This window comes from Mitsuokella jalaludinii DSM 13811, from assembly GCF_000702905.1.
GTDB lineage: Bacteria > Bacillota > Negativicutes > Selenomonadales > Selenomonadaceae > Mitsuokella > Mitsuokella jalaludinii.
Genome location: NZ_JNKR01000017.1, coordinates 1 through 44737, shown reverse-complemented (window position 1 = coordinate 44737; position 44737 = coordinate 1). Strand labels below are relative to the sequence as shown.

Genomic DNA, 44737 nt, shown 5'->3' with positions numbered 1-44737 from the left:
AGCGTGAAGCCCGTCCCGAGATGAAGTATCTCATAGCACAAGCTAGTAAGACACCTTGAAGAAGACAAGGTTGATAGGGTAGATGTGGAAGTGCTGCAAGGCATGAAGCTGACTACTACTAATATGTCGAGGGCTTAACTAGAGAACTGAAGTGTTCGCAGAGTAGTTTCTTCTGTATAGTTTTGAATGTGCAAGCATTCAAATAGAATATCCGGTGATGATGCCTGAATGGTTCCACCTGTTCCCATACCGAACACAGTAGTTAAGCATTCAGAGGCCGAAAGTACTTGTCTGGAGACGGACTGGGAGGATAGGAAGTTGCCGGTTAAGCAAGGGCTCCGCTGAGGTGGAGCCCTTTTTGTGTATTGTCCTTCCGTATCTCATGGAGATGGTTTTCGTATTTGCAGACCGATTTGATATTTGATATACTGAATGAGTTGTAACGTTTTATTTTAGATATAAGGGGCGATATTGGATGCCTGAGATGCGCAAACAGAGACGCAGCTTTCGACGGGTCAAGTGGCTTGGACTCATCCTCGTCGTCATCATTGCTGTCGTGCTTGGCTGCTACGCTGGCATAAATAGAAAGAATCCTGCTCATGAGATCGGTGATACAGACCATGAGATCATCCACGTCATGATCATGGGTGTGGACAGCCGCAAGGATGATGTGGGCCGCAGTGATACCTTGATGGTGGCTTCCATCGACAAGACGGCGGAGAAGGCTGCGCTGCTGTCTGTTCCCCGCGATACGCGCGTGGCAATCGACGGCCATGGTTACGATAAGATCAATCATGCTTACGCCTACGGCGGTCATGAACTGTCGCAGAAGTCCCTCGAAGGACTGCTCGGCGTGCCGATGGATCATTACATCATCATCGATACGAAATCCTTTGAACGCATCATCGATGCGATTGGCGGTGTTGACATCGACGTCGAGAAGCGCATGCATTATGAGGATCCCTGGGACGATAACGGCGGACTCGTCATCGATCTTTATCCTGGAGAACAGCATATGGATGGCAAAAAAGCCATCCAATACGTGCGTTACCGCGATGGAGAGGGCGATATCGGGCGCATCGGGCGTCAGCAGAAGTTCATGAAGGCCTGCCTCGCTCAGGTCCTCACGCCGGAGATTCTGCCGCGCCTGCCGGACATCGTCAAGGAAGTCAGTTCGGCTGTCAAGACGGACATGTCGGTGACAGAGCTCTTGAGCTTTGCCAAGATGATGAAGACGTTCCAGGCAAACGGTCTCGAGGCGCAGATGGTCCCGGGTCAGCCAGCCTACCACAAGGATATCAGCTATTGGATCCCGGATATCACGGACGTGCGCGATCTGCTGGCGTCAGAGCTCGGCCTCACTCTGACAGAGCAGGCAGAGCAGGAGGCGCAGGAGGCTGAGGACAAGTATGATGCGGATCTGCCGAAGGACCTCAAGATGCTCGCCCACAAGACGAGCGGCGGCACGAAGCTCACGGATCAGGATAAGAAGGATTCGGATGATGAGCCGATGAAGCCGGAGGAGATCGCGGTCATGGTCATCAACTCGAGCGGCATCGACGGTGCCGGTGCGGAAGTCGCCGCTGCCCTGCAGCGCAAGGGCTTCATCATCTCGGGTGTCGAGACGGGCAAGACGAGCTCGAACCCGACGACGACGATCACGACGTCGACGCGCAATACGGATGTCTTCTACGGCATGCCATTTGCCTGCGTCATCCGCGACGGCGGCAGTTCGAACCAGGCTGTCGTCAACATCGGCCGTGACTATCACAAAAAAGGGAAATGACGGATGAAAGAGACGGAGCAGACGCTCCGTCTTTCTCGCAATTCGCTGGATTTTTACAGACTTGATTTATTGGAGTGAATACATTGGCAATGCTACGAGTTACGGGGCTCAAGAAGTCATTCGGCATCGACGAGCTCTTCCACGATGTCAGTTTCGAGGTCGCGCGCGGCGACAAGGTCGGCTTTGTCGGGGCAAATGGTGCCGGCAAGACGACGCTCATGCGCTGCCTGCTCGGCCAGGAGGAGAATGACGGCGGCACGATACAGCTCGATGAGGCGGCGACTATCGGCTATGTCGAGCAGCAGGCCGACTTCGGCACAGGGACGCTCTACGAGGAGTTCCTGCGCGCCTTTGACGATGTCATCGCGCTCGGCGAGCGCAAGAAGGCGCTCGAGAAGAAGATTGCCGTCGACCACGCAGAGGAGACGATGCGCGCCTACAGCAAGGTCGTCGAGCGCTTCGAACTGCTCGGCGGCTACGACTACGAGAGCCGCATCCGCCGTGTGGCCTTCGGCCTCGGCTTCACAGAGGAGGACTTTGAGAAGAACGTCGCGCATTTCTCCGGCGGCCAGAAGACGCGCATCTGCCTGACGAAGGCGCTCTTGCGCGAGCCGGACTTCCTCTTCCTCGACGAGCCGACGAACCACCTCGACATCCACATGATCGAGTGGCTCGAGGGCTTCCTCAAGAATTACTCCGGCGGGGTCCTGATCATCTCGCATGACCGATACTTCCTTGACCGCGTCGCCACGCGTATTCTCGAGCTTTCTGGCCATACGGTCACGGATTACGACGGAAACTACACCTACTACATGAAGGTAAAGACAGAGCGCCGCGCGGCGCTGCAGTCAGCCTACGAGAAGCAGCAGGAGCACATCAGGAAGACGGAGGAGTACATCCGCAAGTACAAGGCGGGCATCAAGAGCAAGCAGGCGCGCGGCCGCCAGAGCCAGCTCAACCGGCTCGAGCGCATCGTGCTGCCGCCGGAAGATGCGTCCTTCAACTACTTCGCGCTCAATAAGCCGCCTGAGTGCGCGGAGCGCGTGGCAGAGCTTGAGGACGTCTCGGTGTCGTTCGGCAGCCACAAGATCTTCGATCACCTCTCGATGCTCATCCGACGCGGTGACGGTGTGGCCCTCGTCGGACCGAACGGCGCGGGCAAGACGACGCTCTTGCGTGTCCTCGTCGGCGAACTCGAATCCTCGACGGGCCGCGTCAAGATCGGCAGCCGCGTCAAGATCGGCTACTTCTCGCAGCAGCACGAGGGCCTGAACATGGACAACACCATCCTCGATGAGCTCATCTACGAGTACGGCATCAACGAGGAGCAGGCGCGCCGCTACCTCGGCGCTTTCCTGTTCCATGGTGACGAAGTCCTGCGGCGCATCGGTGACCTCTCAGGCGGCGAACAGTCGCGCGTGGCCTTCCTCAAGCTCATGCTCACGGGCGCGAATTTCCTCGTGCTCGACGAGCCGACGAACCACCTCGACATTCCCGCGCGCGAGGCCGTCGAGGAGGCGCTCATGGCCTTCCCTGGCACGTTCCTGGCCGTCTCACACGACCGCTACTTCCTCGATAAGGTCGCAAACTGCACGTTAGAGCTCGAGAACGGCAAGCTGACGGAATACCTCGGCAACTACAGCTACTACCTCATGAAGAAGGAAGTCGCGGAGGAAGAGGCGCGCGAGGAGCGCGAAGCGCTTGAAGCAGCCGAACGGGAACAGCAGGCCAAAGCCAAGCACGAGGCAGAGGCGAGACGAAAGGCTGCGGCGCAGGAAGAGAAGACAGATGATGAGGTGAAAAAGGCGGCAGAGCGCCGTGCCGAGGAGAAGAAGCGCGCTGAGCTCGGGCGCATCCAGAGTATGAGCGATGCGAAACGCGAGGAGATGGTCCAGCGCGCCGAGGCGGAGATCGCGATGGCCGAGGCAGAGCTCAAGGGCCTCGAATTCCAGATGAACAATCCGGCCGTCCAGGCCGACCCGCAGCAGAGCCAGGCCATTGCCGAGGCGTATGCGGCGAAGGAGAAGGAGATCGAGATGCGCTATGAGAAGTGGGAGCGCCTGACAGAGGCGTGATGATATGCGAGAGGAGGCAGCATGATGAAGAACGAAACGATTCAGACATCCCTGCCGGGATTGGAGACGGAAGAGGAGATCGAGGGCGTCGTTGAGCGCATCGTCTTTACGAATGAGGCGAGCCCCTTCACGGTCTTCTCGTTCAAGCCGCTGCGCAAGAAAAGCCGCATCACAGCACTCGCGAACGTCGAGGCACCGCTCGTCGGCCAGCAGCTTCGCCTGCGCGGCCACTGGACACAGCACAAGCGCTACGGCCAGCAGTTCCAGGTCACGGGGCTTCGCATCGAGGCGCCGTCAAGTGCCGAGGGCATTGAGCGCTTCCTAGCCTCCGGCGTCGTCGACGGCATCGGCCCGTCGCTGGCCAAGCGCATCGTGCAGAAGTTCGGCAAGAAAACGCTGACCGTCATCGAGCAGACGCCACACCGCCTCAGCGAGGTAGCAGGCATCGGCAAGAAGACCATCGAGAAGATCACGGCCTCGTACACCTCGCAGTCGGAGCTCCGCGACATCATGCTCTGGCTAGAGACACATCACATCTCGGGCACGTATGCGGCGCGCATCTTCAAGAAGTACGGCTCCTTCTCCATCGACACCCTCGAGAATCACCCGTACCAGCTGGCCAGAGAGGTCGAAGGCATCGGCTTCATCATCGCGGACTCCATCGCGAAGAGCCTCGGCATCGCCGCGGAGGATCGCAGTCGCATCTCTGCGGGTATCGACTTTGCCCTGCAGAAGATCGCACAGCAGGGGCACTGCTGCATCCCTGAAGCAGCGCTTGAGAAGCAGGCAGCAGACCTCCTCAAAGTCGAGCAGGAGACGGTGCGCAAGGTCCTGAAAGACCTTCTTCAGGCCAAGCAGCTCGCTGTCGAGTATGTTGGCGCGGAGACGCTCATCTACCCGCCGTACCTCTACCGCGCGGAGATCAAAGCAGCGCGCAAGCTGCTCTACCTGCAGAAGTACGCCGATTCCATCGCGATGGAGACGGACCCGTCGACGCTCGTCGCGCACTGGGAGCAGATTGCGGGCATCCAGCTCGCGGACAAGCAGAAAGAAGCGCTCGAAGACGTTCTGCAGTACGGCGTCTTCGTGCTGACAGGCGGCCCCGGCACGGGCAAGACGACTGTCGTGCGCGGCATGATCGACCTCCTGCACCTGCAGGGCCTTACTGTCCTGCTCGGCGCGCCGACGGGGCGCGCGGCCAAGCGCCTCGCCGAGGCGACGGGGCAGAAGGCTGTGACTGTCCACCGCATGCTCGAGGCGCAGGGCGCAGGCGGTTCGGGCGCGCCGACTTTCGGCAAGAACGAGGACGAGCAGCTCGAGGCCGATGTCATCATCCTCGATGAAGTCTCGATGATGGACATCACGCTCATGCAGCACTTCCTCGCCGCCGTGCCGGACGGCTCGCACGTCATCTTCGTCGGCGATGTCGACCAGCTGCCGTCCGTCGGCCCGGGCACGGTCCTGCGCGACATCCTGCGCTCCGGCGTCATCCCGAGCGTCCGACTGACCGACATCTTCCGTCAGAAGGGGGAGAGCAGCATCGTCATGAACGCGCATGCGATCAATGCGGGCCGCCTGCCCGTCTGCTCGCCGCAGGGGGATTTCCAGTTCTGGGAAATCGACGATGAGGATGCTGTGGCCCAGAAGATTGTCGAACTCTGCACGAAGACCCTGCCGCAGCAGGGCTTCTCCCCGCTGACGGACATCCAGGTGCTGGCGCCGATGCACCGCCAGGCCTGCGGCACGGACAACCTCAACAAGGTCCTGCAGGCGGCCCTGAACCCGAAGTCGCCGCAGCGGCCGGAACTCACGAACGCCGCGCAGACCTTCCGCCTCGGCGACAAGGTCATCCAGACGAAGAACAACTACACGAAGCAGGTCTTCAACGGCGACATCGGCTTCGTCATGGCCATCGAGCCGGGCCGCATGACGGTCCACTTCGGTGATGAGCTCGAGGTCGACTACGAGAGCGGCGAGTTCGGTGAACTCTCGCTCGCCTACGCACTGACCGTCCATAAGAGCCAGGGCAGCGAGTACCCTGTCGTCATCCTGCCGCTCGTGCGCTCGCACACGATCATGATGCAGCGCAACCTGCTCTACACGGCCGTGACGCGCGCCAAGCGCGAGGTCATCCTGCTCGGCTCCAAAGCTGCGCTTAACACGGCTGTTGCCAACAACCGCACGAGCAAGCGCTACACGCTGCTGGCCGAGCGCCTCCACTACGGTTTTGAACGCTGAGATATACATGCATACAGTATATGCACAAGTATTAATCTTAATTGTTACACAACTTTGCAAGAATACAGAATACTTCCGGTTGAAGTGTAAACAATTGCTGAAAAATAGAGTATACTAGTCCCTGGAAAGAAGAACTCATCTAGGTCTGTATGGAAAGGGAATGGTATCATGAAGAATGGGATCCTGGCAATCGTCGGCTTATGCGTATGGGGTGGCCTGCTCATGCTGCAGGGCACGCCGAAAGTCAGCGAGGAGATCGCTGCAGAAGTCGTGCAGACGATGCACCCGCAGGCAGAAGTCGAGAACGTCACGCAGGTCGGGGCAGACAAGGTCTATAAAGTCGCCTACTATGAGGGCGGCCAGGCCGGTGTTGTCGAGGTATCGGAGAACGGCCAGCTTCCTCGCTGAGCCGACACGTGTCAACTCGCTATACGTCAAAAAAGAAGGGCTGCGCTCTGGGCGCGCCCTTCTTTTGCTATGTCTTGTTAGAAGAAGATGGAAGATATCCGGCTCATCCAATCTGGGATGGGCTCGTCTCGTGGACAGAGGCTCTCTTGTGGGCGAGTAGGAAGGCTGAACATCCCGCCGCGATGGGGACGGTCAGGATGACGCCGATGCCGCCTGAGAGGCCTTGCATGATGACAATGTCGAGGCTGTTCGAGTTCAGCAGCTGCAGGAACGGCAGGTCGTAGACGTAGTCGAGCACCCAGGTGCTGAGGCTGCCGCCGAAGACGGCGAGAATCAGCGTGGCGGCCATCGTGCCCATGACATCCTGCCCGACGCGCATGCCGCTCTTGAAGAGCGCCCGCGCGGATGTATCCGGGTTCTGGCTGTGGATCTTGACATCGACATGAAAAGAACCTCCTCAGATATACACCATATTCTCTTCGATACTGTCACTTGATTCTTGACGATTCCACTCTATCATCTGAATGCATTGGCGTTGTTACCGGCATGTAAAGTTTTTGTTATTCTCGGGCGGGGCTGTGGTAGAATGGAAGGGAATGCGGACAGGATCAGGAGGTGCAGCGATATGGAAGATTGGCAGGATTTGCTCGAGGGGCTCAACGATGCGCAGCGCGAGGCGGTGACGACGACAGAGGGCTTTGTGCGTGTGCTGGCGGGCGCGGGTTCAGGGAAGACGCGGGCGCTCACGCACCGCTTTGCCTACCTCGTCGAGGAGCTCGGCATCCTGCCGGGCAACATCCTCTGCGTGACGTTTACCAACAAGGCGGCGACGGAGATGCGCAGCCGCATTCACGCCTTGACGGGCGACAACGACACGGGCTACATCAACACGTTCCACGGCTTCTGCGTCTCCATCCTGCAGGAGGACAGCCATGCCGTTGGCTACCCGAAGAGTTTCCTCGTGCTCGACAACGCCGACATCGACGACATGCTCGCCAAGATCTACGAGGAGCGCGGCCTGACCCTGCGCGATATGACGTACGGCCAGGCGCGCGACATGTTCGAGATGCGCAAGCTCGTGCAGCAGCCCGACTACTACAAGGAGCTCATTGCTCTGCCGCTCACCGCGCTCAAGGAGAAGTACGACAGGGCGCAGACGAAGCAGGACATCCTCTTCTACGGCTATCTCTATGAAGAGAAGAAGTGCTTCGGCCTCGACTACAACGACCTCATCAAGTTCTCGCTGCACATCTTCGCCGAGCACGAGGACATCCGCAAGAAGTGGCAGCAGCGCCTCGAGTACATCATGATCGACGAGTTCCAGGACATCGACGAGCCGCAGTACCGCCTCATGAATGTGCTCTGCGGCTGGCACAAGAACCTCTTCGTCGTCGGCGACCCCGACCAGACCATCTACACGTGGCGCGGTGCTTCGGGGCGCTATCTCCTGGACTTCGATACGCACTTCCCGGGGACAAAGACAATCTACATGCTCGAGAACTACCGCTCGACACCGGAGATTCTTTCTGTCGTCAACTCGCTGATTGCCAAGAACACAAGCCGCATCGAGAAGGACCTTGTGCCTGTCAAGGGACATGGCCATAAGGTCATCTGCCACCATGCGACTGCCGCGAGCGAGGAGGCGAGCTGGCTGGCCGGCGAGATGGCGAGGCTCCACGAAGAGGGCGTCGCCTACCGCGAGATGGCAGTGCTCTACCGCGCCCACTACATCACGCGCAGTATCGAAGAGCAGCTCCTCCGGGCGGAGATTCCCTACATGATCTACAGCGGTGTCCAGTTCTTCGCGCGGCGCGAGATCAAGGACGCGCTCTCGTACCTGCGCCTTCTCGCTTACCGCGATGACCTGTCCTTCCTGCGCGTCGTCAACGTGCCGAAGCGCAACATCGGCCAGCGGCGGCGCAAGTTCCTGACGGAATATGCTGAAGCACATGAGATGACGCTCTATCAGGCCATGCAGGCGAGTATCGAGGACCCAATCTGGAAGGGCACGAAGGCAAGGGAATTCCTGCAGCTCGTCGAGGGGCTGGCTGATGTCAGTGAGGGGGCGTCCGTCTCGGAGGTGCTGGCGGAGGTGCTCGACAGGAGCGGCTACGAGGCCATGCTGCGCACGGAGGGCAGTCAGGCGCGCCTCGACAACCTCGCGGAGCTCAAGCAGTCTGTCCGCGAGTACGAAGTCAGCTGCGGCGAGGAGGCGGGGCTCACAGACTACCTCGCGCATGCGGCGCTCTTCACGAATCAGGATGTCGGCGATCCGGGCGACAAAGTGAAGCTCATGACCGTTCATACGGCCAAGGGGCTGGAGTTCCCGTACGTATTTCTCGTGGCGCTCAACGAGGGTGTCTTCCCCTCGCGCAAGACGCGCACGCCGGAGGCGATGGAGGAGGAGCGGCGGCTCGCCTTCGTCGCGATGACGCGGGCGGAGAAGGGCCTCTATCTGTCGGATGCCGAAGGACTCAACATCGACGGCTCGATGCGCTACCCCTCGCGCTTCATCCTCGACATCGACCACGCGCTCCTCGACTTCACCGCGCCGCTGCCCGAGCGCCTCGTGCGCGCGGCGCGCGACTTCGTCCGGGCCTCCGCGCGTCGCCTTTCGCGCCAGACGGAATCCCTGGCTTTCCGGGAGGGGGACCGCGTGACACACCGTGTCTTCGGTGACGGAACCGTCGTTGCCATCGATGCAGAAAAGGGAGCGTATGTCATCCACTTTGATGAGCTGGCGACGAACCGCAGCATTGCCTTCCGCGCGAAGTTGCAGAAAATCGGCTGACTATCGCTCTCCTTGCCTGAATGCGGCCGCGGTGCTATACTTCAGGAAAAGGATGTGAATGGAATCATGATGAGTGATAGAGAAAAGAAAGTCCTGTGCTTCGGCGTGGCCATCGGCATCTTGCTCGGTGTCATCGCCATCAAGACCGTGGGGACGCGCGGCGCTGTGATATTCGCAGCGCTGGCCTTCCTCATCCCGCTCGTGCCGGAGCTGCGCGCGCGGGCCAAGCAGGGCAGGCTGCCGCAGGTACCCTCCATCGAGAAGCCGCATCTTGAAGCACCGCATGTCACGATGCCTCATATTGAGACACCGCATATCGAGGTCCCACATGTCGCGATGCCGCATCTCGAGAAGCCCCATGTCGAACTGCCCGAGGTCGACCTCTCGAGCGACTGGCTCAGCAACAAGGCCATCGTCATCTACTTCATGATCTTCATCATCAGCTTTGTTATCGGCTACGTCGTGCTGAACTGATTGCGACAAAAAATGCTGCCACAGAGGAGAGCGCTCCTCTATGGCAGCATTTTTTATGGGAAGATCAGTCGATGAAGTTCGTCATGGTGACGAGTTCGTGCGTGGGATAGTCGATGCCAGCCTGTCTGCCGGCCTCGATGCACTTCGTGATCCAGGCGATATTGCGCGCGAGTGTGCGCATCGTCTGCAGGCCTTCGAGGTCCTTGCGGACTTCGTCCGGTGTGAAGCCGTGTACCTGGTTCCAGTACTGGGAGCCGACGACGACCATGTTGGACATCTGGAAGTACTTGTTCAGGCGGTCAAAGGCTGCCGTCGCGCCGCCGCGGCGGCAGGAGACGATGGAGGCGGCCACTTTGCCGTGCATTCTGGTGTCCTTCGTGCAGCTGAAGGTCAGGCGGTCGAGGAAGCTCGTGATGAAGCCCGTCGGGCCGCCGTAGTAGACGGGCGAGCCGACGACGAGGCCATCGGCAGCGGCGAGTTTGTCGGCCGTCTCATTGACGATGTCCGCAAAGACACAGCGGCCGGTCTTCATACAGCTGTGGCAGGCAATGCAGTCCTGCACCGGTTTCTTGCCGAGCCAGATCATCTCCGTCTCGACGCCCTGCTCGTGGAGTGTGGCGGCAATCTCTGCCAGTGCGGTGTAGGTGCAGCCCTTCTCATTGGGACTGCCGTTGATCAAAAGGATTTTGCTCATAGTGATTACCTCTGCGAATAAGATTATAATACGTTTGCCTATCTTCTTCGCGCTCCATGGCCCAAAGTCCTGTCAACGATGCAGATTATGACAGAAAAAGAGCTTGGCGGCCAAGCTCTTTTTTGCATGCGATGTGCGAGATTTGAAATGTGGTGAACGGAAATCAGTTCTCGTAGGCTTCTTCGAGCTCTTCGAGCGTCTTCTGCTTGCTCTCCTTGCCGAGTGTCAGGACGACGGCGGAGATGATGACGAAGACAGAGGCGAACATCAGGAAGATGGTGCTCATGCCGAAGGCGTTGGCGAGCATCATGCCGACGAGCATCGGGGCAATCATGCCGCCGATGCGGCCGAAGCCTGCCGCCCAGCCGGAGCCGAGTGCGCGGATCGTCGTCGGGTACTGCTCTGGCGTGTAAGTGTAGATGACGCCCCAGGCACCGAGGTTGAAGAAGCTCATGGCCGCACCCCAGGCGAGAAGCGAAGAAGCGCTTGCGGCATTGCCGAAGAAAAAACTGCAGATACCGGACATCAGAAGGAACAGCGAGAGCGTGTACTTGCGGCCGATGACGTCGACGAGCCAGGCGGCAGCGTAGTATCCTGGCAGCTGGGCGAGCGTCATGATGAGCACGTATTCAAACGTCTTGACGACGGCAAAGCCCTGGGCAAAGACGATGGACGGCAGCCACATGAAGATACCGTAGTAGCTGAAGACAATGCCGAACCAGGCGAGCCAGAGCATGATGGTGCGCGTGCGGAATGGCTTCGTCCAGAGCGTCGTGAAGCTCGTCGCAGCGGCGTTTGGCTGTTCGCGCTCTGCTTCACTGAGCTCTTTGGCGAACGGGCGGCTCTCGACGTGGAGCTTGCGCTCGAGTTCGAGGATGATGTCCTTGGCGTCATTGATGCGGCCGTGCGAGATCAGATAGCGCACGGACTCCGGCATGTGCAGGCGGATTAGGAAGACGTAGAGCGCCGGAATCGTGCCGATGACAAAGGCAATCTGCCAGCCAAAGCGCGGGATCAGCAGGTAGGCGATGCAGGCGGCGACGAGCCAGCCCACGCCCCAGAAGCTCTCGAGCAGGACGATGAAGCGCCCGCGCAGATGGCTCGGTGCGTACTCGCTCATGAGCGTCGCAGCGACCGGCAACTCACCGCCGAGTCCGAAGCCGACGAGGAAGCGGAAGACGAGCAGCGACTCATAGCTCCAAGAAAGAGCACAGAGTCCTGTCGAGATGCTGTAGAGCAGTACTGTGATCGTGAAGACCTTCTTGCGGCCGATGCGGTCGGCGACCGTGCCGGCGAGCACGGCGCCAAGCGCCATGCCGATGAGGCCAATCGAGCCAATCCAGCCGGCCTGTGCAGGCGTGAGTCCCCAGTCCTTTGTCAAGACAGGCAGGACGAAGGCAATCAGACCCGTGTCCATCGAGTCGAAGAGCCAGCCGAGGCCCGTGACCAAGAGAAGCTTGTAGTGGAAGGAGCCAACCGGCAGGGCTTCCAGGCGTTCGAGAATCATGCAAATAACCTCTTTCCCAAAATCCTCAAATGAGATGAATCGATGATGATATCTTCATTCAACTGTCATGACAGCTGAATGCGTTATTGTTATTTTAACGGATTCTCAGGAAAATGCAAGGGCCCGGCGAGAAGTCGGAGCAATTCATCACTGAGCCGATGGAATCCGAATGGAACCGACTGATTTCCTTTACAGGAAGCGGCCTGCGTTGTAAGATGGAAGTGTTAAAATTTTTCGTGATATGCAGGAGGAATCCATATGAAAAAGGTACTGACAATCGCGGGCAGTGATTCGAGCGGCGGCGCAGGCGTGCAAGCGGACCTCAAGACGATGCTGGCCAACGGCGTCTACGGCATGAGTGCCATCACGGCCCTGACGGCGCAGAACACGCAGGGCGTCCGCATGGTGCAGGAGGCCACGCCGGAGTTCCTGGCGGCAGAGCTCGATGCTGTCTTGGAAGACATCCGCCCGGATGCCGTCAAGATCGGCATGGTTGCTTCGCCCGCACTCATTCACGTCATCGCAGAAAAGCTGCAGGGCTACGGGGCAGAACACGTGGTGGTGGATCCCGTCATGGTCGCGACGAGCGGGGCAAAGTTGCTCGCCGATGATGCCGTCGAGGTACTCGTGCAGGAGCTCTTCCCGCTCGCAGAGGTCATCACGCCGAACATCCCAGAGCTCAGCGTCCTGACGGGACAAGAGATTGCGGATGAGGCGGCCTTCCAGCGGGCGGCCGAACATCTCGCGGCGCAGGCCGGTGTCAATGTGCTGGCCAAGGGCGGTCACTCCGCTGGCGAGGCGAGCGACCTGCTCGTCATGGCAGACGGCAAGGGTGAGAAATGGTACCGCGGCACGCGCGTCGAGAATCCCAATACGCATGGCACGGGCTGCACGCTCTCGAGCGCGATTGCGGCAAACCTCGCCAAAGGTTTCGACCTTGCGGAGTCGATTGGCCGCGCGAAGTCATACCTGTTTGGGGCTCTGCTGGCGAAGATGGACCTTGGCATGGGCAGCGGGCCGGTCGACCACAGCTGGAATCTCCATGGCGATTTCTTCGAGAACTGAATATCTGATGTGCCTGTGTGACAGAAGCCCCGCAAGGGGCTTTTTTGATTCGCACAAATGAGACGTAGTTGAAACATATGTGACAATAAATGAGAAATTCATTGAGAATAGCAGAAAAATCATTAGAAAACATAAGAAAAAGATTGAAAGTAGGTAGCTTTACTGCTAATATAAGAACCAACAAGAGAGCAAACGAGAAATAATATCACAAATGTGACAATAAAAAGGGAGGCGAAGACATCATGATGCCAGTAGAGCGACGCATCCTGATCAAGGCGGCCAGCATGTACTATCTCGACCATCTGAAGCAGAGCGAGATTGCCTCGCGCATGGGCGTTGACCGCACGACCATCAGCAAGTATCTCAAGAAGGCGATGAAGAGCGGCATTGTCAAGATAGAGGTTGAGAGCGATTCGTATGAAGATCTTGAAGCGGCCCTGGAACGGCGTTTCGGTCTGCGCGAGGCTTACGTCGTGCCCAAGAGCTACGACATGCTCGCCATCAAGCAGAGCATGGCGCAGGCCGGACTCAACCTGCTGCGCCGCATCATGGCGGATGGACAGGTCGTCGGCATGGCGTGGGGTTCTACCATCCAGGAACTCACGAAATACGCGCATCACGAGAAGATGCCGCAGCTTGACATCGATTTTGTGCCGATTGACGGAGGGCCGGAGAGCATTGACAGTGATCATCACGTCAATACAATCTGTTATGAGATGGCCAAGACGGTCGGCGGCCGCAGTCATTACATCTACGCACCGGCCATTACGCGCACGCCGGAGATCCGCGATGCCATCGTACAGGATGCGAATTATGAGAAGATCTCGCAGTTCTGGCAGCGCCTTGACATTGCGATTGTCGGTATCGGTGCACCGGTCAAGTCGTCGAATCTCGTCTGGGCGGGATACTTTGGCCGGGATGCTATCGATTCCATGCGGCGCACTGGGGCCGTGGGGGAGATTTGCTCCGTCTTCTACGACAAGGATGGAAGTCCCGTGCAGACGCCCTTTACGGATCGCACGATTGCCATACCGCTCGATACCTTGCGCGGCTTGCCGTACAGCATCGGCATGGCTGCTTCACGTGAGAAAGTTCCAGCGATCATGGGGGCCTTGCGCGGCCATCTCATCAATGTGCTGATCACGGACGAGTCGACGGCAACCATTCTGCTGCATGAATGATGAGGAGGGTGAGATTTCATGATAGGGATGTTGTTCTTGGCGGCGATTGTAGTCTGGGTTATGCAGACCCTGCTGGCGCTCTGGCAATTCCGCCGCTTCAACCGCCGCGTCAAGGAGCTCCGCCGGTTTGGGCGCGTGGCCATCGGCAAATCGAAGGGGAGGTTCCTGGCGGGAGCCATTGTCCTGCTCTGCATTGACGAAGATTGCCGCATCATCAAGGGAGAATTATTGGAAGGTGTCACGGTCTTTGCCAAATGCCGCCCCTTCACCGCTCTTAATGAACTAAATCTTCTAAGTATTCACAAATCGATCTGTGAGGAAAGAGGCCTGACACGCCAACAGGTCAGAGCCGCGTTGAATGCGCGTCAGGACTATCTTTCCTATCAGGAGCTCCAGCAAGAAAAACGCCATGTATCCGTGACGCCTGCTGGAAGATAGAATAGGGAAAAAGAAAGGGAAAAAGAAAAGGAGAGATTTTGATGGACACCATGGTTTTATTGGCACAGGGCTTTATCGGCATGTTCAACAAAGGTGGTGAGACCTTTGTCGGCTGGGTGGGCGGCATCATTCCGACACTCATCTGCCTGCTTGTCGCCATGAATTCGATCATCGCTTTTGTGGGGCAGGAAAAAATCGAGAAGTTTGCGCGCATCTGCGGTGGCAACGTCATCACGCGCTACATCCTGCTGCCGGTCGTCGGCACGTTCTTCTTCTGCAATCCGATGACCTTGTCTCTGGGCAAATTCCTGCCGGAGTACTATAAGCCATCGTATTACGCAGCAGCATCCGCTTCCTGCCATACGATGAACGGGCTCTTCCCGCACGTCGACCCGGCGGAACTCTTTGTCTTCCTCGGTGTGGCAAACGGCATCTCGGCACTCGGACTGCCGACGGTTGATCTTGCACTGCGCTACTTCCTCATCGGCATTGTCATCAATTTCCTGCGCGGCTGGATCACAGATTTCATGACGGCTTACGTGCAAAAGCAGCAGGGAGTGAAGCTCAGCAAGGAGCTTGTGCCGACAAAATCGTGATCCCTAAAAAATTTTAGGCTGATACTACAACATATGGACATATGTGATACATGAAAAAGGAGAAAGGCATCATGGCAAAGTATAAAGACGTCATCGTCACAGCTGGTTCCGGCGGTTTCGGCGGTCCGCTGCACCTGCATCCCAATAAGAAACAGAACAAGATCGTCAATATCACGGGCGGTGTCATCTCGCCCGTTGCCAAGAGACTGGCGGAAATGACGGGCTGTGAGCTGGTGGATGGCTTCAAGACGAGTGTTCCTGACGCGGAAATCCTGGCAGTCGTCATTGATTGCGGCGGCACATTGCGCTGTGGCATTTACCCGCAGAAGCGTATCCGGACGATCAACCTCAATCCGACTGGCCCGAGCGGTCCGCTCGCGCAGTTCATCAAACCGGATATCTACGTCTCGGCTGTGCGCGAAAAGGATCTGGCTTTTGCAGAGGAAACTGACGCTGCTGAACCGGCCGCGGCAGAAGAAGTGCAGCATGATGCGGCGGCACCGGGCGGCATGGGCAGCCGTCACTATGACACGTCGAAGAAAATCTCGGAGCAGCAGGCCGGTTTTATGGCGAAGGTCGGTCAGTTCATGGGCGGTATCGTTGCTGTCTTTTATCAGGCCGGCCGTGAGACCATCAACACGATGATCAAGACCATCCTGCCGTTCATGGCCTTCGTCTCGATGCTCATCGGCATCATCCTCTCGACAGGCATCGGCGACATCATTGCCCACCTGCTCGTGCCGCTAGCTGGCAATGTGGGCGGACTCATCATCTTGTCGCTGATCTGCTCCTTCCCGTTCCTCTCACCGTTCCTCGGACCGGGGGCCGTTATCGCGCAGGTCATCGGCGTGCTCATCGGCGTCGAGATCGGCAAGGGCGCAGTCCCGCCGCATCTTGCCCTGCCGGCGCTGTTCGCCATCAATGCGCAGTGCGCCTGTGATTTTATCCCGGTCGGTCTCGGCTTGGCCGAAGCAGATGCGAAGACGGTCGAAGTCGGTGTGCCTTCCGTGCTCTATTCCCGCTTCATCACGGGACCGCTTTCCGTCATTCTCGCTTGGCTCGCCAGCTTCGGGCTCTATGAGGCTTGATGAATTTCCATGGATGTATATCAGGAGGTATTCCAATGAAAAAATATTACAGTACAATCGTACAGGAACTCGGTGCTCAGGTTCATGCGTTCAAGGGGGCGCGCATGCTCATCCTGTTCAATGAGAATGCGCCTCAGGAACTCCGCGAATACTGCGTCCTGCACCGCGGCAACAAGCTCGAGGATATCGTCGAACCAGGCGACATCTTCCAGCTCGGCAAGGAAGCGTACAAGATCATCTATGTCGGCAGCCAGGTCCAGAAGAACCTGCGCGACCTCGGTCACATCACACTGCGCTTCAATGGAAACAAAGAAGGGGAGAATCTGGAAGGTAGCCTCTATCTCGAGGACAAAGAGATCGGCGACATTGCTCCCGGCGAGGAGATTGCCATCTATAAGAGATGAAGGGGCTGGCAAGCGATGTGAAACGTCCCCAGCATCAGACATCATTCAGATGTCGTGTGGTAAGAAAAGATAGGAGAGATATTCATGACTTCGTGGTTGAATCTGGAAGGGAAAACAGCAGTAGTGACGGGCGGTGCATCCGGCATCGGCAAAACGGTTGCGCAGTCATTTCTCGATAATGGTGCGAATGTCGTAGTCTGTGACATGAACCCGGACGAGCCGGAATTTGAGCTCGGCGGGAGCAGGGGAAAGCTGCTCTACGTCGTGACCGATGTCACGAAAGCGGAGAGCGTCACAGCGATGGTCGAGAAGGCAAAAGCGGCTTTTGGCAAGCTCGACATCCTCGTCAACAACGCAGGCATCAACATCCCGTGCCTGCTCGTGGATCCAAAGGATCCGCACGGCAAGTATGAGCTCAGTGAAAGAGTCTATGACAAAGTCACGAGCGTCAACATCAAGGGCGTGTACCTCATGGCACAGGCCCTGGGCCATGAATTTGTCCGCAATGGCGCTGGTGTCATCATCAACATGAGCTCGGAGAGCGGTCTCGAAGGCTCTGAAGGCCAGAGCATCTATGCGGCGACGAAGAATGCGGTCAACTCCTTTACGCGTTCGTGGTCCAAGGAACTCGGCCGCTACAATGTCCGTGTTGTCGGCGTGGCGCCGGGCATCCTCGAGGCGACGGGCCTGCGCACACTGGCCTATGAAGAAGCGCTTTCCTACACGCGCGGCATCACGGTCGAAGACCTGCGCAAGGGCTATAAGAACACGAAGACGACGCCGCTCGGCCGCAGCGGCAAGCTCACCGAGGTGGCCAATCTCGTCCTTTTCCTCGCCAGTGACCGCGCTTCGTATATCCACGGTGTCACGTACAACGTGGCCGGCGGCAAGACGAGAGGCTGATGCCCTTCTGCCGCAATCCACCATCCTTACCCATTCTTTATGTCTTTCGAGATGCACTCTCTGGCAGAGTGCATCTCTTTTCTTTTTCGGGGAAATTGAAAAATTTGCCTGACTGTGCCAACCGTGATAAGATGGAAAGGCAATCGCCAGATGCCCCGCAGGGGCTTGTCTGGAACGGAACGCAAACAAAAAGAAGGAAAAGGAAGAGATGAATCCATCATGATGAAGATAAAGAAACTCGCGAAACTGCTGGGGCTTTGCTGCCTGACGGCAGGGCTGGCCCTGCCGTCTGCCGCGCAGGCAGCGACGGGGGATGATGGCCATGTCACGGCGACATCGGTGCTCGCGGAGAAGGCGGGGCAGAAACCGGCTGTGACGGAGACGAAGGCGGCGCAGCAGATCGAGGCGGCGGCCAAGGCGGATACATCTGCGGGCCAGTCGGTTGACATCCGCAGTGTGCGCCTGGTCTGGGATCACGTGCCGGGGGCCGTCAAGTACCAGGTCGAGATCCTCGGCTCTGCAGAGGACACACTGCCGAATGTCATCATGACGCAGAATCAGATTTTTGCCAATGGCGTTGACATTGAGGTCGGCCGCTACGGCAAGGCTGCGGCGAATTTCTACTGGAAGGTGCGCGGACTCGACTACAACGGCAATCCCGTCAACTCGTATTCCACGCCGCAGCCGCTGACGTCTGGCACGCTGAACCCGACGGCACCGCTTGCGACGTCGGACTACGACGCGATGGACTATGCGGCGGAGTACCCTGTCTACTCGTGGATACCGATGCCGGGCGCGAAGCACCATGAGGTGCAGGTCTACCGCGAGGTGGGCTCGCAGGACATGTACTTAAAGACGCTGCAGGCTGGTGAGTACGATGTCTACGACTGGGACGCCTACACGACGCAGGGCCGCTACTACTGGCGCGTGCGCTCTGTGGATGCGGACGGCGCGCCCTTGAGTGACTGGTCGGCGAAGAACGGCTTCACGGTGACTTCGCCGACCCCGATCGCGGCGCTCGGCGACAGCATCACGCACGGCGGCGGCGTCATGAGCGTGCCGCCCTCGTATCCGCTCTACAACTGGGAGACGTATTCGTCCGTGCCCATCAAGAACCTCGGCGTCAGCGGCAACACGACGCAGGACATGATCGACCGCTTCGAGCACGATGTCCTGCCGTTCTCCCCGCGCATCCTCGTCATCATGGGCGGCGTAAATGACTACCGCGCCGGCACGTACGGCTGGACCGTCGTGCAGCATCTCAAGGCGCTCAAGGAGAAGTGCGCGGCCTACGGCATCATCCCGGTCTTCGTGACGCCGACGCCGATCAATCCGAGCCTCATGATCCACCGCGCCGGCATCGAGCATCCGACGCCGGACTGGCTCACGCATCAGCAGTTTGTCTGCGCCTGGGTCAAGAAGCAGCCGTATTCTGTCGATGTAGCCAGCGCTCTGGCCGACGAGCGCGGCTGGCTGCGCTCCGACTACACGACGGACGGTCTGCACCCCGATTATCTCGCCAAGAAGTCGATGGGCGAGAAGATCGGCCAGTACCTCGAGGCGACCTTTCCCTGGGTCACGCAGAGCCTGACGAAGAAGACGAATTCCTGACCGCGTGTCAGTTTCATACGTCAAAAAGCCGCATTCCGTGTCATGGAATGCGGCTTTTTTGGTGCGCAGTCAGTCTTTGATATGGATGCCCGTGATCGTATAGCCGCTGCCGGCGAGGGCGCGGCGGATCTCGTCGTCGCTGACCTCGCGCGTCATCTTGACGATGGCGTGATTGCGGTGCAGGTTGACCTCAGCAGCAGCGCCGTCAATCGTGTCGAGTGCCTGCTCGACGCGGGCCTTGCAGTGACCGCAGGTCATGCCCTCGATATCGACGACCTTCGTCGCGACAATGGTGCCTGTGAGTTTCTTTTTCGGGACTTTGACATCCCCGCCTCCGCAGCAGCTGCTTTCCCCACGGAAATGCTTGAGCACGCCCTTGACGGCAAAGAAGAGCGCGACGAGGACGACGATGCCGACGATTGCTGTAGCCATGATGGATTCCCCCTGTATAACAACGTAATTGAAAATAAACTTCATTACTATTTATATACCAGCTGGGGGTATCTGTCAAGCCTTACTGTCTCCAGATAATACTCAGAAAAGCCTGCTAAAATGACTGAATACAATCGGGGAATACTATCCATCCATCATTTTATTCTTCTAGGAGGTTTTATTTATGAAGCGCAGGAAGGGATTCATCGCGATCGTGGTCCTCTTGCTCGTGGCCATCGGTGTCAGCGGTTACTGCTACCAGTCGGCCCGCACGCCGGAATATGCGCTGAACGAGCTCATGGAGGGCGCCAGAGAGCATGACGCGCAGAAGGTGCAGCGCTATGCTGACCTTTCCTCTATCGTCACGAAAGGGTATGACAGCAGCACAGAGATTCTCGCGCGCGACATTGAGCGGCTCCACCGAGAGTATCCGCAGGACTGGTTCTTCTGCCACGACACGGCCTTCATGGAATCGTACATCAAGGAGCGCCGCGAGAGCGATCTCGTCTTCATCAACCGCAGTCTCGAATTCTTCCTGACGCCGACCATCGCGCCAATCGGCGAGAGCGACGAGCAGGCGAAGTGGATTGCGGGCGAGGCTGAGAAATTCACGCAGCACTACAGCGCCAAGCTCCAGGGCGTCGAGCGCAAGGGGGGCGACTGGGCTGAGGCGACGTTCCTCGTCACAGGCGATGATTCCGACTACGGCCGCCTCGTGCCGCAGATGACCGTCAAAGTCGAGCTCGTGCAGAAAAGCGATGGCCATTTCCAGGTCACGCACATCACGAACACCGACGAGATCTTCGACCCGATCGTCAAGGGCATCGAGGATTACTGGACACTGCAGGGCTGGCAGTGAGACTATGTGAGACAGAAAGAGATTCCACGATGTGATTGGGCACATCGGGAATCTCTTTTTTGGTGAGCTTTTTCGTAGAAAATGGCCATGCATCCTGCTAGAATGGCCATGAGGTGATGATCATGGAAAAGATAAAGCACATCGGACTGTATCTCTGCCCGTTCGGCTTCTTCCGCATCGTGGAGGAAGGGGGCGCGGTTGTTGCTATCGATGTCGTGAAGGAGCGGCAGGAGGAAGAGCGCCCGAGCGAGGTGACGGACTGGGCGGCGCGGGAGCTCCACGAGTATCTGGAAGGGGAGCGGCGCGCGTTCACGTTCCCCTACAGGCTCGTGGGCACGCCGTTTCGCCTGCAGGTCTGGAAGGAGCTCGAGAAAGTCCCCTACGGCGAGACGACGACTTACAAGAGACTGGCGGAGGCCATCGGGCGGCCGGGGGCCTACCATGCTGTCGGCGGCGCCGTCGGAGCCAATCCCCTGAGTATCTGTGTCCCGTGCCACCGCGTCATTGGCACGAACGGCAGTCTCACAGGATATGCCTGGGGGCTGCCGATGAAGGAGGCTTTATTGGAGCTGGAGCGCCGTTAACGCTGTCCGAGCGGTGTCTTCTGCAGGATGCCCGCTGCGACGATCGCGATCGCGCTGTTCAGCACGCCTTCTGCGATGAGGCCCGGTGCTGAGGCGAGGCCTGCTGCGAGGCTGTCGTAGAGCAGTGCGCCGAAGAGCGTGTAGGCAGCAGCCATCCAGGCCGAGGCGAGCAGGAAGCCGACGACGAGGCGAGCGGGCGAGGCCTTTGTCTTGTCTGGTCGGATGACGCGCCAGGCAATGTCCGCCATGAAGTACTTGATGATGAGCGTCGGCAAGATCCAGAGCGGGAAGCCGCCGATGAGGTCCGAGAGCGCCGAGCCGAAGCAGGCCGCGATCAGTGTCTCGCGGCGCCCGCAGAAGAGCACCATGAGGAAGATGGCCGCATCGCCGAGATGCGCGTATCCGAGCGGGATCGGGATGCGCGGCACGAAGGTCGCGAGGAAGACGACGGCCGCCATGACGGCCGCCAGGCAGAGCTCGCGCGTGGTGAATGAAGAGGATGGATGTACAGATGATGCCATGATGATTTCCTTCTTTCGTCTTGTTTTTTCAATCTGGACTTGTGTCCTATTGCTGACTAGTATATACTGGTTTTGACCTTAGAAAAAGATTCAAAGCATGACGATAAGATAGTACCAGATGGAGAGAGGGCGTTTGCTGTGCTGACCTATTCATTCGAGAACATCGGGGCGGAATCGCTCTACGAGCACCTCTACCGCTGCATCCGTGCGGACATACTCGCCGGGCGCCTGCAGGCGGGCGAGAAGCTGCCGTCGAAGCGCTCGCTCGCGCACCAGCTCGGCATCAGCGTCATCACGGTCGAGGGCGCATATGGTCAGTTGGTGGCGGAAGGCTATTGCCAGTCGGTGCCGAAGAAGGGATTCTTTGTCGCGCGTCTTTCCAGCCTGCCCATCAAGCCCGCTCAGGCGCAGCGTGTCCATCGCAAACCGGAAGCGTGTTTGCCTGAGTACCTGGCCGACTTCACGGCCAACAGTCTGCGCCCCGAGGATTTCCCGTTTAAGACGTGGACGCGCCTCTTGCGCCAGGTCATGGCGCAGCAGGCCGAAGAGCTCTTGGAGCGCTCGCCCGGTATGGGCATCATGAGCCTGCGCGAGACAATCGCCAATCATCTGCGCAGCTTCCGCGGCCTCGATGTCGCGCCGGAGCAGATCGTCGTCGGCGCGGGCACGGAGTACCTCTACGGACTGCTCGTGCAGCTTTTGGGGCGCGACAAGTGCTTCGGCGTTGAGAATCCCGGCTTTGACAAGATCCGCCAGGTCTACCGCCAGAATGCCGTGCGCTGCGTGCCCGTGGCGATGGACGAGCAGGGCATCTGCCCGCAGGAACTCCAAGAAAAAGGTGTCGACGTCCTGCACATCAGCCCGTCGCACCACTTCCCGACGGGCTGCATCACGCCGATCAGCCGGCGCTATGAGCTGCTGGGATGGGCGAGCGCGGGCGAGGGCCGCTTTATCATCGAGGACGATTACGACAGTGAATTCCGGCTGACGGGCCGCCCCATCCCGACGATGATGGGCATCGATGTCAGCGGCCGTGTCATCTACATGAACACCTTCTCGAAGACACTGACGCCGACCATCCGCATCAGCTACATGGTCCTGCCCGACAAGCTCGTCAAGGTCTTCCACCGAGAACTCGGCTTCTACAGCTGCACCGTCTCGAACTTTGAGCAGTATACGCTCGCGCGCTTCATCCGCGCAGGCTACTTCGAGAAGCACATCAACCGCATGCGCAACTGCTACCGCAAGCGGCGCGAGGCCTTGCTGCAGACGATGAAGGCGGGCGGCCTCTTCCATCACGCCGACCTCATCGAGCGCGGCTCCGGCCTCCACTTCCTGCTGCGCTTCCACACGGGGAAAGACGATCATGTGCTGCAGCAGGAATTGTCGCAGAAGGGCATCCGCATGCGTCCGCTCAGCGACTATTACGTCGGTAGTGCCGAGGGCGCGGCGCACACCTTCGTGCTCAACTACTCTGGCATGGAAGAGGATTGCCTCGACGAGGCCATCGACCGCATCGTCTCATGCCTTGAGGCGTGACCGTATAGATATTTGCTATGTACCCGATAGGGAATCTATATTTTCCATATATGATGATTCATGATATAATGAGAAACAATGAGACAGAGTCGTCACTCGCAGTGGATAGATGAAAGATAGAGGTGCTTCTTATGTTGATGGGTCTTACCGTACCAAAACTCCTGCTGATCTTCGCAATCGGCTTGCTGGTCTTCGGACCGGGCAAACTGCCGCTCGTCGGCAAATCGCTCGGCAAGAGCGTCCGCGAATTCAAATCCGCCGTCACCGAAGACGAGAAGGCGGAGGCCAAACAGATTGCCCAGGCAGAGCAGAAGACCGAGACTGTTGCAAAGTGAATCTCGCATCCGTGCACGAGCATCTTTGAGGAATACCTCAGGGATGCTCTTTTTTTAACCCCTTGTTGTCGCCCAACATCGTGTCATGACGGGCAGTCGGTTAAACTTGATTTGCAATCTCAGATTTTTTGAGTACAATGAAGGTGTGTATTTACGACAAAAGGAGAGTCTTATGTATCTGAATGAATTAAAAGCCGGTGAGCGCGCAGTGGTGCGCTCGGTCGGCGGAGAGGGAGCGCTGCGGCAGCATTTCCTCGACATGGGCGTGATACCGGGCGCGGAGATCACGCTCGTGAAGTTCGCGCCGATGGGGGATCCCATTGAGTTCCGCATCCACGAGTATGAGCTGACACTGCGCATCGACGATGCGAAGCAGATTGGTATCGAGAAGCTGCCGGGCTGGGAGTCGGACCAGCATCCAGCGGTCCACATCCCGCATGAACCGACGGACCATCCGGGCCTCGGCGAGGGCGGCCGCTACCACGTGCAGCAGGGCGAGCACCCGCTGCCCGACAGCCAGTTGCTGACGTTTGCGCTCGCGGGCAACCAGAACTGCGGCAAGACGACGCTTTTTAACCAGCTGACGGGCTCGAACCAGCATGTCGGCAACTTCCCGGGCGTCACGGTCGACCAAAAGAGCGGCAGCATCCGCGGCCACGCGAACACGAAAATCACGGACCTGCCGGGCATCTACTCGATGTCGCCGTATACTGAAGAGGAAATCGTCTCGCGCGAGTTCATCCTGCGCGAGCAGCCGACGGGCATCATCAACATCGTCGACGCGACGAACATCGAGCGCAACCTCTACCTGACGCTGCAGCTCATCGAGCTCGACCGCCCGATGGTCCTCGCACTCAACATGATGGACGAGCTCACGGGCAATGGCGGCTCCGTCGACATCAATGCGATGGAGTCCTTGCTCGGCATCCCGGTCGTGCCGATCTCGGCAGCCAAGGGCGAGGGCATCGAGGAACTCGTCGCGCACGCCCTGCACGTCGCGCATTACCAGGAGAAGCCGGGCCGCATGGACTTCTGCGATGCGGAGAGTCATCGCGGCGCGGTGCACCGCTGCCTGCACGGCATCATGCACCTCATCGAGGATCACGCGAAGGAAGCGCGCATCCCGGTCCGCTTCGCCGCGACGAAGATTGTCGAGGGCGACAGCCATGTCATCGAAGCGCTGATGCTCGACCAGAACGAGATGGAGATGATCGAGCACATCATCTGCCAGATGGAGAAGGAGCGCGGCCTCGACCGCTCGGCGGCCATCGCCGACATGCGCTTTTCCTTCATCGGCAAGCTCGTCGACCGCACGTTCCACAAGGCGCACGAGAGCCGCCAGCACGAGCGCAGCCGCCGCATCGACAAGATCCTGACGGGCAAGTACACGGCCATCCCGGCCTTCATCGCCATCATGAGCCTCGTCTTCTACCTGACGTTCAATGTCATCGGCGCGGCCCTGCAGGACCTCATGGCCGCAGCCATTGCCTTCCTGCAGGATGAGGCGGATGCCGCCATGACGGCTGCCGGCGTCAATGAGGCGATGCACTCGCTCGTCATCGACGGCATCTTCCAGGGCGTCGGCACGGTGCTGTCGTTCCTGCCGATCATCGTGACTCTCTTCTTCTTCCTGTCCCTGCTCGAGGACACGGGCTACATGGCGCGCATCGCCTTCGTCATGGACAAGTGGCTCAGGAGGATCGGACTGTCGGGCCGCAGTATCGTGCCGCTGCTCATCGGCTTCGGCTGCTCGGTCCCGGCCATCATGTCGACGCGCACGCTGCCTTCTGAGCGCGACCGCCGCATGACGATTCTCTTGACGCCGTTCATGAGCTGCTCGGCCAAGCTGCCAATCTACGGCTTCTTCATCGCGGCATTCTTCGGCGACTACGGCGCCCTGCCGATGATCGTCCTCTACTTCGGCGCGATGCTTGTCGGCATCCTCATGGCCTACCTCGGCAAGAACACCATCTTCAAGGGCGAGGCCGTGCCTTTTGTCATGGAGCTGCCGAACTACCGCATGCCGGGCCGCCGCAATGTCATGCAGCTGCTCTGGGAAAAGTCGAAGGACTTCCTCGAGCGCGCCTTCTCCGTCATCTTCATCGCGACGATTGTCATCTGGTTCCTGCAGACGTTCGACTTCCGCCTCGACATGGTCGCGGATTCCTCCGAGAGCATGCTCGCCTCGATCGCGGGCGTCATCGCGCCTGTCTTTGCGCCGCTCAGCTTCGGCGACTGGCGCATCTCGACGGCGCTGATCTCGGGCTTCATGGCCAAGGAGAGCGTCGTTTCGACACTCGGCGTCCTGTTCGGCACGAGCTCCATCTCGACGGTGCTGACGCCTCTTGCGGCTGCATCGCTTCTGGCCTTCTGCCTGCTCTACACGCCGTGCGTCGCTGCCATCACCTCCGTCAAACGCGAGCTCGGCACGAAGTGGGCCATCTGGGTCGTCATCTTCCAGTGCGTCATCGCCTGGATCGTCGCCTTTATCGTCCATACAATCGGCATGCTCCTGTAATCAAGATCAAGATATCGAGATACTAAAAAGCGGCTGTACGCGATGTACAGCCGCTTTTCTGCATGTCAATCTTCGACGTCCCGTGTCTCGAGATAGAAGAAGAACGCGGTGACGATGATGGCTAAGATCAGCCAGATGGAAGATGGCATATAGACCTCCTGTCGATTATGGCATGGGGTGAATCGGCAGCGGACGAATGGTTCGCCGCTATTTCTTGCTTTCAGTATAGCAGAGGATTCCGGCCTCTGTCAAAGCTTTTCGCCACGTCTCTTCGAGCATGGGCAGGCGCCAGCGGGCGTTGGCCGGGCTCGTCGAGGGCATGGCGTAAAAGGCGATGTCGGGACGCTGGAGCAGCGCCTTGTTGTGGCGCCGGAAGGCCTGGGACGACTTGCCGCCGTTGAAGAAGATGGCCCGGATGGCCGGGTACGCCTGCAATAGCGCAGTGAAGTCATTGCCCCGCTCCTCGCGGATGGCGGAGTCGAGGCTGCCCTCGCGCTCGCACTGCCCGATAGAATCCCAGAGGGCAATGTGGTGGTCTAGCAGCATAGCGAGCTTTTCCTCATAGCGGGAGGGCAGCGCTTCGCCGAGCAGGTCGGCCATCATCGGCCAGAAGCGGTTCTGCGGATGGGCGTAGTACTGCTGTTCCTCGAGCGACTTGACGCCGGGCATGGAGCCTAAGATGAGCGCCCGGCAATCCTTGTCGATGCTGGGCGACAGTCCGATACAGAGCATGTGGATGCGACCTTTCTGGATAAGCGAGTCAGCGGTTCTCAAAGGCCTTGGCCAGATGCTCGAGGCCATTTTGGAGCGTGCTCCAGGGGCAGGCGATGTTGAGGCGCTGGAAGCCGCGGCCCGCCTTGCCGAAGATGTGGCCGGAGTCGAGCCAGAGGTTCGCGTCGTTGATGATGATGTCGTCGAGCTCTTCGTCGGAGAGGCCGTAGGCCGAGAAGTCGAGCCAGAGAAGGTACGTGCCCTCAGGCTCGATAAGCGTCACCTTGGGCATCTTCTCGGCGAGGAAGGCCTTCGTCTTCTTGTAATTGCCTTCGATGTAGGCCAAGAGCTCCTTGAGCCACGAGCCGCCTTCTGCGTAGGCTGCCTGGGCGGCGAAGAGGCCGAGCGCGTTCGGCTGGCTGTAGCCGGCCGCCGAGATCTCAGCGCGGAAGCGCTTGCGAAGCTCGTCATTCTCGATGAAGATGTTCGAGATCTGCAGGCCGGCGAGATTAAAGGTCTTCGACGGCGAGGTGCAGGTGATCGTTTGCGCCGCAATCTCCGGCGAGAGCGAGGCGAGCACTGTGTGGCGGAAGCCAGGGCGCACGAACTCCTCATGGATCTCGTCGGAGACAATCAGCACATCGTGCTTGAGGCAGATGGAGGCGATGCGCAGCAGCTCCTCGCGCGTCCAGACGCGGCCGGCCGGATTGTGCGGGCTGCAGAGCAGGAAGAGCTTGACATTATTTTTGACAATCTTATCTTCAAAGTCCGCAAAGTCAATCTCGTAGTGGCCGTCCTTGAGGACAAGAGAGCTGTTGACGAGCTGGCGGCCGTTCTGGCGGATGACCTCGCTGAACGGATAGTAGACGGGCTGCTGCAGGAGGACGGCATCGCCGGGCTTCGTGAAGCAGCGCACGGCTGTGGCCAGCGCGAAGACGACGCCCGGCGTGATGGTCAGGGCCTTCGTCGAGGGCGTCCAGTCGTGGTGCTCCGTCATCCAGTCGACGATGGTCTGCTTGTACGACTCTTTCGGGTCGGTGTAGCCGAAGATGCCGTGCTGGACGCGGCGCGTGAGCTCCGCGATGACGGGCTGCGGTGTGGAAAAGTCCATGTCGGCGACCCAGAACGGCAGGATGCCCTGCGGATAGCCGCGCTCGACGGCAAAGTCGTATTTGAAGCACGAGGTGCCGCGGCGGTCGATGACTGTATCAAAATCAATTGGCATAAAAATCACTCGCTTTCTGTGGGAAGGGCTAGCAGGGAGCCGGAGGGATCAGCTGTTCAAGGCCTGGTCGAGGTCAGCAATGAGGTCCTCGGGATCCTCAATGCCGACAGAGAAGCGCAGCAGGCGGTCGTCGAGGCCCGTGCGCGCGAGCAGCTCCTTCGGCATCTCGGCATGCGTCTGGGCGATCGGGTACGTCAGCAGACTTTCGACGCCGCCGAGGCTCTCGGCGAAGGCAATGAGCTTGAGGCGGCCGAGCACTTTGATGGCGAGTTCTGGCGACTTGACCTTGAAGGAGATCATGCTGCCAAAGCCCGTGGCCTGGCTCTTGTGGAGCGCGTGGCCCGGATGGTCGGGCAGTCCGACGTAGTAGACATCGGTGACAGTCGGCTGACGCTTGAGCCAGTCGGCAATCTTCATGGCATTTTTTTCCTGGCGCTCGACGCGAAGGCCGAGCGTCTTGATGCTGCGCAGCAGCAGCCACGAGTCGATCGGCGTCAGGTTCGGCCCTTCCGACTTGATGTAGAGCTCGAGATCTTTGCCGTAGCCGGCATCAGCGTCGGCAATCGCGATGACGCCCGCGATGATGTCGTTGTGGCCGCAGATGTACTTCGTCGCACTGTGGACGACGATGTCGGCGCCGAGCGTCAGCGGCTTCTGGAAATGCGGCGAGAGGAAGGTATTGTCAACGGTGAGCAGGGCGCCGTTCTCGTGGGCGAGCGCAGCGAGGGCGCGGATATCGCTGACGAGCATCATCGGGTTTGACGGCGTCTCGATGAAGATCATCTTCGTCTCCTGGCGGATTTTTGCCGCCGTCGCCTCGAGGTCGGCCGTGTTGACGTAGTCGAAGGTCAGTCCGTACTTCTTGTAGATGTCGTTGACGAGTCGGACGGTGCCGCCGTAGAGGTCCTCGGAGAGCAGGATGTGGTCGCCGGGATTCAGCAGATGGAGCACCATGTTGATGGCGGCCATGCCCGATGAGACGGCCCAGGCGCGCTGGCCGCGCTCGAGCTTGGCGAGGACGTCCTCGAGCTCCTTGCGCGTCGGATTGGCGACGCGGCCGTAGTCAAAGCCCGTGCTCTGCTTGTAGCCCGGGTGGCGGTATGTCGCCGAGAGGTAGATCGGTTCGCTGATGGCGCCGGTCGCATCGTATTTGTGGCAGCCGTGCACTTCAAGGGTGTAATCGTTCATGAGATTCCTCCTGTTAAGCAAATCTTTGGAAGACATATCGTTCTAGTAGGTATAGCTGCTATTATAAGGGAAAGCAGCTGTTCTTGTCAATGACATCAGCACGGCAGGGCGATGCGCCGCGTCGCACCCTCTTCCGACTGGAAGTTGGCGCTTGTGAGGTCGCGCAGTTCCATCAGCCGCGACTCGACTTCTGCGGGCGGCAGCAGGAGGTGGAGCGTGACAGCTTCGGCGTAGTCGGCCTCCTCTGTGCGGATCTCCTGCTGCCGGATCCAGTGCTCGACTGTCGCCAGGAGGTCGTAGCCGATTGTCACATGGAGCTCGGTAAAGGGCGTCATCTCGATGCGCGTGGCCGCTTCGATGCCGAGCACGGCGGCATGGCCGTAGGCGCGGATGAGTCCGCCCGCGCCGAGCTTGATGCCGCCGAAGTAGCGCGTGACGACGATGACAACGTCCGTCAATGCGTTCTTCTTGATGGCCTCGAGGATGGGGTTGCCCGCCGTGCCGCCCGGCTCGCCGTCGTCGTTTGACTTCTGCTTGTCGGCGCGCTCGCCGAGCACGTAGGCAGAGCAGTTGTGGCGCGCGTCGAAGTACTGCTTCTTCATGGCCTGGATGAAGGCGCGCGCTTCTTCCTCCGTCTCGACGTGGCGGATGTGCGTGATGAATCTCGATTTCTGTATCTCGTAGAGCGTCTCGACGGAGTCGTCCGTCTCGCGTATGGTTCGGTAGCCGTTCATGATTGCCTCCTGGATGTATTTCTTTCTTAAAATAATTATACCCTATTTCCTGCGCGTATGTCTCATCTGAAAATTTTATCTGCAGAGCTATGGTAATTGCTATCGTTTTGTAGTATCCTTTAGGTTGAAATAATGGAAGTGTCGCGGATGGCAATGCTATACAAATCACAGATCGAAGCGGCACTGGGAAGGTTGTGTTATTAAGGTAATGAACGAGTCGAAAATGAACAGAGGGTTAAAGAATCGCCATCTGCAACTGATCTCGCTGGGCGGGGTCATCGGCAGTGGTTACTTCCTCGGCACCGGGTATGTTCTCGAAAAAGCGGGCCCGGCCGCGATCCTCGCCTATCTCTTGGGCGGGGTCATCGTGCTTTGCGTCATGCTCTGCCTCGCGGAGCTGGCGGTGGAAAAACCTGTATCGGGTTCTTTTGTCACGTATGCAAGGGAGCACATCTCTCCGACCTGGGCCTGCGGTGTGGGCTGGGCCTACTGGACGACCTGGGTTGCGTACGTTCCATCCGAGATGATTGCCGCTGGCATCATCATGAATAACTTTATACCAGAAGTCAGCCAGCTCTGGTGGGCTGTGTTCTTCGGACTCCTGGTGACGATTCTCAATCTGTTCCATGTCGATAAGTTCGGCGAGAGTGAGTTCTGGCTGTCTCTGATCAAGATCATCGCTCTTGCAGCCTTCAGTATCGTGGCCGGCCTCATCTGCCTCGGCCTCATCGGCGATCAGGGCTATATCGGCACAAAGGTCCTTCTCGGCAGCGGCGGCTTCGCGCCGAACGGCTACTGGTCGATCGTGCTGACGATGGTCATCATCCTCGTCAACTTCCAGGGCACGGAGATTATCGGCCTTGCCGCCGGCGAGTGCGAGAAGCCGGAGAAGAGCATCCCGATTGCGGTGCGCAACGTGACATGGCGCATCATCGCGCTCTACATCATCCCAATCTCGCTCCTGATCTCCATCCTGCCTTGGGACAAGGCGGGCCTCGATGAGAGTGTCTTTGCGGCAGCTGTCACGCAGTACGGCCTTTCGGGCTTCGGCGCGTTCTTCGCCTTCGTCATCCTGACGGCGGCCATCTCGTGCTCGAACTCGGGCCTCTACGGTGCGGCTCGCGCCCTGCATGCGCTCGCGCGCATGGACATGGCCCCGAGCACGCTCGGCCACATCAACAAGAACGGCATGCCGTCGCGCTCCATCCTCGTCTCGATCTGCGCGTGCTGGGCCGTCATCCTGCTCTACTCGTTTGACCCGGATTCAGCGCTCTACACGTACCTCTTGGCCGTATCGGGCTTCACGGGCGCGATTGCCTGGATCTCGATCTGCTGGAGCGAGTACCGCAGCCGCAAGCGCAAGATCGCCGAGGGCACGGAAGGGGCGCTGCGCTACAAGACGCCGTTCTTCCCGTATGTCACGCTGTTCGGCATCTGGGCACAGGTCTTCTGCCTCGTCGTCATGGTCTTCGAGCCAGAGCTGCGCGAGGCCCTCTACGCCGGCGTCCCCATGCTCGTATTCCCGATGGCCTGGTACCGCCTGCGCCAGCACCGCCGCGCCACCAGCGCCGCACGTGCACTTCACTGAATCGAATCCGTCAAAAGCCGCTTCTTGGATAGAGGCGGCTTTTTTGTTGCCATCTCGCATGGGGAGGCGCCGTAGCTGCTTGTCAACGTTGCGCTGTGCAGGACTGCGTGACATCCAGCATGGCGAGACGGCGGCACCAGCACCCCAACGCTGCGCGGCAAATTCCTGCTAAAGCGATTTTTGTCTTCCAATGAATCCCTAGAAAAGAGCAAAACGCGCTGCGCTTGAACGGCTGCTCTTTTCTAGGGGCATGAGAGGAAGACAAAAATCGCTTCTTCACGCAGGAATTTGAACGCTCCGCTAACGGGGTGCTGGTGCCGCCGTCTTTCGAGCAACTGAGCCTTCGGACATCGAGATAGCCAGGCAGTTCCGTGTGTTGACAGAAGGCTTCATCTCGTTTCATGGAAGCTGCAAAAAAGAAGATGAATGAAGCGAGTGAATAGGGCGGGAAGGAACTGAGCCGCAGTGGGCAGACATAAGCGGAGCATTGGCAGAGCTGCGTCAAGAAAGAATTTTTTTGCCGACCAGATCCCCTGAAAAAGACAAGCGTCCAAGCGCAGCGCGTTTTTGTCTTTTTCAGGGTCAAATTGAAGGGCAAAAAAATTCTTTCAGCAGCCTGCCCTGCGCAGTGTTGTCTGCCCGCTGCGGCGTCTTATATGACTCGATGTAAATCGAATCTGAATCCGCAAATCACCTGCAAATCAAAAGCCCCCTGCCATGCAGGAGGCTTCTTGTAATGTGTGTCGTTGTGGGAAGCGATTACGCAGCTTGCTTCTTGGCGTATCTCTTTTCTTCCTGATCCATGACGATGGCGACGGCGCCGTCACCGGTGATGTTCAGGCAGGTGCGGAACATGTCGAGGACACGGTCGATGCCGGCGACGAGAGCGAGGCCTTCCATCGGGAGGTTGACGCTCTGCAGGACCATCGCGAGCATGATGAGGCCGGCGCCCGGGACGCCTGCCGTGCCGATGGAGGCCAGCGTGCCCGTCAGGACGATCATGGCCATCTGGCCGTACGTCAGGTCGATGCCGAAGACGTTCGCGATGAAGAGGGAGCAGACGCCCATGTAGAGTGCCGTGCCATCCATGTTGATCGTCGCGCCGAGCGGCAGGACGAAGGAGGAGACATCGCGCGAGACGCCGAGTTTCTCCTGGCTGTTCTTCATGTTGACCGGCAGCGCCGCTGCACTCGAGCAAGTCGTGAAGGCGATCAGCATCGCCTCACTCATGCCACGGAAGAACTGTGCCGGCGTATGGCCGCCCCAGACCTTGGCGAGCGTCGAGTAGACGGCAACCGCATGGATGAGGCAGCCGACGGCGACGCAGGCGATGACGGAGATCAGCGGCAGCAGGACGGATGGGCCGTTCTTGGCGACGACCGGCAGCAGCAGGGCGAAGACACCGATAGGAGCGAAGCTCATGACGATGCCGATGATCTTGTAGGAGACCTCCGCGCAGGCGTCGAAGAACTTGATCAGGATGTCTGCGCGCTCGCCGCCGACCTTGAGGATGCCGACGCCGATGAAGAGCGCGAAGACGATGACCGGCAGGATATCCGCCTTGGCCATCGAAGCGACCGGGTTAGCCGGGACCATCGCGACGAAGACCTGCATGATCGACGGCGCTTCCTTGACCTTGACGACAGCGTCCGATGTCATCTGGAGGCCGAGGCCCGGATGCGCGAGGCCTGCGACGCTGAAGCCGATGATGATGGCGATAGCCGTCGTGACGAGGTAGAGCAGGATCGTCTTGATGCCGATGCGGCCGAGCTTCGTCGTGTCACCGAGGCTCGTCATGCCGACGACGAGCGAGCAGAGGACGACGGGGACGATCATCATCTTGATGAGGTTGATGAAGATCGTGCCGATCGGGGCGATCCACCAGTTGATGAACGGCAGTGCCGGTTCGCCCGCAATCAGGCCGACGATGACGGCCAGCACGAGCGCGATGAAGATCTTGATCGATAAGTTCATGAAAATCACTCCTTGGGTATTGCGTACTTCGCGTATGCGTGATCAGTCATTGGCTGCGATATATTTTCGCATTTGTATGATAGATAATGCCAATTCCTTATTACAGTTTTTTATTATAGAGAAAAGAGCAGGGGATGTCCACTGGTATGGAATAAGTATACGGTATACATACATCGTACGTGGACAATGCGGGGCAGTATTCTGTATTATTGTAAATCGAATCCGATTCCTTGACACAATCTCTTTGCGTATAATTTTGCTTATAATAAGGAAGACAGCTTTGCCGTGCATGATTCCTGTGAGCAGCGCGCAAAAAAAATGCGGGGAAACGATTGTCAAGGCACTTCTCTTATGATATAATTTCTAACGGTGTAAAAATAGCACGCGCCTCGATCGCTGCCCTGTGCCCGAAATGGGTGGTGCAGAGAAATGAAAGGTGCGGAAGAAAAAAACAGGAGGTGCACCAACATGGCAGTTATTTCCATGAAACAGTTACTTGAAGCAGGTGTCCACTTCGGACATCAGACCCGTCGTTGGAACCCGAAGATGGCAAAGTACATCTTCACGGAGCGCAACGGCATCTACATCATCGACCTTCAGAAGACGGTCAAGAAGGTTGACGAGGCTTATGCATTCCTTCGCAGCGTTGCAGAGGAAGGCAAGAGCGTCCTCTTCGTCGGCACGAAGAAGCAGGCTCAGGAAGCCATCAAGGAAGAAGCTACGCGTGCTGGCCAGTTCTATGTCAACGAGCGCTGGCTCGGCGGCATGATGACGAACTTCCGCACGATCCAGAAGCGCATCGCTCGTCTCAAAGAGCTCGAGGCTATGGAAGCAGACGGCACGTTCGAAGTCCTCACGAAGAAAGAGGTCCAGGGTCTTCGCCACGAGATGGAGAAGCTCGAGCAGTACCTCGGCGGTATCAAAGAGATGAACAAGTTGCCGGGCGCACTCTTCATCGTCGATCCGCGCAAGGAGCGCATCGCCGTTGCTGAGGCTCGCAAGCTCAACATTCCTATCGTTGCAATCGTCGACACGAACTGCGATCCGGATGAGATCGACTACGTCATTCCGGGCAACGATGACGCAATCCGCGCTGTCAAGCTCCTCACGGGCCGCATGGCTGATGCAGTCCTCGAGGGTCGTCAGGGTGAGGATAGCGAAGCAGAAGCTGCAGAAGCACCGGCTGCTGAATAATCCAGAAATCCAGATTCGATAAGAAGACCGGGAGGGGTAAGGGAGTTATCCCTTGCCCCTCCTTTTTATTAGGAGGAAAAGAACCAATGGCAAAGATTACGGCTGCAATGGTAAAAGAGCTGCGCGAGACGACGGGCGCAGGCATGATGGACTGCAAGAAGGCCCTGACGGCTACGGACGGCGACAAGGAAAAGGCAATCGACTGGCTCCGTGAGAAGGGCATCTCGAAGGCTGAGAAGAAGGCTGGCCGCATCGCTGCAGAGGGTGCTGTCGCCGCTTACATCAGCGACGATGCAAAAGTCGGCGTTCTCGTCGAAGTCAACTGCGAGACGGACTTCGCTGCTGGCAACGAGCAGTTCCGCGCTCTCGAAGAGAAGATCGCGAAGCACATCGCTGCAACGAACCCGGCTGACCTCGATGCCCTCAATGCAAGCGAGATTGACGGCAAGACGGTCGCTGCTCTCGTGACGGAAGCTACGGCTACGATCGGCGAGAAGATCTCCCTGCGCCGTTTTGTCCGCTATGAGTCGGAAGGCCGCGTTGCCAGCTACATTCACATGGGCGGCAAGATCGGCGTCCTCGTCGACATGACGGGCGGCGATGAAGAGCTCGGCAAGGACGTTGCTATGCAGATCGCTGCAGCAGCTCCGGCAGCCATCGACCGCAGCGGTGTCGATGCAGCAGCTCTCGAGCACGAGAAGGAAGTCCTCCGCAAGCAGGCTCTCGAAGAGGGCAAGCCGGAGAAAATCGTTGAGCGCATGGTCGAAGGCCGCATCAACAAGTACTACAAGGAAGTCTGCCTCAACGAGCAGATCTTCGTCAAGGATTCCGACAAGACGGTCAAGGACATCCTCGGCGACGTCAAGGTAACGGCATTCACGCGCTACCAGCTCGGCGAAGGCATCGAGAAGAAGCAGGAGAACTTCGCTGCTGAAGTCGCTGCTCAGATGAAATAATCAACCGGAAAAAGCCAGACCGGAAAGAAAGAGAACACATAATGGATTGTGTTCTCTTTTTTTAGAGGTTATAACGAGGCAGAAAATCTCCGTAAATGGGGGAAACATCTAGAAATAGGCGGTGAGCCTATCTCCCGCCTCGTTGAAAGGCTGCAAGGTGGATTTTCCTATGGAAAATCTGGAACAATGGCCTTATAATAGAGAAAGATGCAGTGACATTTAGATGGAGGGTAATATTTTGGAACCAGCAAAATATAAACGCATTGTCCTGAAACTCAGTGGTGAATCGCTTGCCGGCGATCAGGGCTTCGGCATCAACCCGGCTGTTGTCGAGGATATCGCGAAGCAGATCAAGAAAATCCGTGAGCGCGGCGTCGACGTCGCCATCGTCGTCGGCGGCGGCAACATCTGGCGCGGGCTCGCCGGCTCGGCCAAGGGCATGGACCGCGCGACGGCCGACTACATGGGCATGATGGCCACGGTCATGAACGCACTCGCCCTGCAGGATGCACTCGAGAAGCTCGATGTGGACACGCGCGTACAGACCGCCATCGAGATGCGCCAGGTCGCAGAGCCGTACATCCGCCGCAAGGCCATCCGTCACATGGAGAAGGGCCGCGTCGTCATCTTTGGCGCCGGCACGGGCAATCCGTACTTCTCGACGGATACGACGGCCGCTCTGCGTGCTGCAGAGATCGAAGCCGATGTCATCCTCATGGCCAAGAAGGGCACGGATGGCATCTATGATTCCGATCCGAACAAGAATGCCAACGCGAAGAAATTTGATTCGCTGACGTACATCGAGATCCTCAACAAGGGCCTGCAGGTCATGGACACGACGGCCACGAGCCTCTGCATGGACAACAAGATCCCGCTTCTCGTCTTCAACATCGATGACCACGAGAACATCGTCCGCGCAGCACTCGGCGAGGAGATCGGCACGACGGTAGGAGGAAATGAGTAATGGTAAAAGACATTCTCGCGTCCCATGAGGAACGCATGAAGAAGAGCATCGAGGCCCTCAAGCACGAGTTCGCCTCGCTGCGTGCAGGCCGCGCTACGCCGTCCCTGCTCGACAAGGTCATGGTCAACTACTACGGCGCCCCGACGCCGGTCAACCAGATCGCGAAGGTTTCCGTGCCGGAGCCGCGCATGATCATGATCCAGCCGTGGGAGAAATCCATCCTGCACGACATCGAAGTCGCGATCATGAAGTCGGATCTCGGCCTGAGCCCGAACTCCGATGGCACGGCCATCCGCCTCTCCATCCCGGCTCTGACGCAGGAGCGTCGCCAGGAGCTCGTCAAGACGGTCAACAAGAAGACGGAGGAGGCCAAGGTCGCCCTGCGCAACATCCGCCGCGACGGCAATGAGGCCATCAAGAAGCTCGAGAAGTCCAAGGAGATCACTGAGGACGATTCGAAGCGCGGTCAGGAGTCCATGCAGAAACTCGTTGACAAGTACGTCAAGCTCGCCGATGCGGCGAAGGACGTCAAGGAGAAAGAGGTCATGGAAGTCTGATATGACTCAGATGACGCCTGACATCCTGGCGCGGCCGCTCGCCGAGGCCGAAGCGATGCTTCGCGAGGCCGGCCGCCCCTGGCAAACGGAAATAACACGCCCAACGCGTGATTTTTTCAAGACAGATTCAACCTGTCTTTACGTCGTCCGCGTGCGAGAGCAGGCGGATGGCACGATCCTGCTGACTCTTGCGGCAAAGCAGAGGAAGCTGGACCACTAAAAACTAGAGAAGGAGGCGAGATGAATGGCTTACAAGATCACTGATGACTGCATTTCCTGCGGTTCCTGCGCTGCTACGTGCCCGGTTGAGGCAATCAGCGAGGGTGCAGAGCACTACGAGATCGACGCAGACAAGTGCGTTGAGTGCGGTGCTTGCGCTGCCGGCTGCCCGGTATCCGCAATCGAAGCTCCCTGATGGATGACGAGCGGCCCCTCTTTTTTATGCGAGAGGGGCTTTTCGTTATTCTACACGGAATAGTCTCTCAGGATGGAGATATAGTATGTGGAAAAAGATATTTGGCGGTGGAAAAACGGCGCGCGAGGAAAAAGCGCCCGCCAATCAGAACCCGCTCTACGATAGAATCAACTGGCAGCGCTTGCCGCGCCATGTCGCCATCATCATGGACGGCAACGGCCGCTGGGCACAGGGCAAGGGCCTCATCCGCACGGCGGGCCACAAGGCCGGTGTCAAGACGCTCAAGAACATCCTCAAGGCGGCCATCGATCTGCGCATCGAGGCCCTGACGGTCTACGCCTTCTCGACGGAGAACTGGAAGCGCCCGCGCCCTGAGGTCGAATTTCTCATGAAGCTCTTCTCGGAGTACCTCATCAAGGAGCTCGAGGAGATGAACGACTACAATGTGCGCATCCGCTTCATCGGCCGCATGGAGGGCATGCCCGAGGGCCTGCAGCGCCAGATGCGCGAGGCGGAGGCGCTCATGAAGGACAACACGGGCATCCGCTTCAACGTCGCGGCCAATTACGGCGGCCAGGATGAGCTCATCCGCGCGGCGCAGTCGCTCGCGCGCAAGGCAGCGGCAGGGGAGATTGCCCCAGAGGACATCGACGCCGAGGCCATCGATCAGCAGCTCGACACGGCTGGCGACCCGCCCGTCGACCTCGTCATCCGCACGAGCGGCGACCAGCGCCTCTCGAACTTCCTGCTCTGGCAGTCGGCCTATGCGGAGTTCTACTTCACCGATGTCAACTGGCCGGACTTCACGCCCGCCTGCTTCGTCGACGCGCTCGTCGACTTTGCCGGGCGCGACCGCCGCTTTGGCGGCCTGACCAATAAATAAGATAGGAGCGGTTTCGTTGTTTACAAGAATCATCACAGGCGTGGTCGGCATCGCGCTGGCTGCTTTCGTCATCCAGACGGGCGGAGCCCTGTTCGCTGGCTTTGCTCTCGTGCTCTCCGTGTTGGCCTGGTTTGAATACGCGCGCGCCTTCCACCGGAAGGGCAACAATCTGACGTTCCTGACGGGCATTCTCGGGCTCATCCTGCTCTGGGGCTGCGCGTGGCTCGGCAACGCCGAGGAGTCGATGGCCGTCACGACGGGCATCGTGCTCATCGTGCTCTTGGAGAGCGTCCTGCTGCACGGCCGCGTCTCCTTCGTCGACGCCTGCACGTCGGTCGCCGGCATCCTCTACCTCGGCCTGCCGTTTGCGCACATGGTCATGCTGCGCTACCTCTATCCAGAGCAGCACCTCATGACCTCGCTGGGCTCCTTTGAGTTCGGCTGCGCGATGATCTGGGTCATGTTCATCGGCACCTGGGCCAGCGACACGTTTGCCTACTTCACGGGCTCGGCCATCGGCCGCCACAAGCTCTGCCCGACGATCAGCCCCAACAAGACGGTCGAGGGCTTCCTCGGCTCTGTCATCGGCACGACGGCAGCCGTCGCCGGCCTCGGCGCGTTCTTCTCGCTGCCGATTGTCGAGATGGCCGTGCTCGGCTTCTGCATCTCGCTCCTGGCGACGCTCGGCGACCTCGTCGAGTCGGTGGCGAAGCGCTACACGGGCATCAAGGACTCGGGCAATATCATCCCGGGGCACGGCGGCGTCTGGGACCGCTTTGACAGCGTGCTCTTCACGGCACCGCTCGTCTACTACTTTGTGCTGATCGCGGGCCTTGGCCTGAAGTGAGGGAAATGCTATGAAGAATATTGCTGTATTAGGCTCTACGGGCTCCATCGGCACGCAGACGCTCGACGTCGTGCGCGGCCATCGCGAGCTCTTCCACATCTCCGTGCTCGCGGCCAATGCGAGCGACGAACTGCTCGAAAAGCAGATCCGCGAGTTCGAGCCGGAGCTCGCCGTGCTCTCCGACGAGGCCGCCTACGCGCGCCTCAAGTCGCGCTACACGGGCAAGACGAAGCTCGCCGGTGGCCGCCAGGCCTTCATCGACGCGGCGGCCTACCCGGACGTCGACACCGTCGTGACCTCGATGATGGGCTTTGCCGGCCTCGAGCCGACGATGAAGGCGCTCGACGCCAAGAAGAACATCGCGCTCGCCAACAAGGAGACGCTCGTCGTCGCCGGCGAGATCGTCATGCGCCGCGCGAAGGAGCAGGGCGTCTCCATCCTGCCTGTCGACAGCGAGCACTGTGCGTTCTTCCAGTGCTTGCAGGGCGAGAAGCGCGAGACGATCGAGAAGCTCCTCTTGACCTGCTCCGGCGGCCCGTTCCGCGGCAAGAAGCGCGAAGCGCTCATCGGCGCGACGAAGGCGCAGGTCCTCGCGCATCCGACCTGGAACATGGGCCAGAAGATCACGGTCGACTCAGCTTCGCTCGTCAATAAGGGCCTTGAGGTCATCGAGGCGAAGTGGCTCTACGGCGTCGACTACGACAAGATCCAGGTCGTCGTCCACCCGCAGAGCATCATCCACTCGATGGTCCAGTTCTGCGACGGCTCCGTCATCGCGCAGCTCGGCTGCCCCGACATGAAGCTGCCGATCCAGTACGCCCTGACGTACCCGACGCGCCAGAGTTCGACTTTTGAGCGACTCGACTTCTGGAAGCTCAAGGACCTGACTTTCGAGAAGCCGGACACCGATACCTTCAAGGGTCTGCGCTTTGCCTACGAGGCCGGCAAGATGGGCGGCTCGATGCCGTGCGTCTTCAATGCGGCCAACGAAGTCGCCGTCGGCGCCTTCCTCAAGGATGCCATCCACTTCCTCGACATCTACGACATCATCGAAGAGACGATGATGAAGCGCGAATGCATCGTCGAGCCGACACTCGAGGAGCTCTTCGAGGAAGACAAGTGGGCGCGCGCATACGCTGCCTCGCTGCTCGCGAAGTGATGCGTCCTCATTTGATTCACTGCAAGATTCACTATGACACGATAAAAGGATGGTGAAGCAATGGTATTGACAATAGCAGCAGCTGTCTTTGTCTTCGGCCTGCTCGTCCTCGTGCATGAGCTCGGCCACTTCGTCACGGCGAAGATGACGGGCATGCGCGTCGACGAGTTTGCCATCGGCTTTGGGCCGAAGCTCGTGAGCTTCCAGCGCGGTGAGACGGTGTACTCCATCCGCGCGATCCCGCTCGGCGGTTTCAACGACATCGCCGGCATGGACCCCGAGCAGAACGATGCAGGCAGCCGCGGTTACTGCGAGAAACCTGTGAGCTCGCGCATGATTGTGATCCTCGCGGGCTCCATCATGAATTTCATACTGCCGCTCTTCCTGTTCTTCGGCATCTTCTTCTTCGCCGGCGTCAGCACGCCGAGCACAGAGCCGGTCTTCGGCACGGTGCTCGCGGGCAAGCCGGCGGCCGAAGCTGGCCTCAGGGACGGCGACCGCGTGCTCGCCATTGACGGAACGCCAATCGCGACGTGGTCCGACTTCGTCGCCGGCGTCAAGGACAGCGCGGGAAAGCCTGTCAACCTGACCGTCGAGCGCGGCGGGGAGTCGTTTGATACGACGGTCACGCCGGCCTACGACTCGAGCTCGCAGCGCGCGATGGTCGGCGTCATGGGCTCCGTCGACACGCACTACCCGGGCTTTGTCGAGTCGGCCAAGCTCGCCGTGCAGAAGACGGGGGCCATCCTCTACATGATGGTCGACGCCCTCTACAAGATCGTCCTCGAGCTGTCGGGCGCGGAGCTCGCCGGCCCAATCGGTGTCGCGCAGATGGCGGGTGAGGTCGCCCAGATGGGCTTCGTGCCGCTCCTCAACTTCGCGGCCTTCCTGAGCCTCAACCTCGGCATCGTCAACCTCTTCCCGATACCGGCACTCGACGGCGGCCACTTCCTGACGCTCTGCGTCGAGGCCGTGCGCGGCAAGCCGCTGAGTCCGACTGCCCTGCGCTACACGCAGAACGTCGGCATCGTCCTGCTGCTCCTCTTGATGCTGCTCGCGACGAAGAACGACATCGTCCGCGTGATCTTCGGCGGCTGAGGCTGACACCGACTAATTCGAAAGGAAGTGTACGATTTGTACGATTTACAGAAGCGCCGTCCGACGCGCCAGATCCACATCGGCAAGGTCGCGATTGGCGGCGGTGCGCCGATCTCCGTGCAGTCGATGACGAATACGAAGACGACGGACACCGAGGCGACTGTCGCCCAGATCCGCGCCCTGCAGGCCGCAGGCTGCGATATCGTGCGGCTCGCCGTGCCCGACATGGAGGCCGCCAGGAACCTCGGCAATATCCTGCGCCAGGTCACCGTGCCGCTCGTTGCCGACATCCACTTTGACTACAAGCTCGCGCTCGAGGCCATCCACCAGGGCATCCACGCCCTGCGCCTCAACCCGGGCAACATCGGCGGCGAGGAGAAGGTCAAGGCCGTCGTCGAGGCCGCCAAAGAGGCCGGCATCCCGATCCGCATCGGCGTCAACGCCGGTTCCCTCGACAAGAAGATCCTCAAGAAGTACGGCGGCGTCACGCCGGAGGTGCTCGTCGAGTCGGCGATGGAGCACGTGCGCATCCTAGAGGCACTCGACTTCCACGACATGAAGATCTCCCTCAAGGCGCACGACGTGCCGCTGACGATTGCGGCCTATCGCCTCATGAGCCAGACGGTCGACTACCCGCTGCACCTCGGCATCACCGAGGCTGGCACGGTCAACACGGGCATCATCAAGTCGGCCGTCGGCATCGGCGCGTTGCTCGCCGAGGGCATTGGCGACACCTTCCGCATCTCGCTGACGGGCGACCCCGTCGTCGAGGTCCGCGTCGCCAATGAGATCTTGAAGTCACTCGGCCTCAAGGAGTACGGTCCGACGCTCGTCGCCTGCCCGACCTGCGGCCGCACGAGCATCGACCTGCCGGCCATCGCCGCCCAGGTCGAGGAGAAGCTCAGGGACATCGAAGAGCCCATCGAGGTGGCCGTCATGGGCTGCGTCGTCAACGGCCCGGGCGAGGCGCGCGGCGCCGACGTCGGCATTGCCGGCGGCAACGGCGAGGGCCTCATTTTCCGCAAGGGCGAGATCGTCCGCAAAGTGCCCGAAGCCGACCTCGTGAACGAATTATTCCAGGAAATTGACCAGATATTGGAGGAACGCAAACATGCGAGCAAGTAACCTTTACGCACCAACACTTAGAAACACGCCAGCTGAGGCCGAGATTGCCAGCCATCAGCTCATGTACCGCGCCGGCATGATCCGTAAGACGGCCGGCGGCATGTACACCTTCCTGCCGCTCGCATGGCGCACGATCCGCAAGATCGAGCAGATCATCCGCGAGGAGATGGACGCAGCAGGCGGCCAGGAAATCATGATGCCGATCCTGCAGCCGGCAGAGTACTGGCAGGAGAGCGGCCGCTGGGGCGTCTACGGCGATGAGATGATGCGCATCAAGGACCGCCATGGCCGCGACTTCTGCCTCGGACCGACGCATGAAGAGATGATCACGGCGCTCGTGCGCGACGAAGTCCGCTCCTACAAGCAGCTGCCGCTGATGCTCTACCAGATCCAGGACAAGTTCCGCGATGAGCGCCGCCCGCGCTTCGGCCTCATGCGCAGCCGCGAGTTCATCATGAAGGACCTCTACTCCTTCGACAAGGACGTCGAGGGAATGAACGAGTCGTACAAGAAGATGTACGACGCCTACACGAACATCTTCACCCGCATGGGCCTTGAGTTCCGCCCGGTCGAGGCCGACAACGGCGCCATCGGCGGCGGCCACTCCCACGAGTTCACTGTCCTCGCCGACGCCGGCGAGTCGAACATCGCCGTCTGCACGAAGTGCGACTACGCAGCGAGCGACGAGAAGGCCGAGCTCAAGCCGGTAGAGATCCCCTTTGAGGACGAACTGCCGCTCGAGAAAGTCAGCACGCCGGGCACGAACACCATCGAGGCCCTCTGCGACTTCCTCCATGTGCCGGCCGACAAGACGATTAAGGCCGTCGCTTACCAGACCGACAAGGATGAGCTCGTGCTCGCCTTCATCCGCGGCGACCACGATGTCAACGAAATCAAGGTCATCAACCAGATCGAGGGCGCACTCGACTTGCGCATGGCCGACGAAGAGGCCATCCGCGCTGCCGGCGGCTGCCCCGGCTTCATGGGCCCCATCGGCATCAAGAAGGGCACGCACGTGCTCGTCGACGCGACCGTCATGAACATGCACAACGCCGTCACGGGTGCCAACGAGACAGACGTCCATTATAAGAACGTCAACCCGCAGCGCGACTTCGATAAGGACGCCATCATCGTCACCGACCTGCGCATGGTCAAAGAGGGCGACCCGTGCCCGCACTGCGGCGCACCACTCAAGATGACGCGCGGCATCGAGGCCGGCCAGGTCTTCACGCTCGGCACGAAGTACAGCCAGGCGATGGGCGCGACCTTCCTCGACGAGAACGGCAAAGAGCAGCCGCTCGTCATGGGCTGCTACGGCATCGGCGTCGGCCGCTCGATGGCCGCCGCCATCGAGCAGAACAACGACGACCAGGGCATCGTCTGGCCGCGCGCCATCGCGCCGTTCGAAGTCGTCGTCGTCGCCGTCAACGCCAAGAAGGAAGAGCAGCTGACGTACGCCGAGGGCATCTACGAAGAGTGCCGCAAGGCCGGCCTCGACGTCCTGCTCGACGACCGCAAGGAGCGCGCCGGCGTCAAGTTCAAAGACTGCGACCTCATCGGCTATCCGGTCCGCGTGACCATCGGCCCGAAGGCTGTCGAGGAAGACGTCATCGAAGTCAAAGTCCGCAAGACCGGCGAAGTCTACAACTTCACCCGCGCCGACTACCTCGAGAAAGTCCAGGCGCTGCTCAAGGACCTTTGAGATCCAAAACGGCAATCAAAAAAGCTGCACCATCTGGTGCAGCTCTTTTTGTATATAGAAAACCCCTGGTTAGACCAGGGGCTCGATAAAGCTTTAGCGATGAGTCTTTAAAGGATTTAATAAACCTCCCTTGAAGTATGAAGTTGCGGTCCGTCAACTGCAACCAATACGACAAAGGAGGTATATCGTAATGAAAGATTACGATGTACATAGTTTATCACATACAAAATGGGAGTGTAAATATCATATTGTATTTGCCCCTAAATACAGAAGAAAGGTCTTTTATGGTCAGAAGCGGTACGAGATTGGTCAAATCTTAAGGGAACTGTGTCGGTGGAAACAGGTGAACTTGTTAGAAGCCGAGGCCTGT

At 59.1% G+C, this 44737-nt stretch carries 44 protein-coding genes and 2 rRNA genes; 35 read left to right on the top strand and 11 right to left on the bottom strand.

Features of this window, described 5'->3' with window-relative positions:
• From T518_RS08735 to T518_RS08710, 6 genes are all read left to right on the top strand, one after another.
• Positions 1–142, top strand: a 23S ribosomal RNA gene (locus T518_RS08735); the annotation flags it as partial.
• 68 nt (positions 143–210) lie between these two features.
• Positions 211–327, top strand: a 5S ribosomal RNA gene (rrf, locus tag T518_RS08730).
• Between the two features lie 157 nt (positions 328–484).
• Positions 485–1786 carry an LCP family protein gene (locus tag T518_RS08725; RefSeq protein WP_248617176.1) on the top strand — a complete coding sequence of 434 codons (1302 nt, stop codon included), beginning with the start codon at positions 485–487 and terminating at the stop codon, positions 1784–1786.
• Between the two features lie 89 nt (positions 1787–1875).
• Complete coding sequence (locus T518_RS08720) at positions 1876–3861, top strand: ABC-F family ATP-binding cassette domain-containing protein (RefSeq protein ID WP_036378310.1); 1986 nt, start codon at positions 1876–1878, stop codon at positions 3859–3861.
• 21 nt (positions 3862–3882) lie between these two features.
• Positions 3883–6099: an SF1B family DNA helicase RecD2 gene (recD2, locus tag T518_RS08715; protein WP_391510241.1), complete on the top strand. Its 2217-nt coding sequence runs from the start codon at positions 3883–3885 to the stop codon at positions 6097–6099.
• 168 nt (positions 6100–6267) lie between these two features.
• Positions 6268–6507 carry a hypothetical protein gene (locus T518_RS08710; RefSeq protein WP_036378302.1) on the top strand — a complete coding sequence of 80 codons (240 nt, stop codon included), beginning with the start codon at positions 6268–6270 and terminating at the stop codon, positions 6505–6507.
• A 103-nt stretch (positions 6508–6610) separates the two neighbouring features.
• Here T518_RS08710 and T518_RS08705 read toward each other — a convergent pair whose 3' ends face one another.
• Positions 6611–6937, bottom strand: a complete 327-nt coding sequence (locus tag T518_RS08705; RefSeq protein ID WP_255240843.1) for a YibE/F family protein — start codon at positions 6935–6937, stop codon at positions 6611–6613.
• A 195-nt stretch (positions 6938–7132) separates the two neighbouring features.
• On the opposite strand from T518_RS08705, the gene T518_RS08700 reads away from it, so the two are divergent.
• Positions 7133–9298, top strand: a complete 2166-nt coding sequence (locus T518_RS08700) for an ATP-dependent helicase (protein ID WP_036378300.1) — start codon at positions 7133–7135, stop codon at positions 9296–9298.
• A gap of 66 nt (positions 9299–9364) precedes the next feature.
• A complete protein-coding gene (locus tag T518_RS08695; protein WP_036378299.1) occupies positions 9365–9772 on the top strand; it encodes a hypothetical protein in 408 nt (135 codons plus the stop codon).
• 64 nt (positions 9773–9836) lie between these two features.
• Here the strand turns inward: T518_RS08695 and T518_RS08690 are convergent, their stop codons facing one another.
• Together T518_RS08690 and T518_RS08685 are read right to left on the bottom strand one after the other, a co-directional pair.
• Positions 9837–10466: a flavodoxin family protein gene (locus T518_RS08690; protein WP_036378298.1), complete on the bottom strand. Its 630-nt coding sequence runs from the start codon at positions 10464–10466 to the stop codon at positions 9837–9839.
• Between the two features lie 163 nt (positions 10467–10629).
• Positions 10630–11973 carry an MFS transporter gene (locus T518_RS08685; protein WP_036378297.1) on the bottom strand — a complete coding sequence of 448 codons (1344 nt, stop codon included), beginning with the start codon at positions 11971–11973 and terminating at the stop codon, positions 10630–10632.
• Between the two features lie 258 nt (positions 11974–12231).
• On the opposite strand from T518_RS08685, the gene thiD reads away from it, so the two are divergent.
• From thiD to T518_RS08645, 8 genes are all read left to right on the top strand, one after another.
• Positions 12232–13038, top strand: coding sequence for a bifunctional hydroxymethylpyrimidine kinase/phosphomethylpyrimidine kinase (thiD, locus tag T518_RS08680; protein WP_036378296.1), 807 nt, complete (start codon positions 12232–12234; stop codon positions 13036–13038).
• Between the two features lie 242 nt (positions 13039–13280).
• The gene (locus T518_RS08675; protein WP_036378295.1) at positions 13281–14219 is read left to right on the top strand and encodes a sugar-binding transcriptional regulator; all 939 of its coding nucleotides are present in this window, start codon (positions 13281–13283) and stop codon (positions 14217–14219) included.
• 18 nt (positions 14220–14237) lie between these two features.
• Positions 14238–14657, top strand: coding sequence for a transcriptional regulator GutM (locus T518_RS08670; protein WP_244881915.1), 420 nt, complete (start codon positions 14238–14240; stop codon positions 14655–14657).
• Positions 14658–14698: 41 nt separating this feature from the next.
• Complete coding sequence (gene srlA / locus T518_RS08665; RefSeq protein WP_036378293.1) at positions 14699–15253, top strand: PTS glucitol/sorbitol transporter subunit IIC; 555 nt, start codon at positions 14699–14701, stop codon at positions 15251–15253.
• A 71-nt stretch (positions 15254–15324) separates the two neighbouring features.
• On the top strand, positions 15325–16341 hold the full coding sequence (gene srlE / locus T518_RS08660) for a PTS glucitol/sorbitol transporter subunit IIB (protein WP_036378291.1): 1017 nt from the start codon (positions 15325–15327) through the stop codon (positions 16339–16341).
• Positions 16342–16376: 35 nt separating this feature from the next.
• Positions 16377–16745, top strand: coding sequence for a PTS glucitol/sorbitol transporter subunit IIA (locus T518_RS08655; RefSeq protein ID WP_036378290.1), 369 nt, complete (start codon positions 16377–16379; stop codon positions 16743–16745).
• Between the two features lie 84 nt (positions 16746–16829).
• Positions 16830–17648: an SDR family oxidoreductase gene (locus T518_RS08650; protein ID WP_036378289.1), complete on the top strand. Its 819-nt coding sequence runs from the start codon at positions 16830–16832 to the stop codon at positions 17646–17648.
• A gap of 219 nt (positions 17649–17867) precedes the next feature.
• The gene (locus tag T518_RS08645; protein ID WP_036378288.1) at positions 17868–19259 is read left to right on the top strand and encodes a GDSL-type esterase/lipase family protein; all 1392 of its coding nucleotides are present in this window, start codon (positions 17868–17870) and stop codon (positions 19257–19259) included.
• A 69-nt stretch (positions 19260–19328) separates the two neighbouring features.
• Here the strand turns inward: T518_RS08645 and T518_RS08640 are convergent, their stop codons facing one another.
• Positions 19329–19691 carry a heavy-metal-associated domain-containing protein gene (locus T518_RS08640; protein WP_036378286.1) on the bottom strand — a complete coding sequence of 121 codons (363 nt, stop codon included), beginning with the start codon at positions 19689–19691 and terminating at the stop codon, positions 19329–19331.
• Positions 19692–19875: 184 nt separating this feature from the next.
• Between T518_RS08640 and T518_RS08635 the strand changes: the two genes are divergently transcribed.
• Positions 19876–20550: a hypothetical protein gene (locus T518_RS08635; protein WP_036378285.1), complete on the top strand. Its 675-nt coding sequence runs from the start codon at positions 19876–19878 to the stop codon at positions 20548–20550.
• A gap of 122 nt (positions 20551–20672) precedes the next feature.
• Complete coding sequence (locus T518_RS08630) at positions 20673–21134, top strand: methylated-DNA--[protein]-cysteine S-methyltransferase (protein WP_036378306.1); 462 nt, start codon at positions 20673–20675, stop codon at positions 21132–21134.
• Here the strand turns inward: T518_RS08630 and T518_RS08625 are convergent.
• Complete coding sequence (locus tag T518_RS08625; protein WP_036378283.1) at positions 21131–21655, bottom strand: ECF transporter S component; 525 nt, start codon at positions 21653–21655, stop codon at positions 21131–21133. The genes T518_RS08630 and T518_RS08625 overlap by 4 nt on opposite strands.
• Before the next feature lie 138 nt (positions 21656–21793).
• Between T518_RS08625 and pdxR the strand changes: the two genes are divergently transcribed.
• The 3 genes from pdxR (at position 21794) to feoB (ending at position 26047) form a co-directional block, all read left to right on the top strand.
• Positions 21794–23194 (top strand): MocR-like pyridoxine biosynthesis transcription factor PdxR, encoded by a 1401-nt coding sequence (pdxR, locus tag T518_RS08620; protein WP_036378281.1) that lies wholly within the window; start codon positions 21794–21796, stop codon positions 23192–23194.
• A gap of 134 nt (positions 23195–23328) precedes the next feature.
• On the top strand, positions 23329–23529 hold the full coding sequence (locus T518_RS08615; protein WP_036378305.1) for a Sec-independent protein translocase subunit TatA/TatB: 201 nt from the start codon (positions 23329–23331) through the stop codon (positions 23527–23529).
• A 172-nt stretch (positions 23530–23701) separates the two neighbouring features.
• Positions 23702–26047, top strand: a complete 2346-nt coding sequence (gene feoB, locus T518_RS08610) for a ferrous iron transport protein B (RefSeq protein ID WP_036378280.1) — start codon at positions 23702–23704, stop codon at positions 26045–26047.
• Positions 26048–26254: 207 nt separating this feature from the next.
• Here feoB and T518_RS08605 read toward each other — a convergent pair whose 3' ends face one another.
• The 4 genes from T518_RS08605 to T518_RS08590 all read right to left on the bottom strand — a co-directional run bounded on the left by T518_RS08605 (position 26255) and on the right by T518_RS08590 (position 29905).
• On the bottom strand, positions 26255–26779 hold the full coding sequence (locus tag T518_RS08605; protein WP_036378279.1) for a DNA-deoxyinosine glycosylase: 525 nt from the start codon (positions 26777–26779) through the stop codon (positions 26255–26257).
• Between the two features lie 28 nt (positions 26780–26807).
• The gene (locus T518_RS08600) at positions 26808–27983 is read right to left on the bottom strand and encodes a MalY/PatB family protein (protein WP_036378278.1); all 1176 of its coding nucleotides are present in this window, start codon (positions 27981–27983) and stop codon (positions 26808–26810) included.
• Positions 27984–28031: 48 nt separating this feature from the next.
• Entirely contained in the window at positions 28032–29171 is a 1140-nt protein-coding gene (locus T518_RS08595; protein ID WP_036378277.1) for a trans-sulfuration enzyme family protein, read from the bottom strand.
• Between the two features lie 95 nt (positions 29172–29266).
• On the bottom strand, positions 29267–29905 hold the full coding sequence (locus tag T518_RS08590; RefSeq protein WP_036378276.1) for a YigZ family protein: 639 nt from the start codon (positions 29903–29905) through the stop codon (positions 29267–29269).
• Between the two features lie 208 nt (positions 29906–30113).
• Between T518_RS08590 and T518_RS08585 the strand changes: the two genes are divergently transcribed.
• A complete protein-coding gene (locus T518_RS08585) occupies positions 30114–31493 on the top strand; it encodes an amino acid permease (protein WP_036378274.1) in 1380 nt (459 codons plus the stop codon).
• A gap of 82 nt (positions 31494–31575) precedes the next feature.
• Here the strand turns inward: T518_RS08585 and T518_RS11995 are convergent, their stop codons facing one another.
• On the bottom strand, positions 31576–32091 hold the full coding sequence (locus T518_RS11995; RefSeq protein ID WP_155948117.1) for a hypothetical protein: 516 nt from the start codon (positions 32089–32091) through the stop codon (positions 31576–31578).
• A gap of 161 nt (positions 32092–32252) precedes the next feature.
• Positions 32253–33467, bottom strand: a complete 1215-nt coding sequence (locus tag T518_RS08580) for a dicarboxylate/amino acid:cation symporter (protein WP_036378271.1) — start codon at positions 33465–33467, stop codon at positions 32253–32255.
• 468 nt (positions 33468–33935) lie between these two features.
• On the opposite strand from T518_RS08580, the gene rpsB reads away from it, so the two are divergent.
• From rpsB to T518_RS08515, 13 genes are all read left to right on the top strand, one after another.
• Positions 33936–34661 carry a 30S ribosomal protein S2 gene (rpsB, locus tag T518_RS08575; RefSeq protein WP_036378270.1) on the top strand — a complete coding sequence of 242 codons (726 nt, stop codon included), beginning with the start codon at positions 33936–33938 and terminating at the stop codon, positions 34659–34661.
• A gap of 86 nt (positions 34662–34747) precedes the next feature.
• On the top strand, positions 34748–35617 hold the full coding sequence (tsf, locus tag T518_RS08570) for a translation elongation factor Ts (protein WP_036378269.1): 870 nt from the start codon (positions 34748–34750) through the stop codon (positions 35615–35617).
• A gap of 223 nt (positions 35618–35840) precedes the next feature.
• A complete protein-coding gene (pyrH, locus tag T518_RS08565; protein WP_036378268.1) occupies positions 35841–36581 on the top strand; it encodes a UMP kinase in 741 nt (246 codons plus the stop codon).
• Entirely contained in the window at positions 36581–37138 is a 558-nt protein-coding gene (gene frr, locus T518_RS08560; protein ID WP_036378267.1) for a ribosome recycling factor, read from the top strand. The genes pyrH and frr overlap by 1 nt, the downstream gene beginning before the upstream one ends.
• 1 nt (position 37139) lies before the next feature.
• Complete coding sequence (locus tag T518_RS08555; RefSeq protein ID WP_244881914.1) at positions 37140–37358, top strand: RNA-3-phosphate cyclase; 219 nt, start codon at positions 37140–37142, stop codon at positions 37356–37358.
• 24 nt (positions 37359–37382) lie between these two features.
• Entirely contained in the window at positions 37383–37553 is a 171-nt protein-coding gene (locus T518_RS08550; protein WP_036378266.1) for a DUF362 domain-containing protein, read from the top strand.
• Positions 37554–37638: 85 nt separating this feature from the next.
• Positions 37639–38436: an undecaprenyl pyrophosphate synthase gene (gene uppS, locus T518_RS08545; RefSeq protein WP_036378265.1), complete on the top strand. Its 798-nt coding sequence runs from the start codon at positions 37639–37641 to the stop codon at positions 38434–38436.
• 16 nt (positions 38437–38452) lie between these two features.
• Positions 38453–39283: a phosphatidate cytidylyltransferase gene (locus T518_RS08540; protein WP_036378262.1), complete on the top strand. Its 831-nt coding sequence runs from the start codon at positions 38453–38455 to the stop codon at positions 39281–39283.
• 10 nt (positions 39284–39293) lie between these two features.
• Positions 39294–40442, top strand: a complete 1149-nt coding sequence (locus tag T518_RS08535) for a 1-deoxy-D-xylulose-5-phosphate reductoisomerase (RefSeq protein WP_036378260.1) — start codon at positions 39294–39296, stop codon at positions 40440–40442.
• 60 nt (positions 40443–40502) lie between these two features.
• Positions 40503–41540, top strand: coding sequence for an RIP metalloprotease RseP (rseP, locus tag T518_RS08530; RefSeq protein ID WP_036378258.1), 1038 nt, complete (start codon positions 40503–40505; stop codon positions 41538–41540).
• A 27-nt stretch (positions 41541–41567) separates the two neighbouring features.
• Positions 41568–42665 (top strand): flavodoxin-dependent (E)-4-hydroxy-3-methylbut-2-enyl-diphosphate synthase, encoded by a 1098-nt coding sequence (ispG, locus tag T518_RS08525; RefSeq protein WP_415950120.1) that lies wholly within the window; start codon positions 41568–41570, stop codon positions 42663–42665.
• Positions 42652–44367: a proline--tRNA ligase gene (locus tag T518_RS08520; protein WP_036378254.1), complete on the top strand. Its 1716-nt coding sequence runs from the start codon at positions 42652–42654 to the stop codon at positions 44365–44367. Before ispG ends, T518_RS08520 begins: the two co-directional genes overlap by 14 nt.
• A 190-nt stretch (positions 44368–44557) precedes the next feature.
• Positions 44558–44737 (top strand): IS200/IS605 family transposase (locus T518_RS08515; protein WP_036378252.1); only part of this gene is annotated, 180 nt, incomplete at its 3' end.

What these genes read in the sequence shown, in the direction of transcription:
- frr (WP_036378267.1), top strand. Translation starts at nt 36,581, where the DNA reads ATGGTAAAAGACATTCTCGCGTCCCATGAGGAACGCATGAAGAAGAGC.
- T518_RS08590 (WP_036378276.1), bottom strand. Translation starts at nt 29,905, where the DNA reads ATGAACGGCTACCGAACCATACGCGAGACGGACGACTCCGTCGAGACG.
- T518_RS08650 (WP_036378289.1), top strand. Translation starts at nt 16,830, where the DNA reads ATGACTTCGTGGTTGAATCTGGAAGGGAAAACAGCAGTAGTGACGGGC.
- T518_RS08605 (WP_036378279.1), bottom strand. Translation starts at nt 26,779, where the DNA reads ATGCTCTGTATCGGACTGTCGCCCAGCATCGACAAGGATTGCCGGGCG.
- srlA (WP_036378293.1), top strand. Translation starts at nt 14,699, where the DNA reads ATGGACACCATGGTTTTATTGGCACAGGGCTTTATCGGCATGTTCAAC.
- T518_RS08725 (WP_248617176.1), top strand. Translation starts at nt 485, where the DNA reads ATGCGCAAACAGAGACGCAGCTTTCGACGGGTCAAGTGGCTTGGACTC.
- T518_RS08520 (WP_036378254.1), top strand. Translation starts at nt 42,652, where the DNA reads ATGCGAGCAAGTAACCTTTACGCACCAACACTTAGAAACACGCCAGCT.
- T518_RS08635 (WP_036378285.1), top strand. Translation starts at nt 19,876, where the DNA reads ATGAAGCGCAGGAAGGGATTCATCGCGATCGTGGTCCTCTTGCTCGTG.
- T518_RS08580 (WP_036378271.1), bottom strand. Translation starts at nt 33,467, where the DNA reads ATGAACTTATCGATCAAGATCTTCATCGCGCTCGTGCTGGCCGTCATC.
- T518_RS08600 (WP_036378278.1), bottom strand. Translation starts at nt 27,983, where the DNA reads ATGCCAATTGATTTTGATACAGTCATCGACCGCCGCGGCACCTCGTGC.
- recD2 (WP_391510241.1), top strand. Translation starts at nt 3,883, where the DNA reads ATGATGAAGAACGAAACGATTCAGACATCCCTGCCGGGATTGGAGACG.
- T518_RS08640 (WP_036378286.1), bottom strand. Translation starts at nt 19,691, where the DNA reads ATGGCTACAGCAATCGTCGGCATCGTCGTCCTCGTCGCGCTCTTCTTT.
- tsf (WP_036378269.1), top strand. Translation starts at nt 34,748, where the DNA reads ATGGCAAAGATTACGGCTGCAATGGTAAAAGAGCTGCGCGAGACGACG.
- T518_RS08685 (WP_036378297.1), bottom strand. Translation starts at nt 11,973, where the DNA reads ATGATTCTCGAACGCCTGGAAGCCCTGCCGGTTGGCTCCTTCCACTAC.
- T518_RS08595 (WP_036378277.1), bottom strand. Translation starts at nt 29,171, where the DNA reads ATGAACGATTACACCCTTGAAGTGCACGGCTGCCACAAATACGATGCG.
- thiD (WP_036378296.1), top strand. Translation starts at nt 12,232, where the DNA reads ATGAAAAAGGTACTGACAATCGCGGGCAGTGATTCGAGCGGCGGCGCA.
- uppS (WP_036378265.1), top strand. Translation starts at nt 37,639, where the DNA reads ATGTGGAAAAAGATATTTGGCGGTGGAAAAACGGCGCGCGAGGAAAAA.
- T518_RS08555 (WP_244881914.1), top strand. Translation starts at nt 37,140, where the DNA reads ATGACTCAGATGACGCCTGACATCCTGGCGCGGCCGCTCGCCGAGGCC.
- T518_RS08670 (WP_244881915.1), top strand. Translation starts at nt 14,238, where the DNA reads ATGATAGGGATGTTGTTCTTGGCGGCGATTGTAGTCTGGGTTATGCAG.
- T518_RS08645 (WP_036378288.1), top strand. Translation starts at nt 17,868, where the DNA reads ATGATGAAGATAAAGAAACTCGCGAAACTGCTGGGGCTTTGCTGCCTG.
- pyrH (WP_036378268.1), top strand. Translation starts at nt 35,841, where the DNA reads ATGGAGGGTAATATTTTGGAACCAGCAAAATATAAACGCATTGTCCTG.
- rseP (WP_036378258.1), top strand. Translation starts at nt 40,503, where the DNA reads ATGGTATTGACAATAGCAGCAGCTGTCTTTGTCTTCGGCCTGCTCGTC.
- T518_RS08625 (WP_036378283.1), bottom strand. Translation starts at nt 21,655, where the DNA reads ATGGCATCATCTGTACATCCATCCTCTTCATTCACCACGCGCGAGCTC.
- T518_RS08535 (WP_036378260.1), top strand. Translation starts at nt 39,294, where the DNA reads ATGAAGAATATTGCTGTATTAGGCTCTACGGGCTCCATCGGCACGCAG.
- T518_RS08630 (WP_036378306.1), top strand. Translation starts at nt 20,673, where the DNA reads ATGGAAAAGATAAAGCACATCGGACTGTATCTCTGCCCGTTCGGCTTC.
- srlE (WP_036378291.1), top strand. Translation starts at nt 15,325, where the DNA reads ATGGCAAAGTATAAAGACGTCATCGTCACAGCTGGTTCCGGCGGTTTC.
- T518_RS08585 (WP_036378274.1), top strand. Translation starts at nt 30,114, where the DNA reads ATGAACGAGTCGAAAATGAACAGAGGGTTAAAGAATCGCCATCTGCAA.
- T518_RS08550 (WP_036378266.1), top strand. Translation starts at nt 37,383, where the DNA reads ATGGCTTACAAGATCACTGATGACTGCATTTCCTGCGGTTCCTGCGCT.
- T518_RS08655 (WP_036378290.1), top strand. Translation starts at nt 16,377, where the DNA reads ATGAAAAAATATTACAGTACAATCGTACAGGAACTCGGTGCTCAGGTT.
- T518_RS08690 (WP_036378298.1), bottom strand. Translation starts at nt 10,466, where the DNA reads ATGAGCAAAATCCTTTTGATCAACGGCAGTCCCAATGAGAAGGGCTGC.
- T518_RS08720 (WP_036378310.1), top strand. Translation starts at nt 1,876, where the DNA reads ATGCTACGAGTTACGGGGCTCAAGAAGTCATTCGGCATCGACGAGCTC.
- feoB (WP_036378280.1), top strand. Translation starts at nt 23,702, where the DNA reads ATGTATCTGAATGAATTAAAAGCCGGTGAGCGCGCAGTGGTGCGCTCG.
- rpsB (WP_036378270.1), top strand. Translation starts at nt 33,936, where the DNA reads ATGGCAGTTATTTCCATGAAACAGTTACTTGAAGCAGGTGTCCACTTC.
- T518_RS08675 (WP_036378295.1), top strand. Translation starts at nt 13,281, where the DNA reads ATGATGCCAGTAGAGCGACGCATCCTGATCAAGGCGGCCAGCATGTAC.
- T518_RS08700 (WP_036378300.1), top strand. Translation starts at nt 7,133, where the DNA reads ATGGAAGATTGGCAGGATTTGCTCGAGGGGCTCAACGATGCGCAGCGC.
- T518_RS08710 (WP_036378302.1), top strand. Translation starts at nt 6,268, where the DNA reads ATGAAGAATGGGATCCTGGCAATCGTCGGCTTATGCGTATGGGGTGGC.
- T518_RS08695 (WP_036378299.1), top strand. Translation starts at nt 9,365, where the DNA reads ATGATGAGTGATAGAGAAAAGAAAGTCCTGTGCTTCGGCGTGGCCATC.